This is a genomic window from Corynebacterium urinipleomorphum, assembly GCF_900155535.1.
Taxonomy (GTDB): Bacteria; Actinomycetota; Actinomycetes; order Mycobacteriales; family Mycobacteriaceae; genus Corynebacterium; species Corynebacterium urinipleomorphum.
Genome location: NZ_LT706964.1, coordinates 81,447 through 139,117, shown reverse-complemented (window position 1 = coordinate 139,117; position 57,671 = coordinate 81,447). Strand labels below are relative to the sequence as shown.

Annotated in this window: 40 protein-coding genes, 1 tRNA gene and 1 other annotated feature (1 of these 42 only partly in view); of the genes, 23 read left to right on the top strand and 18 right to left on the bottom strand. The window is 62.5% G+C overall.

Annotated features, from left to right (window positions below):
* The 4 genes from CZ338_RS06115 to CZ338_RS06100 form a co-directional block, all read left to right on the top strand.
* A protein-coding gene (locus tag CZ338_RS06115; protein WP_087117402.1) for an Ig-like domain-containing protein crosses the window boundary here: on the top strand, positions 1 to 2,956 show its 3' portion. Its footprint begins 578 nt before the window's first position; only the last 2,956 of its 3,534 coding nucleotides appear in the window; its start codon lies beyond the left edge, outside the window; the stop codon is at positions 2,954 to 2,956.
* A gap of 19 nt (positions 2,957 to 2,975) precedes the next feature.
* Complete coding sequence (locus tag CZ338_RS06110; protein WP_143341268.1) at positions 2,976 to 3,677, top strand: hypothetical protein; 702 nt, start codon at positions 2,976 to 2,978, stop codon at positions 3,675 to 3,677.
* 319 nt (positions 3,678 to 3,996) lie between these two features.
* Positions 3,997 to 8,016 (top strand): Ig-like domain repeat protein, encoded by a 4,020-nt coding sequence (locus CZ338_RS11245; protein ID WP_087117400.1) that lies wholly within the window; start codon positions 3,997 to 3,999, stop codon positions 8,014 to 8,016.
* Positions 8,017 to 8,112: 96 nt separating this feature from the next.
* A protein-coding gene (locus CZ338_RS06100) for an IS3 family transposase (RefSeq protein WP_235839492.1) occupies positions 8,113 to 9,455 on the top strand; the annotation gives its coding sequence in 2 pieces (ribosomal slippage) (positions 8,113 to 8,554 and positions 8,554 to 9,455; 1,344 coding nt in all).
* Positions 9,456 to 9,902: 447 nt separating this feature from the next.
* On the opposite strand, the gene CZ338_RS06095 is transcribed toward CZ338_RS06100, so the two are convergent.
* On the bottom strand, positions 9,903 to 12,320 hold the full coding sequence (locus CZ338_RS06095; RefSeq protein ID WP_087117399.1) for a Rib/alpha-like domain-containing protein: 2,418 nt from the start codon (positions 12,318 to 12,320) through the stop codon (positions 9,903 to 9,905).
* A 495-nt stretch (positions 12,321 to 12,815) separates the two neighbouring features.
* Between CZ338_RS06095 and CZ338_RS06090 the strand changes: the two genes are divergently transcribed.
* Complete coding sequence (locus tag CZ338_RS06090; protein ID WP_087117398.1) at positions 12,816 to 14,699, top strand: Rib/alpha-like domain-containing protein; 1,884 nt, start codon at positions 12,816 to 12,818, stop codon at positions 14,697 to 14,699.
* A gap of 352 nt (positions 14,700 to 15,051) precedes the next feature.
* On the opposite strand, the gene CZ338_RS06085 is transcribed toward CZ338_RS06090, so the two are convergent.
* Entirely contained in the window at positions 15,052 to 16,539 is a 1,488-nt protein-coding gene (locus CZ338_RS06085) for a hypothetical protein (RefSeq protein ID WP_087117397.1), read from the bottom strand.
* Positions 16,540 to 16,757: 218 nt separating this feature from the next.
* Between CZ338_RS06085 and CZ338_RS06080 the strand changes: the two genes are divergently transcribed.
* From CZ338_RS06080 to CZ338_RS06070, 3 genes are all read left to right on the top strand, one after another.
* On the top strand, positions 16,758 to 18,248 hold the full coding sequence (locus CZ338_RS06080) for an AI-2E family transporter (RefSeq protein WP_087117396.1): 1,491 nt from the start codon (positions 16,758 to 16,760) through the stop codon (positions 18,246 to 18,248).
* A 67-nt stretch (positions 18,249 to 18,315) separates the two neighbouring features.
* The gene (locus CZ338_RS06075) at positions 18,316 to 18,846 is read left to right on the top strand and encodes a type 1 glutamine amidotransferase domain-containing protein (protein WP_087117395.1); all 531 of its coding nucleotides are present in this window, start codon (positions 18,316 to 18,318) and stop codon (positions 18,844 to 18,846) included.
* Positions 18,847 to 19,908 carry a lipoate--protein ligase family protein gene (locus tag CZ338_RS06070; RefSeq protein ID WP_087117394.1) on the top strand — a complete coding sequence of 354 codons (1,062 nt, stop codon included), beginning with the start codon at positions 18,847 to 18,849 and terminating at the stop codon, positions 19,906 to 19,908.
* A 183-nt stretch (positions 19,909 to 20,091) separates the two neighbouring features.
* On the opposite strand, the gene CZ338_RS06065 is transcribed toward CZ338_RS06070, so the two are convergent.
* The 8 genes from CZ338_RS06065 to CZ338_RS06030 all read right to left on the bottom strand — a co-directional run bounded on the left by CZ338_RS06065 (position 20,092) and on the right by CZ338_RS06030 (position 27,555).
* Positions 20,092 to 20,769, bottom strand: coding sequence for a GOLPH3/VPS74 family protein (locus CZ338_RS06065; RefSeq protein ID WP_087117393.1), 678 nt, complete (start codon positions 20,767 to 20,769; stop codon positions 20,092 to 20,094).
* 96 nt (positions 20,770 to 20,865) lie between these two features.
* Positions 20,866 to 21,819, bottom strand: coding sequence for a sulfite exporter TauE/SafE family protein (locus CZ338_RS06060; RefSeq protein ID WP_087117568.1), 954 nt, complete (start codon positions 21,817 to 21,819; stop codon positions 20,866 to 20,868).
* Between the two features lie 293 nt (positions 21,820 to 22,112).
* Complete coding sequence (locus CZ338_RS11105; protein WP_235839473.1) at positions 22,113 to 22,589, bottom strand: CbiX/SirB N-terminal domain-containing protein; 477 nt, start codon at positions 22,587 to 22,589, stop codon at positions 22,113 to 22,115.
* 5 nt (positions 22,590 to 22,594) lie between these two features.
* Positions 22,595 to 23,905 carry a sulfate adenylyltransferase subunit 1 gene (locus CZ338_RS06050; RefSeq protein ID WP_087117392.1) on the bottom strand — a complete coding sequence of 437 codons (1,311 nt, stop codon included), beginning with the start codon at positions 23,903 to 23,905 and terminating at the stop codon, positions 22,595 to 22,597.
* On the bottom strand, positions 23,905 to 24,813 hold the full coding sequence (gene cysD, locus CZ338_RS06045; protein ID WP_087117391.1) for a sulfate adenylyltransferase subunit CysD: 909 nt from the start codon (positions 24,811 to 24,813) through the stop codon (positions 23,905 to 23,907). Before cysD ends, CZ338_RS06050 begins: the two co-directional genes overlap by 1 nt.
* A complete protein-coding gene (locus CZ338_RS06040; RefSeq protein ID WP_087117390.1) occupies positions 24,810 to 25,589 on the bottom strand; it encodes a phosphoadenylyl-sulfate reductase in 780 nt (259 codons plus the stop codon). The genes cysD and CZ338_RS06040 overlap by 4 nt, the downstream gene beginning before the upstream one ends.
* Complete coding sequence (locus tag CZ338_RS06035) at positions 25,589 to 25,846, bottom strand: hypothetical protein (RefSeq protein ID WP_087117389.1); 258 nt, start codon at positions 25,844 to 25,846, stop codon at positions 25,589 to 25,591. The genes CZ338_RS06040 and CZ338_RS06035 overlap by 1 nt, the downstream gene beginning before the upstream one ends.
* Positions 25,843 to 27,555, bottom strand: coding sequence for a nitrite/sulfite reductase (locus tag CZ338_RS06030; RefSeq protein ID WP_087117388.1), 1,713 nt, complete (start codon positions 27,553 to 27,555; stop codon positions 25,843 to 25,845). Before CZ338_RS06030 ends, CZ338_RS06035 begins: the two co-directional genes overlap by 4 nt.
* A 305-nt stretch (positions 27,556 to 27,860) precedes the next feature.
* Here CZ338_RS06030 and CZ338_RS06025 point away from each other — a divergent pair, with 305 nt between their 5' ends.
* The 6 genes from CZ338_RS06025 to CZ338_RS06005 all read left to right on the top strand — a co-directional run bounded on the left by CZ338_RS06025 (position 27,861) and on the right by CZ338_RS06005 (position 35,363).
* The gene (locus CZ338_RS06025) at positions 27,861 to 28,571 is read left to right on the top strand and encodes a hypothetical protein (protein WP_087117387.1); all 711 of its coding nucleotides are present in this window, start codon (positions 27,861 to 27,863) and stop codon (positions 28,569 to 28,571) included.
* Positions 28,572 to 28,809: 238 nt separating this feature from the next.
* On the top strand, positions 28,810 to 30,165 hold the full coding sequence (locus CZ338_RS06020) for a Na/Pi symporter (RefSeq protein WP_087117386.1): 1,356 nt from the start codon (positions 28,810 to 28,812) through the stop codon (positions 30,163 to 30,165).
* 12 nt (positions 30,166 to 30,177) lie between these two features.
* Positions 30,178 to 30,624, top strand: a complete 447-nt coding sequence (locus CZ338_RS10905) for a hypothetical protein (RefSeq protein ID WP_162287317.1) — start codon at positions 30,178 to 30,180, stop codon at positions 30,622 to 30,624.
* Positions 30,617 to 31,567 carry a substrate-binding domain-containing protein gene (locus CZ338_RS06015; protein ID WP_162287316.1) on the top strand — a complete coding sequence of 317 codons (951 nt, stop codon included), beginning with the start codon at positions 30,617 to 30,619 and terminating at the stop codon, positions 31,565 to 31,567. The genes CZ338_RS10905 and CZ338_RS06015 overlap by 8 nt, the downstream gene beginning before the upstream one ends.
* Positions 31,568 to 31,722: 155 nt before the next feature.
* Positions 31,723 to 33,405, top strand: coding sequence for an ABC transporter ATP-binding protein (locus CZ338_RS06010; RefSeq protein WP_087117384.1), 1,683 nt, complete (start codon positions 31,723 to 31,725; stop codon positions 33,403 to 33,405).
* Entirely contained in the window at positions 33,402 to 35,363 is a 1,962-nt protein-coding gene (locus CZ338_RS06005; protein WP_087117383.1) for an ABC transporter ATP-binding protein, read from the top strand. The genes CZ338_RS06010 and CZ338_RS06005 overlap by 4 nt, the downstream gene beginning before the upstream one ends.
* On the opposite strand, the gene CZ338_RS06000 is transcribed toward CZ338_RS06005, so the two are convergent.
* Positions 35,360 to 36,361, bottom strand: coding sequence for a hypothetical protein (locus CZ338_RS06000; protein ID WP_087117382.1), 1,002 nt, complete (start codon positions 36,359 to 36,361; stop codon positions 35,360 to 35,362). The genes CZ338_RS06005 and CZ338_RS06000 overlap by 4 nt on opposite strands.
* A 72-nt stretch (positions 36,362 to 36,433) precedes the next feature.
* Here CZ338_RS06000 and CZ338_RS05995 point away from each other — a divergent pair, with 72 nt between their 5' ends.
* The 5 genes from CZ338_RS05995 (at position 36,434) to CZ338_RS05975 (ending at position 42,276) form a co-directional block, all read left to right on the top strand.
* A complete protein-coding gene (locus CZ338_RS05995) occupies positions 36,434 to 37,075 on the top strand; it encodes a DUF1707 SHOCT-like domain-containing protein (RefSeq protein ID WP_162287315.1) in 642 nt (213 codons plus the stop codon).
* Between the two features lie 27 nt (positions 37,076 to 37,102).
* Positions 37,103 to 38,407 (top strand): pyridoxal phosphate-dependent aminotransferase, encoded by a 1,305-nt coding sequence (locus CZ338_RS05990; RefSeq protein ID WP_087117380.1) that lies wholly within the window; start codon positions 37,103 to 37,105, stop codon positions 38,405 to 38,407.
* Between the two features lie 161 nt (positions 38,408 to 38,568).
* Positions 38,569 to 39,797, top strand: a protein-coding gene (locus CZ338_RS05985) for an IS3 family transposase (RefSeq protein WP_143341230.1) whose coding sequence is annotated in 2 segments (ribosomal slippage) — positions 38,569 to 38,845 and positions 38,845 to 39,797 — 1,230 coding nt in all. Because the reading frame shifts where the segments join, the coding sequence is not laid out codon by codon here.
* Positions 38,844 to 38,943 (top strand) — a sequence feature (AL1L pseudoknot). It overlaps the preceding gene by 100 nt.
* A gap of 262 nt (positions 39,798 to 40,059) precedes the next feature.
* Positions 40,060 to 41,298, top strand: coding sequence for an IS256 family transposase (locus CZ338_RS05980; RefSeq protein ID WP_204211789.1), 1,239 nt, complete (start codon positions 40,060 to 40,062; stop codon positions 41,296 to 41,298).
* Between the two features lie 210 nt (positions 41,299 to 41,508).
* On the top strand, positions 41,509 to 42,276 hold the full coding sequence (locus CZ338_RS05975; RefSeq protein ID WP_087117379.1) for a hypothetical protein: 768 nt from the start codon (positions 41,509 to 41,511) through the stop codon (positions 42,274 to 42,276).
* Between the two features lie 126 nt (positions 42,277 to 42,402).
* Here CZ338_RS05975 and CZ338_RS05970 read toward each other — a convergent pair whose 3' ends face one another.
* From CZ338_RS05970 to dcd, 4 genes are all read right to left on the bottom strand, one after another.
* Entirely contained in the window at positions 42,403 to 48,576 is a 6,174-nt protein-coding gene (locus CZ338_RS05970; protein ID WP_087117378.1) for an Ig-like domain-containing protein, read from the bottom strand.
* 228 nt (positions 48,577 to 48,804) lie between these two features.
* Positions 48,805 to 50,133 (bottom strand): UDP-glucose dehydrogenase family protein, encoded by a 1,329-nt coding sequence (locus tag CZ338_RS05965; RefSeq protein WP_087117567.1) that lies wholly within the window; start codon positions 50,131 to 50,133, stop codon positions 48,805 to 48,807.
* Between the two features lie 53 nt (positions 50,134 to 50,186).
* Positions 50,187 to 50,690, bottom strand: coding sequence for a hypothetical protein (locus tag CZ338_RS05960; RefSeq protein WP_087117377.1), 504 nt, complete (start codon positions 50,688 to 50,690; stop codon positions 50,187 to 50,189).
* Positions 50,691 to 51,025: 335 nt separating this feature from the next.
* A complete protein-coding gene (gene dcd, locus CZ338_RS05955) occupies positions 51,026 to 51,589 on the bottom strand; it encodes a dCTP deaminase (protein ID WP_087117376.1) in 564 nt (187 codons plus the stop codon).
* Between the two features lie 103 nt (positions 51,590 to 51,692).
* Here dcd and CZ338_RS05950 point away from each other — a divergent pair.
* Positions 51,693 to 51,766, top strand: a tRNA-Gly gene (locus CZ338_RS05950).
* Between the two features lie 96 nt (positions 51,767 to 51,862).
* Here the strand turns inward: CZ338_RS05950 and CZ338_RS05945 are convergent.
* Entirely contained in the window at positions 51,863 to 52,930 is a 1,068-nt protein-coding gene (locus CZ338_RS05945; protein WP_087117375.1) for an LLM class flavin-dependent oxidoreductase, read from the bottom strand.
* A 144-nt stretch (positions 52,931 to 53,074) separates the two neighbouring features.
* Here CZ338_RS05945 and CZ338_RS05940 point away from each other — a divergent pair, with 144 nt between their 5' ends.
* Positions 53,075 to 53,854, top strand: coding sequence for an alpha/beta fold hydrolase (locus CZ338_RS05940; protein ID WP_235839472.1), 780 nt, complete (start codon positions 53,075 to 53,077; stop codon positions 53,852 to 53,854).
* 4 nt (positions 53,855 to 53,858) lie between these two features.
* On the opposite strand, the gene CZ338_RS05935 is transcribed toward CZ338_RS05940, so the two are convergent.
* Entirely contained in the window at positions 53,859 to 55,508 is a 1,650-nt protein-coding gene (locus CZ338_RS05935; protein ID WP_087117374.1) for a VanW family protein, read from the bottom strand.
* Positions 55,509 to 55,598: 90 nt separating this feature from the next.
* Complete coding sequence (locus tag CZ338_RS05930; RefSeq protein ID WP_087117373.1) at positions 55,599 to 56,729, bottom strand: glycoside hydrolase family 3 N-terminal domain-containing protein; 1,131 nt, start codon at positions 56,727 to 56,729, stop codon at positions 55,599 to 55,601.
* Positions 56,730 to 56,801: 72 nt separating this feature from the next.
* On the opposite strand from CZ338_RS05930, the gene CZ338_RS05925 reads away from it, so the two are divergent.
* Both CZ338_RS05925 and CZ338_RS05920 read left to right on the top strand, forming a co-directional pair.
* Positions 56,802 to 57,032 carry a DUF2613 domain-containing protein gene (locus tag CZ338_RS05925; RefSeq protein ID WP_087117372.1) on the top strand — a complete coding sequence of 77 codons (231 nt, stop codon included), beginning with the start codon at positions 56,802 to 56,804 and terminating at the stop codon, positions 57,030 to 57,032.
* Positions 57,033 to 57,671: alpha-(1->3)-arabinofuranosyltransferase domain-containing protein (locus CZ338_RS05920; RefSeq protein ID WP_143341278.1), on the top strand; the 639-nt coding region annotated here is incomplete at its 3' end. It abuts the gene before it with no gap.

Below are 57,671 nucleotides of genomic sequence, written 5' to 3'. Positions count from 1 at the left end.
CTTGAACGGAAGCAACCGGTTCACCAGCTCTTGGGGGTCGTTCACGAACGTCTACGAGATCGGTCTCAACCCTCCTGCAGGAGCCGAATTCGTGGACGGAACGCGCAAAGACCGTCGTGCAACTGTCGCCTACCAGGGTGCTAACGCAGACGGAACCGGTATCAGGCAGCACCCCGATGCTGACGGCAACTGGGGAATTGGTTCTAACCCGAAGGTGAACCCGGGATTCATCTCATACCGGCCAGAAGACTTCAAAATGTTCGCGCAGACCGCTGAGGTCGAAGGAACGTTCACCGCCCCTCAAACCCCTGGCATTTACTACCCGCAGTTCGCGATCTTCAAGTACACGGGACTCACTGGTGGCAACAAGACCCGCTACCTGCACCGCATGGACACGGCGGTTTTCCGCGTCCTGCCGCCCGCGCTCCCCGAGCGCAATTTGCGTACGGCTGTCTCCGTTGAACTTGTCGCTGACCAGAAACTCCAGGCAACCGTCGACGGCACCTTGACGGCCACCGTTTCACCCGACGCGTCCGGAACGGTGACGTTCATCCACCCGGGATCGAACAGTGAGCCCGACACTGTGCTGGGAACCGCGGGAGTGGTAGATGGTGAGGCAAAGCTCCACCCCGTGAATCTCAAAACAATGGGTGAGCAGGACATCAAGCTGACATTCACCCCTGCTCCAGGCACCAACTGGACCGCGTCTGAGGGCGCCGGAACAGTGTTCGTCGACCACGCCCCGGCCAAGACGACAAACCTCACCCTCACCATTCCTGGGGAAGCGGTGCAGGGTGTCCAGTTCGATGCCTCGGCCACTGTCGATGAAAAGGTCGATGGAACGATCCAGTTCTACTCGGTCGAGACCGACGAGCAGGGAAACAAGACGGATGTGAAGTACGGCGACCCTATCGAGGTCAATGCCAACAACAATTGGACTGCAACCGTTCACCCGAAACTGTTCAAGCTCGGCCAGCAGACCGCAAAAGCCGTCTTCACGCCCAAAGACGGCAATGCCTACGCGAAGTCCGAAAAGACGCAGGACATCTACATCAAGCAGCCGGCAACGAAACTCAAGCTCACAGCTGATGAGGGGAAGAAGGTCGGCGAGGACGTCAACATCACCGCCGCGATCGACCCTGCCGTTGGCGGCACGATCGTTTTCACAGACGGTGATACCGAGCTGGCAACCGAATCCGTCGCTGCCGGAACCGCAGAGGTGACCATCACCAAGTCATTCAACACCTCGGGCAGCCACGCCTTGAAGGCCATTTTCACACCGACCGACAATGTGATCTACCCAACGGCAGAAGACACCACCTCCCTGGTGATCGGCGATCGCAACAAGATCGACACGACCCTCGATCTCACAGCGGATAAATCTGAGCTGACCGTGGGCGAAGCAGCCATCGTCACCGCTAAGATCCCTGAGGGAGTCGAAGGCCGCGTGATGTTCGACGACGGCACTGGTGTCCAGGCCTTCGCACCCGTGGACAAGGCAACGGGTGAAGCCAAATTCACCTACGTCCCGCGTACCGACGGCGCGAAGACCGTTCAGGCAGAATTCGTGCCGATCAACGCTTCTGCGGCAACCCACAACGGAACAGCCAAGAGCGTTGACATCACAGTAAAGCCGGCAAGCACGGTCAAACAGGACACCAACCTGGTCCTCACCGGGCCGAATACGGTCACCGAGGGTGACAGCATTGTCCTCACCGCTTTTGTCAACCCACGGGGTGCCGCCGGAACCATTCAGTTCTCGGACGGAACCACCCCGATCGGTGACCCCGTCGAGGTCCGCAACGGTAAGGCCACAATCACGGTGCCCCAGGCCACTCTGGGCAACCACCAGTTCAGCGCATCGTACAACCCGGCCGGCGCATTCAACGCCACTCAGCCGGCGACCCACTCCGTCGATGTCAACGCTGCGCCTGCCCCTGTAACGCACACGGTCACGTCCACTGCGACCGCCGTTACAACTGCGCCGACCACCGTGACACAGCCGACTACCGTCACAAACGTGACCACGGAAACGGCTGTGCCGAAGACCGTCACCACTACCGTGACCCAGCCGACGACCATCAATAATTCGACCACCGTGACCTCTAAAGAAACGGTGACTTCAAGCACGACCACTACGACAACAGTGGCAAGCCCGACGACGATCACCGACTCGACCACCGTCACAACCGACAAACCGACGACCGTCACCAGCGTGACCACCACAACCGAGCGTCCTGCACCGGTGATCACCACAACCACAAAGACCGAATCGGTGGATAAGCCGACGACTGTCACTAAGTCCACCACCGTGGAAAAGCCGACAACCGTCACCAAGTCCACCACCGTCGAGAAGCCAACGACCGTCACTAAGTCCACCACCGTCGAGAAGCCGACGACTGTGACGACCACGTCGACGAAGGCTGGTGAAGCACCCGCTCCCGTCACTGTGACCACCACCGTCAAGCCGGGCTCCGATGCCCCGGCCGTCCCCGCTGCACCTGCTGTGGACTCAAGCAAGGCTGTGGACACCACTAACGGGCGCGAGGTGACTTTGACCGCGAGCGTGACGCCGGGCACCAAGGGTGAGGTTGTCTTTGAGACGGAGGACGGCACCGTCATTGGCAAGGCTCCGATCGCCAAGGACGGAACCGCAAAGTTGAAGCACACCTTCAACACCCCGGGAACGTATAAGATCCGTTCTTACGTTCAGTCCCCGGATGGGGTGAAGGGCGAGAAGTCCGCGGCATTCAACATCACCGTTGCAGAGCGCCCGAGCTTGAGCACAGGTTCCACCGTCGGCTCGAGCGAGGATTCGAGTTCTACGCCGAACGCAAAGATCGGTCTCGCCGTTGGCGGTACACTCCTCGCGTTCCTGCTGGGTGCAGTCACGGTCGGTCTGCTGGGTAATCCCGCAGTCAAGGCGCTTTTCGCCCGTTTTGGAATCCGTTACTAGGTCAGGGAGATCCAGTCACATGAAAATGAATCGCACAGTCGCGGGATTTACCGCGGCAGCAATGCTGGCCGTGAGCGCAACCGTCCCTGCTCACGCTGAGCCGACCAACGTCACCGTGAACAGCGAGAACGCGCGACCACCAGCATTCGCCGGTTATGTCCCGCCCGCCGTGGTGAATGTGCCCACCACTCTGCAAGCGACGACCACTGCGGGAACGCAGGGTGAAATACGATTCATGCTCGAGGATGGAACCGTCCTTGGTAGCGCCCCCGTCAACCCGGAAGGCACGGCAGAGCTCAAGCACACTTTCACTAGGACCGGACAGCACAAAGTGAAAGCTGCCGTAGTGACTAACGGCATCATCGGTGACTACACCGAACTCTTCACAGTCACGGTTGTGCGCCCAGGAAGCTCCACGCGTATCGACGTCGCCAGCGAACTCGATACCGCCTCCCTTGCAGCCGCCGCCCTCGGTGTGGCAGCAAGCCTGGTCGTCCTGATTGGCAGCCACTCGAACATCCCAGCCATCAACGCGACCATCACCCAAGTGCAAAAGCAGCTCGGGATCTGGAATCAAGACCTAGCGGCTCAAGTACAGCAAGCAATGCCGGCCGTGGGCACACTGGTCGGCGGTGCTGGCTTGATCGCCTCAATTGTGCAGTTGACCGAGGTGCTCAAGGCGGGCAATCTCACCGTGACTTCCTCGAAGGAAGCCGTTTAACCCGGCGGACACCACCCTGTGGCTCTGCAGCCTCGCGTCTGCAGAGCCACTTTTTGCATCTCAATCCTCAAAACGGCGATGTTTTTATCCGCTCGAACGGGCCTTGTCAGCTTTAATATGAACGTCCGCTGAACGGCACACGAATTCTTGTGTTTTCCCAGCGCATAGACAGTATCTGTCGAGACAGGTTCCAGGAGAGTAGATACGCTGTCCATGTTCTAGTCCCTCACCTTCTCGTGTCACACGAGCGGACTGCATAAATGAGATAAGAATCTTTATCCCAGATGGCACGCGAAGGTTTTCCTACAAAGAGGTTCCTGTGACTCGTCGCCTTCCTTTCCGCACCGCCATTGCTGGACTGACTGCCCTGGCTCTTACCGCCCCCGTCATCGCTCCGGCTAACACCACCACGCTCGCCGCCGCGATCGCCCAAGTCCGCGAAGACAGCGCCAACCCGCTTGCTTTCACTGAGCGACCGGCAACTGTAAAGATCAACGAGGATGCTAACTTCACCGTCCGCGTACCAAATGCAGACGGTGGATCCGTCCAGTTCTTCCTGGACAATGTTGCACAGGGTGACCCGGTCAAGGTCGTGGGCGACCACGTAGCCATAACGGTCAACCCGAAGTCCTACCTCGATCACACCGTCACCGCCCGTTATGTCGACGCCGACGGCTTCAACCCCCGCGCCGATGTGACTGCTGAATTCAAAACCCCGATCGAGGGCGGCCCCAACCGCAAGGGCAATGGTGGAGCGACTGACAACGAGTACACCAGCAACAAGTACTCCTCCACAGTCAACAACCAGACTGGAACGGCCAGTAAACCCGTTTCTGTCCAACCCGGCTCTGAGATCACTGTCAAGGGAAACATGACTATGAATTCCCGCTCCGTGGTCTACGACTACGGCATCAATCCGGCGCCGGGTGCGACCTATCAGTCGGGGCGAACCCTGGTGCCCCAACAAACAAAGTTGAAAGCGACCGGCAACTGGCCGGGTTCCGATCTCACTGTGAACCCAGGGTTTTTCGTCATCAACATCGATCCCGGCTGGTCCTCTTTTGGTTACACCGGCACTTTGAGCGTCGAAGGCAAGTTCAAAGCCCCGACGGTCCCGGGTGTGTACTTCAGCGAACTAGCTTCTTACAAGTACCGCACTAATGACACTTACTTCCTCCAGCGTCTCGACGATTCTGTGTACCGCGTTGAGGCCCCCAAACTTCCGGGACGCAATCAGCGCACCGCGAGCACGATTGAACTCCCCGCAGACCAGTCGTTCATTGCTGGCACAGCAGGTGAGCTGACGGCGAATGTCACCGCAGCCGACGCCAAAGGAACCGTGGTTTTCACCAGCGGCGGGAACGAGCTCGGTCGCGCAGACGTACAAAACGGCACGGCGACAGCAACGGTCACATTCCCGAACGCGGGCGCCCCCACCGTCACCGCGACATTCATTCCTGCTGCAGGAACCAACTGGGCGCAGTCCGAAACCTCCGGTACGGTCACCGTGACCGAACCGGCTTCGATGAAGGACACCAAGTTGTCCTTCGAAGGCTCTCCCACAACCGCGACGATCGGGGAGGAAACCCTGCTGACCGCGACGGTAGCGGACAACGTTCCCGGCACCGTTCAGTTCTATGAAGTCACCAACGAAGGCGAAACGCCTATCGGCGCACCGGCAGAGCTCACCGAGACCACCAGCGCCGCGACGTTGCCGTACACCCCTTCCTCTGCGGGTCAGAAGACCATCAAGGCAGTCTTCACCCCAGCTGACACCGCTGCTTTCAGGGAAACGGAGGCGGAGTGGCAGGTGGACGTCGACAAGCGGAACGTCCAGCTGACGCTGACTGCCGATGCCGACAAGAAAGCTGGTGAACCGATCACTGTCTCCGCCACCGTCGATCCGGACGTGGCTGGCACCGTCACTTTCCTTAACGGCGAGGAAGAGATTGGCACTGCTGACGTGGAAAACGGCGTTGCCACGATGAGCGACACCTTCATTGCGGGACGCCACCAGTTGAAGGCAGTCTTCACCCCGACTGACGCTGACACCTATAACAACACCGACGCCTCGCACTCCCTCGTCGTCGGCTCACGCCAGAAGAAGGACACTTCCCTCGAGCTCACAGCGTCCCCGGTAGAAGTAACGCTCGGTGAGACTACGACCATCACCGCGACCGTGACCAAGGGCGCACCCGGCCGTGTTGCATTCACCGACGAGGACGGCGTACAGGGTTGGGCCACCGTGAACAACGGCACCGCAACATACAGCTACACCCCCAAGTCCACCGGCAACAAGACGGTCAAAGCCGAGTTCATTCCAAGCGGTGAGGCTGTGGATACACACAACGGCAGCACCGCCGAGATCAACGTGAACGTCAATGACGTCCCCGCTGGTGCAGCCCAGGAAACCGGTTTGGTCCTGAGCGGGCCGACCCAGGTCACCTCCGGTGAGAACTTCAACCTCACAGCAGCCGTGTCCCCGAAGGGTGCCACAGGATCCGTCGAATTCTTCAACGGCGACGAGACCCTCGGCACCGCTGAAATCAGCGACGGCAAAGCCACCCTGCCAGTTGAAGGTCTCGCTCAAGGTGCCTACGAGTTCAAAGCCACCTTCACAGACCCGAACAACAAGTTCGCTGAATCTGAGGACACCTTCTCCGTTAAGGTCGAAGACGAGAAAGCCCCTGTCACTGTCACCGAGACTTCCACCGCGACTGAAACCTCGACAGTCACGGAATCCACCACCGCAACGGAATTCAGCACGGTCACTGAGAAGACAACCACGACCGAGCCGACCACTCTGCGTGAGACCGAGACGAAGACCGAAACGGCTACCACCACCGAGCCGACCACGGTGCGCGAAACGGAAACCAAGACTGAAACGGCTACCAACACCCAGCCGACCACGGTCACCTCCGTCACGACCGAGCCGACCACCGTGCGCGAGACGGAAACGAAGACCGAAACGGCCACCACCACTCAGCCGACCACGGTCACCTCCGTCACCACCGAGCCGACCACGGTGCGCGAGACGGAAACGAAGACCGAAACGGCCACCACTACCCAGCCGACCACGGTCACCTCCGTCACCACCGAGCCGACCACCGTGCGCGAGACGGAAACGAAGACCGAAACGGCCACCACTACCCAGCCGACCACGGTCACCTCCGTCACGACCGAGCCGACCACCGTGCGCGAGACGGAAACGAAGACCGAAACGGCCACCACTACCCAGCCGACCACGGTCACCTCCGTCACGACCGAGCCGACCACCCTGCGCGAGATGGAAACGAAGACCGAAACGGCCACCACCACCGAACCGACCACCGTGCGCGAGACGGAAACGAAGACCGAAACGGCCACCACTACCCAGCCGACCACGGTCACCTCCGTCACCACCGAGCCGACCACCCTGCGCGAGACGGAGACCAAGACCGAAACGGCTACCACCACCCAGCCGACCACCGTGCGTGAGACGGAGACCAAGACCGAAACGGCCACCACCACCCAGCCCACCACGGTCACCTCCGTCACCACGGAACCGACCACCGTGCGCGAAACGGAAACCAAGACCGAAACCACGGTCGTCACCACTACTCAATCCACCACGGTCACCAACACGACCACCACCACCCAACCGACCACGGTCACCAACACTGCAACCGAAACCACAACGAAAACCTCGGTTTCAGTGCAGCCGACCACCCTGCGTGAGACGGAAACAAAGACCCAGACCACCACGACCACGCAACCGACGACCTCCACGGCAACCACCACGGAGCGAGCAACTGAGACCACAACGGCTACCCAGCCGCCGGTCACGGCAACTGTCACTACCACCGAGAAGGCTGGTGCACTCAAGCCGGCCGTTCCGGCGGCGCCGGCGGTGGATGCAAGCCGGATCGTCGAAACGCGAAATGGCCGCGAAATCTCGCTGACCGCGGGAACTACCCCGGGCACCCAAGGCAAGATGATCTTCGAGCTCACCGACGGCACCCGACTCGGCGAAGCCCCGGTGCGCAAGGACGGCATGGCCAAGTTCACCCACACCTTCACCAAACCTGGTGTCTACACGATCCAGTCGTACGTACTTGACGAGCGCGGGGTCGCTGGCGACAAGTCCGTTCCGTACACCGTCACCGTCGCGGAGAAGGCTACCAACGGAACTGGTTCGAACCAGGGCTCCAGCCTGAAGCTCGATGCAAAGAGCAAGCGTGGCCTAGCTTTCGGAATCGGCGGTGTTGTATTGACTGCCGTGTTCGGCGGGTTGCTTTTCGCGGTGCTGAATCTTCCAGTTGTCCGTGACTTCCTGAAGCGTTACGGAATCCACTTCTAACTCCCCCTTCACACAGCCCCTGAGAACGATCCTGTGAACTGCTCCCCATTAGTTGGACTGAGAAATCAGTTATCGACTAATGGGGAGCAGTTTTCATTGAGGGCACGCAGTTCGCTGGGTGAGGGCCAGCGTGAGCAGTTGGTTGATCTTTTCGAGCAGGGTATGGGTTCTGGTGCTGCTGCGCGCAGGGTTGGAGTTTCGAGATATGCATCGCGCGCGCTCTATCGGCGGTTTCAGCTACATGGCAGGCTATGTCTCGTGGAGAAACCGACGCAGCGGCAGTACTCGTTCGAAGTCAAGAAGGAAATTGTCGAACGCCACCTCGCTGGCGAGACGAAGATGGATCTTGCGCGTGAGTTTGGCTTGTCTTCTGATCAGCTGGTCAAAGACTGGTCGTTGAAGTGGCGCCAAGGTGGCGATGACGCGTTAAGACCGAAGTCGAAGGGCAGGCCCAAAGGCTCGTCCGCGCCGAAGAGGCTCACGGAGGAGGAGAAACTGCGCCGCCAGATCGCGCGGCTGGAGGCGGAAAACGCTTACTTAAAAAAATTGCGGGACTTGAGGAAGCAGGGACCCGCCTGAAAGTCCAGGCGATCGTCATCCTCAAGTCGCACCACCGCCTGGAGTACCTGCTAGAGGCGGCAGGTATCCCGCGGTCGACGTTCTTCTACCACCAGAAACGACTCGGTGAGCCGGATAGGCATACGGCACTCAAGCACGCGATCCGGGAAAGCTTCGAGCGCAACAAGCATCGCTACGGCTACCGGCGAGTTTTGCTGGACCTGCGTAATCACGGCTGGGTGGTCAACCACAAGCTCGTCTACAAACTCATGGACCAGATGGGATTGAAAGCCAAAATCCGGCGCCGCCGGCCCTACGTTTCCTACACCGGGACGATCAGCCGCATTGCTGACAACAAGCTTGACCGCAAGTTCACCCCGGATGCACCAAACACCGCCTTTGTCAGCGACGTCACCGAGTTCAGAATCGCAGGCCGCAAAGTGTACTTGTCGCCGGTGATGGACCTGTTCGACCGCTCAATCGTCGCCCACACCGTGGCTACATCGCCGTCGACAGCATTTACCACCGAATCTTTGACCAAAGCGATCGTGACGTGTGCACCTGAACCCGGGTGGATGATGCATACCGATCAAGGCTTCCAGTACCAGCACTCGACTTGGCGCAAACTCATTGACGAACACGGTGGTGTCCAGTCGATGTCTCGTAAAGCCAACTGCTACGACAACGCGGTCATGGAGAACTTCTTCGGGCACCTGAAAACCGAGATGTACCACGGCGAAATCTTCGACACTGTCGCGGATTTCACTCAGGCTATCGATGAGTACATCCAGTGGTACAACGCCGAACGCATCCAACAACGACTCAAGGGCCTGACCCCGATGCAATATCGGAATCAGGCCCTCGAACCCCTAACCGCCTAGAATTAAACCAGTCCAACTTTCGGGGGCTAGTTCACCTGTTCACAGGGGCTTCGTGTAATTCGTGGAGCTCCCCCCATCCGCCGAGAAACCTTCTTTGACCATGGCGAAGCGTTCGCCGATCCGCCTCGCGATAATCAGAGTGACCGTCGTCGCCGTTGCCACTAACTAGCGCGGTGCCGAAATCAACGACAGCGAGACCGAGTTCACGAGTTACATCACAAGCGAGGGGGCCGCCCAGCGGAGCCATTCAAAGATCTTGGCGGACCTGCGAAAGGCGATTCAGAACAGCTTGATCGTCGATAAGCCTGCTGCCCCTCGTTCCGTCTCGGTACGCGCTGAGGGGCGTTTGTGCTTCTGTCGATGGCTTTCGGAGGCGTACCTTCTGCATTGAAAAAGGCACAGGCCCGCATGGGACCTGTGCCTTCTGCCTTTGCGGCTCAGAGCGCTTTATGCCTCTTGTTCAGTAGCCTCCGCTCGGCTGGAACCTGACGGCTTGATGCTCTCGCCGTTGCTGTCCTGGATCTCGACCTTGACCTTATCGATCGCCGTGCCGATCGATACACCGAGGCCGACGATGCCCACAATCGTGCTGACAATCGGCAGGGCCTTGTCCGCCATTCCAGCGAGCTGCGGATCGAAAACACCTATCTGCCTCTGCAGGTTGGTGATCATCTCCTTTAGACCCGGGATGGGAAGGAATCCAGCGATCATGACTGCCACGCTTGCAAGCGAACCGAGAACTGCACCGGCGATCTTCTTGCCATCAGGCTTCTTCGTCGCGGTTCCCTTTTCCACATCGACTGTGTAGACGACTTCGTTGCCATCCGCACCGGTGACGACGACATCGAACTTACCGCCGGCGGGGATCCATGACTCCGGGATCGCGAATCGGCCGTCGGCGTCGGCTGTAATGACATCGGAGTTTCCGTCAACCCGGACAGTATCGCCAGTCTTAGCGCCCTTCACGACGACCGTGCGCTCACCCTGCTGCTGCGGCTGCTCCGAATCGTTGGTGCCTGCGCCCGGTGCCTTGACGGTGTACTTGACCTCAATATCCTGCGGGTCCTTGCCCGGGATGGTGACCGTGACAACACCGGTCTTCTCACCCGTTGTGGTGGTGTCCGGCTTGGACTTCCAAGTGAAGGTGGTTCCGGCCGGCGCCTTGTCAGCGTCAGTGACCTGTGCCTTCGCGGTGTCATCCGCAATGGTCGAGTTCTGCTCGACCTCGGTCGGCGTGATCTTCGCCTCCGGGATGAACTCGTCCGGCTGCGGGAGCTGCGGCTTGGCCTTGACATCGTACTGGACGGTCAGATCAACCGGATCCTCACCCGGGGCGGTGACGGTGACAACACCGGTCTTTGTTCCCGTTGTGGCGGTATCCGGCTTGGACTTCCAGGTGAAGGTCGTGCCCTGCGGTGCAGAAGCCGCGTTGAGGATCCATGCCTTGGCAGCTTCGTCGGAGATCGCGGCCCCTTCCTCGACTTCAGCAACAGACTCAGCGACCTCAGGTGCCCACTTCACCTCCTCTTCCTGGACGGTGTACTTGACAGTCACATCCACCGGGGACTTGCCCGGAACGGTTACGGTGACCACACCGTTGACGCTTTCAGCTGCATTACGAGTATCCGGCTTGGTCTTCCAGGTAAACGTCGTACCTTCGGGCGCGGAGTTGGCGTTACCGATCTGGGCCTTGGCGGCCTGGTCAGCAATTGAGGTGCCCACCTGAACAGTGGTCGGGTTGGTCTTCGGTTCCGGGACGTACGGGGCTTTCACCGTCACCGGAATGTTCACCGTGTCGGTGGATTTGTCCGGGTATGTGACCGTGATCTTGCCGGACTGGGTATCCCCTACAGCCTGGTGAGCAGAAGCCCATGCTGCGGTAGTGCCAGCCGGAAGGCTCGCGAAGTCCGCGATCTGGTCCTTAGCCTCCGGGAGAGCATCACCTTGGGTGATGGTTACAGGCGCCTTGGGCTGCGGGTCGTAGATCCCTGCGTTGGACGGGGGCGTGATCCTCACGATCGGGAACTTATCTCCCTCACCGCGAACCGCGTTGTTCTTGGGGTGGTTCGTAGTGTCCGTCTCAGACAGGCCGCATCGTACGAAAGCGTCAGCGTTTGTCCCAGCAGCGTCCGCGTTGGCGTAGAGCTGAGCGAAAGCTTTCGACGGGAACTGCGCAGGGTCGGACGTGTCCAGGTACGGCTGGATCTGTGCTCCAGGCTCCCCCGTCGGGGTCAACTTCAAGGTGATCTTAGGCATATCGACAACAAACATGTCGACGCCGTTCACGTTTTGGCGTCTTGCGGTGAGCCCGCCGTGATTCCACTGAGCTTCGTTATTGCGGATCCACTTCGAAACATCCTCGGCGCCCTTCTTGTGGAAGCGGATACGGTTGCCTTCCACCGTGTAAGCCACGTCCCCGCTACCGCCTTCAAGCTTTACCGCGTCCAACTTCGCGTTCTTGGGCAGATCCAGCCAGAAGTTCAGCTGGTCGGCGGATTTGACAGCCGCGATGCCGATCTTAGCGGGTGTACCGACTTTGCCCAGATCAATGACGTAATCGAACTGCTTTCCCTTCTCGACCTCCGTCGGAGCCGTTACCTGAGGCCGAATGCGAATGTCTTTGTAATCACCGCTCTTTTGGTAATCACGGTTACCACCGTTGTAGACACCCTCTCCACCACTAACGAGCCGCTTCGCAATTAGACCAAGGTCTCCTTTCTTGATCTGCAAGTTGCAGCCCATGGGGACTTCCATTGTGGTGGTTTTGACTTGCTGTGCATCTGCGTGAGGGACAGCTACCAGACCCGCTGCAAGAGCGATGGCAACAGCCCTAGATAGCACGGTGGTGGACTTATTCCGTGACATAGGAGACTCCTTGAGAACCTTGAGCGAATTTGGATTTCAGGTTGAAGATTACGGAATTCCGTCAATTTTTCATCCCTACCGAATGCACACGGACCAGCAGAAACCCCTACTCGACCAATACGGGGCAGACGTTCACCTTTTGTTCACAAAAATCAACCCTGGCAAACACACGGGTATCCATGCCAACTGGACTTTTGAGGCGCTAACGCCACGCGACCACCTAGCCGGTGAACAACGTGAATTCATGATGAAAATTCGGCACAGGGCTCTACATATGCACTGCAGCCGCTGGGGCACCCCAAAAGAGACCACCACAAGGCCATTAAGTTAAAAATCGATGAATTTTCAGGCCCCATTGAGGAAATCCTGCAGTTTAGTCATTAGCTGTGAACATTGTGACGCGCCGTGAAAGCGCTTGTACGCAATAATGTCTGCAGATGCCCGAAGGTTCTCCCCCCGGCATATTCGGATCCCTCCTAAAGAAAGGCCATTTCCATGGCAAAGCGTTTCGCATACCGCACCGCCATCGCGGGCATTACTGCATTGGCTGTCGCCACCCCAGCTGTCGCCGCCCCGCAGTCACCCATTTCTTTCCCCGTTGCCCAGGCACAGGTGGAGGGAAATGCCCCGGCTGCAGATGAAGCCGCAGCCCCGGCTGCCGATGAAGCAGCAGCGCAGAGCTTCACTGTGAAGGTCAACCGTAAGGACCTTAACGGGCAGGTGCTCTCTCCGAACAAGGAATACAAGCTCACGCTGCAGGCCAACCCAGCTGCCAAGGGTACGTTCACAGTCCCCTCGCAGATCAACAGTAAGACCAGTGTCGCCGCTGATGACAAGGGCAAGGCGGAGATCAAGTTCACCCCGAGTAGCCGGACCGACTACACCAACCTGCAGTTCCGTTTCACCCCGCAAGATACTGCGGCTACGGCTACTGAACCGCAAATCGTTTCCTTCACTGTGCAGCCGTACAACGAACAGTTCGACCCGCAGCCGGCGAGCAATCCCTACGAGGTCATCGTCGGAACGAACCTTCAGCCCCACCAAGTTGTGAAGGACTTCGTCAACCTTCCAGCTGGCACGAAGCACGCATGGGCCGGAGCGGCACCGAAACTCGATGCACCGGGCGAGCAGCAGGTGACTGTCAACATCACTTACCCGGATAACACGACGGATACGGTCGGACCTTTCACTCTCGTTGTTCGTGAAGAAACAACGGGTGACGTAGCTAAGACTCCGCTCCTGAAGTCCGAAAACCCGACTATCTTCCTCAACCAAGAGGTCAACGATGAGGCGTTCATTAAGAGCCTCTTCCACCGCCCGGAAAACTTGGACCAGGCTCTGAAGTTTGAGTGGGGAGTCGCCCCGGATACCACGACCCCAGGCGATCAGGATGTCACCATCGTGATCTCTTACCCGGCAGATGCTGAACGCCCGGCGGGAACGAAGACCATTCCTCTTACCGTGACCGTTGCTGAAAAGAACGCAGCGGCAACCCCGGCTAAGGCAGTCGACGGCGATGCCCTGAAGATCCCGGCTGGCTCCACACCTAAGGCGAAGGATTTCATCGCTAATCTTGATGAACTTCCGGAACGCACCCGGTTCTCCTGGGTAGAAGGCAAGGCTCCGAAGACGGCAGCGCGCATCATCGGCGGCCCGCTGGAGACCCAGACGGTATCAATCAAGGCTGCTTTCCCTGATGGAAGCGAGCAGATCCTCGACCTCAACGTCACCATCGTCAAAGCCCCGGCTGCTTCCGACAAGAAGAACAACGTGCCACGGGGCGTCAACGGCCAGAAGGTTCCGCTCAACTCCACAATCGGCGATCCGGCGTCGTACATCACTAACCGAACGGAGCTGACCAACGTCACCTCCTACACATGGATCGAGCAGCCGGACTTCACCACGCAGGGCACCACTGTCGGCCGCATTCGCGTTACTTACGCTGACGGCACCCAGGACATCGCTGTCGCGCGTTTCATCGTGGGAGAATACGAACTGTGGCGTCCGGCAAGCTTCACCAAAGGTGGCATCGGCATCGCTGTGAGCTTGGCCGTCGCACTTGGGCTACAGCTCCCCTTCTTCAAGGATCTCAACACCAAGATCCAGAAGCAGATTGGCATGTTCAACCCGCACCTCGCTGGCGCAGCCGACAACGCGATGGGTCTGCTGGGCGGACTGCTCGCATTCATTGGCCTGATCCCGTCTGCACTGTTCATCGCTGACGGTTTCAAGGTCTTCTTGCCGGAACGCGTCGCTGGCGAGCCGGAAGCTCGACCGAACGCCACCGGCTCGGACGCTCCGGCAAAGGCCTCTACTACTAAGCCGGACAACTCTGCACGAGCCGATAAGGACCCTGCCAACGAGAGCAACGGGAACTAGGCCGCTGATCCTCCGGCTCTCTCAGGAGCCAGCAGCGCCGACCAAGAACTGAATACGGCACGGACACTTTAGGCCTGACCATGGCCTAGAGTCCGAGCACTAAGGTCCTGTGGTGAATCATTGATCACCACAGGACCTTATTTTTCTCATTCTTGCGTGGCCTCAGCGGACTGAGATCATGGGGAACATAGGCTGCCTTCCCTATGCCTTGCCTAGCAGACGCGAGCGTTTATTCGCCTAATCGAAAGGGCCTGCCGGGGAATTTACATTCCTCGACAGGCCCTAAATCTGCGCCACCGTTTCTACGGTTTCAGCCCACCCTCGTGTAAGGCATTCGACGCTGGAAAAGTTCTTAGATATGGAAGAACTTGGCCAGGTCGTTCCAGATCGGGCGCAGCTGGAAGCCGAAGGCCACCAGGCCGAGCAGTGCGGCCACAACGCCAACGCCGACGAAGATTCCCAGCTGCTTACTGGTCAGCTCAGACGAGCCCGGCATGACGGAGCCCTCAGCAGTGTTGCGGTCCTTGCGGATGCTCGAGCCGTCGCGGGTGCTGCCTGAAGCACCATCGACCTCACCATCGACCTTATTATCGACCTCCGGGTTCGGCTCACATGCGTTGAATGCCTCGCGCATGCTCACGATCGGGGCAACGACGCCCGGCGCTGCGTTGGAGAGGCCACCCTTACCGGCGTCGAGCACGTCGTTCACCGAGTAACCGAGGAGGCTTTCGAGGCTGAGCTCATTGCCCGAATCCTCGATTGCGTTCTTGATCAGATCCTTGAACGGGATGGACTTGATCTGGTATTCAACCTCATCACGCAGCTGCGGCTGGTTGATGATGTTCTCGATCGCCTTCTTCGGGTCAGCGCCGGTCGCTGCCAGCGCCTTCTTCAGCTCGTCGACCGGTTCGATGCCAGACTTCTCGAAGGCATTCTTGAACTCCTGAACGATATGGTCCTTGAGCTCCGGCTTGCTTGGATCGTAGTTCGGAGTGCCCTCAAAGTTGTTCGCGTTCTTGAAGTTAGCAATGACTTTGTCGACTACCTTATTTAATTCGTCGCGGTTCGCCTTCAGCGGCCGACCATCGATTTGAATCAGAGGAAGAACAGCAGCAATCTTCTGGTCGGTGCTCGTATTCTTGTCACGAAGCGTGTTGGCAACATTCATCAAAACCCCGACATCCGGAATTCCAAAACGGTTCTTCGGAAGACTCACCTTGATTCCCTCAGTCAATCCCTCGGTACTCACGAGCCCCTTGGCGTCCAGCTCATCAATGATGGCCATGACAGCCTCGAGTGCAGGGTCGGCAGCGTTCTTGGGTTCGAAGTCCTCGCCGATTGCTGCCTTCCAGTCGATGGTGTCAAGGATGGCCTTGACGTTGATGTAGGAGGTCAGCTCCTCGGTGTCGAGGGCACCAAGGATCTCCTTGAGCCCAGCATTGCTGATCACACCCTGAACGCCGTACGGCAGGGCGATATTCGCCAAATCGACACCGTAGAGAATGTTAGATGCCTTCGTTGCCTCGTCCGGGCTGATCTCAATGGTCATCGGGCCGCTGTGCTTCCCCAAGAACGGCTGGTTTGCTGCCTGGGCAAAGCTGTTGGTCAGCTGGTCGTTGTTGGTTGCGTTGCCCATCTCGGTGAAGAGCTGGGAGTACGCACCATTGATGCGCTGCACCTCGAGGTTGGAAAACGAGATGGTGCACTGGTCAGTGTTCGGGTTGTACTTGGTCTCCCAAGCATTGGCGGCCGGTGCCACGGCGATCAGGGTGGAGGCGGTCGCGGCGGCGACTGCGGACGCCACAAACGGGCGGGTGGAGCGGGAGCGCATGAGCGACATTGGAGTTCCCTTCGGAATGGCTTAGGGGCAAATAGACGACGTAATGAAAAATAGCATGTTGAAACAGGTAACGCGGGCCGAAGAATAGCTAGGTGAACAGCCCTGAACCTGCCGTCTCGCGCTATGCGCGAAACCCGCAATGAGGTTTCCAAAGTGTTCATGTTCCGGTCGCCAAAATGTCACCTAAACTCCATGCAGAAACTTAAAGAATGCTTGATATGTCACACCCATGTGGCAGAATGACGCGCGTGAATGAGAAAAAAGATCAGCAGCGTGAAAGCGAGAAGGATTTCGCCACGACACTGCTCGACTCTGTGAAAGAGCCGGACTCCAAACCCACGCCGGCCGACGCGGCACAGTCGCTGTCGCATGAACCGATCGACCGCGGCCAGATCATCGCGTCGGATGGGCGCTCGGCGGCGGCGTGGGCGCTGCGCTTCATCGTCATCGTGATCGCCACGGCGATCCTGTTCAAGCTGATCGGCTCGGTGTGGGTCGGCGTGCTGCCGACACTGTTGGCCCTGATCTTCTGCACGGTCTTGTGGCCGCCGGTCCGCTGGCTGCGCAACCACAAGGTGCCCTCGGCACTGGCCGTGTTCCTGGTGCTGATCACCTTCTTCGGCCTCATCGGCGGCATCTTCGCGGCCATGGCGCCGACGATCCGCACCCAATCGGTGGAGCTCTACGGCCAGGCGGAGGAAGGCATTCAGCGGATCTTGGATTGGGTGGAGACGTCGGCGCCGTTCGATGTGGACACCAGCCAGATCGAGCAGGCTGTGGAGCAGGCCGGTGAGTTTGTTCGCGGCCAGGCCTCCAACATCGCGTCGGGTGTGGTAACGGGAATCGGCGCGGCGGCGTCGATAGGCACGACGCTCGCGCTGATGCTCGTGCTGTCCTTCTTCTTCCTCAAGGACGGCGATAGCTTCCTGCCGTGGCTGCGCAAGTACACCGGCGTGAAGGTGGGTTGGCACCTGACTGAGGTGCTCATGCGCTCCTGGAACACGCTGTCCGGCTTCATCCGCACGCAGGCGATCGTGTCCATGGTGGACGCCATCTTCATTGGCCTCGGCCTGGTCATTCTGGGCGTTCCGCTGGCGCCGGTCCTGGCTGTGATCACCTTCTTCGGTGGCTTCATTCCCATTATCGGTGCGTTCACTGCTGGTGCTCTCGCCGTCATCGTGGCACTGGTGTCCGGTGGCTTGACCAAGGCGCTGCTCGTGCTCGGCCTGGTCATCCTGGTCCAGCAAATCGAGGGCAATGTCCTGCAGCCGATCCTCCAGTCCCGCTCCATGGGCCTGCACGCAGCGATCGTTCTGCTCGCCGTGGCCGTGGGCGGCACGCTCTTCGGCATCATCGGCGCGTTTCTCGCCGTCCCGGTCGCCGCTGTCGCCGCTGTGTGGCTGCGCTACTGGGCAGAGATGGTCTCCCTGCGCACCGGTGAGATCACTGCAGACGACATCCAGATCGCCACCCAGCAGAGCCAGACTTTGGACTCGCGCGAGGACTTCCTCGCCGTGCGTGACCGCATGCGCTCCATGGGACGCCGCAAGGGCCAGACCCAGCTCGACGAAGAGGCGGGCAAGCTCGGCTCCACCAAGGTTCCGCGCAGCACGCGCCTGGGCAAGAAGAACGCCGAGAAGCACGACGCACCGGGCGACACCCGCGCGATCGACGAAGAAGATCTGAAAAAGAAGCAGAAGAAGGACTAGAAGGTCCAGTACGCTCTGAGTGAACGCCAGCCCCCCGGCTGGCGTTTTTTCTCTACCCTGGGATGCCATGAGCAACAAAGCACTTGAGAACAAGAAGATCGCAATCCTGGCCACCGACGGCTTTGAAGACTCCGAGCTGACCAGCCCGCGCGACGCTGTCGCCGAGGCTGGCGCCACTATTACTGTCATTTCCACGGAGACCGGCGAGATCGAGGGCAAGAACGGCGAGAAGGTCACCGTCGACCAGACCACGGCCAACGCCAACGCCGCCGACTTCGACGCTCTGATTCTCCCGGGCGGCACCGGCAACGCCGACACGATCCGCACCGACGAGAAAGCAGTCGCGTTCGTGCGCGAGATCACCCAGGCGAACAAGCCCGTCGGCGTCATTTGCCACGGCGGCTGGATCCTCGCCGACGCAGAGGCTTTGAACGGCGTGACCATCACCTCCTACCCGTCCCTGAAGACGGACCTGTCCAACGCGGGTGCGACGTGGGTGGACGAAGAGGTGCGCGTCGATAAGGGCTTCGTTTCCTCCCGTACCCCGGATGACCTCCCGGCGTTCAACAAGGCGCTCGTCGAGGAATTCGCCAAGTAAATGGCGTCCCACCACTTCGAGGTGAAGGTCGCGGGCGGCAAACTCGTCGTCGCGGACCTCACGGATGATGGCTCGACGGTCACCAGCGCCCAGATTTCGGGCGACTTCTTCCTCGAGCCGGAAGAGGCCTACGACGCGATCAACGGCGCACTCGTCGGCGCGTCCGTGACGGAATCAGCCGAGGAACTGCAGCAGCGTATCGACGACGCCCTGTCCCCCCTCCCCGCCGTTTCCCTCCACGGGTTCTCCACCCGCGACGTTGCAAACGCCGCTCGCCGCGCGCTTCTCGACGCCAAAGATCTCACCGACTACGACTGGACCGTCATCCACTCCCCGGTGCTGCCCACACCCGTGAACGTGGCGTTGGACCAGTATCTCCTCGAGGAAGTCGCAGCCGGCCGCAAGGGCCCAATCCTGCGCTTCTGGGAGTGGGAAGACAAAGCTGTCGTTTTCGGCTCCTACCAGTCCTTCCAGAATGAACTGGACCCGGAGGGCATTGAGAAGCACGACATCGTGCCCGTCCGCCGCATCTCAGGCGGCGGCGCGATGTTCATGGAGGGCGGCAACTGCGTCACCTATTCCATGTACCTGCCCGACGACATCGTCGCCGGCTTGAGCTACGTGGACAGTTACCAGTACCTGGACACCTGGGTGCTGGCCGGGTTGCAGTCCTTGGGCGTGAACGCCTGGTACGTGCCCATCAACGACATCACCTCCGACGGCGGCAAGATCGGCGGTGCTGCGCAGAAGCGCGTTCCGGGCGCTGTCCTGCACCACACCACCATGTCCTACGACATCAACGCCGATAAGATGATGGAAGTGCTGCGCGTGGGCAAGGTGAAGCTCGCCGACAAGGGCGTGCGCTCCGCAAAGAAGCGCGTCGACCCGCTGCGACGTCAGACCGGTGTCCCCCGCCAGGAGGTCATCGAGACCCTGATGAACACCTTCACCTCCCGTTACCCGGCTGAGGTCGGCGAGCTATCTGATGCCGACATCGCCGCCGCCGAGAAGCTGGTCGAGGAGAAGTTCGGCACCGAGGCCTGGACCCACCGCGTGCCGTAACTAACCCCAAAAACGCCCTGGCTGGCCCCGAAAAACGCGAACGGTAACAATCAAACGGTAACTATGCTCCCGGCTGAGCAGTTACGTCCAAGATCAGAGACGTAACCGGCGGGGGTTACCGTTGAATTGTTACCGTTCGTGTTTTTGATGCGCTGGCGGCGAGCCACCTAGCTGGGTAGCTGCCTAGCTGGACGCGGCCTCTTCCTCCACCGCGGCAGCACGCGCCACGGCTTCGAGGACGGTGTTGATCTCTCGGGCGTGCTCGAACGTGCCGCCCTCGAGAACTGCGCGGTCGATGTCGCGGACACGGGCGCGGACGTCGTTGAACGGAACACCCTGGATCTCGTCGAGGAAGACGCGGCGCAGCTCGCCGGTGTTCTTCAGCAGCAGGATCACGATGGCTTCCTCCGGGCGCGGCTCAGCCTTGCCATGGAAGATGGAACGATAGCGCCCGCGCATGGCGGCCTCGATGGTCTCGTCCTTCTCCGGGAAGCGGTGCCAGGCCAAGCCGAGGAAGCTGGCGCGCTCTTGGTCGAGGACGCCTTCCTCAATGAGCCGCTGCGCAAGAGCTTCCTTGTCGGCGAACTTGCGGGAGCTCAGCGCCGAGTAGACCGGGGTCTCCCCCTTCGCCTCCAAGCGGGACACGCCGTGAGCGAGAGCCGGGTGGGACGATGCCCGCTTGGCTGCGCCCTCGGCGGCGGCGACCGACGGGGACTTGCCGTCAGTGATTGTCGCCAGGCCTGTGGCAACGAGGTCGCACAGCAGAGCGCCGTTGAGGGCCACGCGCTGGTGGCTCACACCGATCTCAAACCGGTCTGATTTGTTGGAGAGCAGGAGAAACAGCGCTTCACTAACGAGCATGTCAGGTGTCTTTCAGCTAGCGGACGGACTCGGCCTAGTGTAACCCGCGCCCGCCCGCCCCGGTGTGCAGCGGGTCGCGGTTTAACGGGTCGCGGTTTAGCGGGTGGCGGAGACCGACGCCGCCGCAGATGCCGGGTTCACCTCATCTTTAGATTGACTGGCACCCTCCTTTTCGGCGGCGGCACGGGAGTTCTCGCGGGATTTCTTCCAGCCGCGGAAGGCGAGCGCGAGGCCGACCACGACGACGGCGATGCGGACGAACACGAGCGCGGAGGCCGCCACACCGAGGGCCTTGAGCACGACGGGCAGGTTGAGAGTGACAATCAGGGTGCCCACGATGCCACCGAGCAGGATCGGGTTGAGGCGGGTGACCAGCCACGCGGCCAGCGGGGCGGCGATCACGCCGCCGATGAGCAGCGCGATAACTGCAGCCAGGTTAGCCACGAGGTCTTCCCACATCCCGATGACAAAGCCCGCTGTGGCCGCCGAGGTGACAAAGAATTCGGCAGTGTTCACGGTGCCGACGATGCGGCGCGGCTCGCTGCGGCCGGCGGACAGCAGGGTCGAGGTGGTCACCGGGCCCCAGCCGCCGCCACCGGTCGCGTCGATGAAGCCGCCGAACAGACCGAGGACGCCGAGGAACGGCTTGGAGTGGGGCCGCTCCGCCACCTGCCGGCGCACAATGCCGCGGGAGAAACGCCACACCAGATTGATGCCGATCGCGGCGAGGATCAGCGACATGATCGGCTTGGCGGCCTCGGTGGACAGGTTCGACAGGACTGTCGCACCGGCGAACGCACCTATGGAGCCGGGTATGCCGATTGAGGCGACCACCCGCCAATCCACGTTTCCGAATTTCCAGTGGCTGATGCCGGACACCAGCGTCGTTCCCAGTTCAGCGGTGTGCACCACCGCGGAGGCCTGCGCGGGGCCGAGGCCGGCGAGCATGATCAGAATCGTGGTGGAGGTGACGCCGAAGCCCATGCCGAGTCCGCCGTCGACAAGCTGTCCAGCGAGACCGGCGACTGCGATGAGAATGAGTGTGACCATGCGGTTCATGTTGTTAAGCCTTTGCGTGAGAGAGGGACTGTGCCGCACGGAAACGTGCGGCGATGATGTGTGCGAGGTCCGCGCCTAACGGTGCGGAAATGGTCCCGGGCCACATTCGGTGAACCCGGTCCAGGAGCAACCCCCTCGTGACAAATAGCGGTAATAAGTGCGCGTCTTCGCTGGCCACCGCTTGAATGCCGTCAGCGCCGACGAACTCGCCCACCCCAGTCGCAGGAACGGTGGTCACCGGAATGCCGGCAAGCTTTTCGACGTCCCGTCCCAGCCCCNTGCTCTTATCCCAAGTTAGTTGGGTATAGGAGACGGCCCCGCCCCACCCCCCCCGTCTCCCCCGCCGCTTCCTCGTTGGAGGTGCCCACGGGGTAGAGGATGATGTGGCGGGTGCGTGGGGCGCAGACAAGCGCGCGTGCCGCGAGTACCGCCGCGATGTCGCGTCCTTGGCCGAGACCTGCGGCGGGAACGAGCTCGAGGCCAGTCGCTGCGCGGGCTGCGGTGACGGCTTCCGGCACGTCGTGCGTGGCGTGGAAGGCGGTGGTGAACAGCGTGGGCACGACCACGGCGCGGGAATACCCCTGCTCAGCGATCTGGCGTGCGGCCGCGGTGAGGTCGGGGGTGTCGAACTCGAGGTGCGCATCCACCCCGGTCACCCCCAACTGGCGGGCCGCCGCCTGCGTGAGCTCGCTGACTCCCGGCTGTGCGCCTGGGTGGCGCGAGCCGTGGGAGAGCGTGATCAATGCCGTCTGTGCCGCCATGGTGCTTACCTCAGCCGTGCTCCCACGAGTCCTGCGGCGAGCGTGTTGCCGCTGGCCTGGTCGATGAGCAGGAAATTGCCCACGGCACCGCGCGCCGCGTAGTCCTCCACCGGCAGCTCCTGCGCGGTCTGGACGGTGACGTGCGCGATGTCGTTGAGGCCGAAGGACGCCGGCGCAGTGTCGTCGGAGTTCTGCTCCGGAGTGCCATCGATGTCCAGCACGCGGTCGACGCTGGCCACGCGTGCGCGCACGAGCGAGGTGCCGTAACGCAGCTTCACGGCCTGGCCCGCTGCGATGTCCTTCTCAGTCAGACCCACGACGGTGCCCTGGAACTCGCGGGTGAACTCCGGGTACGGCGCTGCGGCGAGAAGATCGCCGCGGGCGAGGTCGATGTCGTCGGCGAGGCGCAGCGCGACCGCGTCCCCGGCGTCCGCGGTGGTCGCGCCGTCCAGGCCGTCGGCGGTATCGATGTGCGTGACCGTCGTGGTGCGGCTGTTCGGCGCGGTGACGGTATCGCCCACGCTGATCGTACCGGCGTTGACGGTGCCTGCGTAGGCGCGGTAGTCGGTGGTGTGCTCGCGCAGCACGTACTGGATGTTGAAGCGGAACGGAAGGTCCAGCGCGCGGCCGGAGTGCACCGGGATGGTCTCAAGCAGCTCGAGGACGCTCGGGCCGTCGTACCACGGGGTCTCGCTGGAACGCTCGACCACGTTGTCGCCCTTGAGCGCGGAGATCGGCACCGCGTGCGGCTCGGCGATGCCCAGAGCCGCGGCGCGCTGCTCGAACTCGGTGCGGATGCCGTTGAAGACCTCCTCGGAGTAGTCCACCAGGTCGATCTTGTTCACGGCCAGGATGACCGTCTTCACGCCAAGCAGGCTCGCCACGGTGAGGTGGCGGACGGTCTGGGGCTTGATGCCGTTGCGGGCGTCGACAAGCAAGACCACGACCTGGGACGTGGACATGCCCGTGACCGTGTTGCGCGTGTACTGCTCGTGGCCCGGGGTGTCCGCGAGGATGAACGTGCGCTTGTCGGTGGCGAAGTAGCGGTAGGCCACGTCGATGGTGATGCCTTGCTCGCGCTCGGCACGAAGACCGTCGACAAGCAGGGAGAGGTCCAGGCCCTCGAAGCCGCGGTCGGCGGAGGTGCGCTCGACGCTGGCCATCTGGTCCGCCAGCACGGACTTGGTGTCGTGCAGCAGGCGGCCGACAAAGGTGGACTTGCCGTCGTCGACGGAGCCGGCGGTGCACAGACGCAAGGTCGCGCGGTCGGCCAGCACCTCGGTCGCGGCGGGGGAAGTAGCGGTGGGTGCGCTCATCAGAAGTAGCCCTCCTTCTTGCGGTCCTCCATGGCGGACTCGCTCAAGCGGTCGTCGGCGCGGGTGGCGCCGCGCTCGGTCAAGGTGGAGGTGGCCAGCTCGGCGAGCACCTCGTCGATGGTGGTGGCGTTCGATTCCACGGCACCGGTGCAGGACATGTCGCCCACGGTGCGGTAGCGGACAAGGCGGGTCTCCACCGTCTCGCCCTCGCGCGGGCCGCCCCAGTCGCCGGCGGTCAGCCACATGCCGTCGCGGCTGAACACCTCACGGTCGTGCGCGAAGTAAATGGCGGGCAGCTCGATGTTGCGGGCGCCGATGTACTCCCACACGTCGGACTCGGTCCAGTTGGAAATGGGGAAGACGCGGATGTTCTCGCCCGGCAGCTTCTCGCCGTTGTACAGGTCCCACAGCTCGGGGCGCTGGCGGCGCGGATCCCAGCCGCCGAAGGAATCGCGGACGGAGAAGACGCGCTCCTTCGCGCGGGCGCGCTCCTCGTCGCGGCGGGCGCCGCCGAGGACGGCGTCGTAGCCCACCTCGGCGATCGTCTCCACCAGCGGCACAGTCTGCAGCGGGTTGCGGGTGCCGTCGGGGCGCTCCACCAGGTCGCCGCGGTCGATCCAGTCCTGGACGTGGGCGACGCGCAGGCGTGCACCGGTCTCCTCGACGAGGCGGTCGCGGAATTCGATCACCTCGGGGAAGTTGTGGCCGGTGTCCACGTGCAGCAGCTCAATCGGAGGGGCGGCTGGAGCGAACGCGCGGCGGACCAGCTCGTACACCACGCAGGAGTCCTTGCCGGAGGAGAAGAGCAGGCCGATTTTGTCGAATTGCCCCGCTACCTCGCGGATGATGTGGATCGACTCGTTCTCGAGGTCTTTGAGGTGGGGTGAAAGTGTGTCTGTCTGTGTCATGAGTGCAACCCGCATTCCGTCTTGGCGCTGAACGCCCACCGTCCCGCGCGGGGATCTTCGCCCTCGGCGACCGGCAGCGTGCAGGTGGCGCAGCCGATGGAGGGGTAACCCTGCTTGGTCAGGGGGTGGATGATCAGGTTCTTGTCGTCGATGTAGTGGTCAGTGTCGTCCAGAGACCAGGTGATCAGCGGCGAGATCTTCAACCGCCCGGTCGCGTCGAGGGACAGCGCCGGCGCTTGCGCGCGCGTCGGTCCGTCCGCACGCCGCAGACCGGTCACCCAGCCCGCGTACGGCGACAGGTGCACTGCCAGCGGCTCGACCTTGCGCATCCGGCAGCACGCAGTCGGATTCGTGCGGTACAGCGCGCGGCCGTACACGCGGTCCTGCTCCTCGCGCGACAGAATCGCCTTCGCGCGCACGAGCTCCTGGTTCGGGTAACGCTGTTCCACCTGGTCGGCCACCTCGAGGGTCTCCGGGAAGTGGTACTCGGTGTCCAGGAACAGGAAGTCCGCCTCGGGGAGGAAGTCCTTGGCCAGCTCCGCCAGCACGGTGTTCTCCATGCTCAGCGTCACCGCGAGCTTGCCCGGCGCGTGCTCGTGCGCCCATTCGAGAATCTCTTGCGCGGAGGCGTCGTAGAGTTTGTCGGCCCAGGCGTCGACAAGCCGTGCGTTCTCCTCCGCGATGTCCGCGCGCAGCGGTTCTGTCTCCTTCGGCCCCTCTGGGCTGATCTCGGGGTCGCGCACGTCGGCGCTGGCCCGCGACAGAAAATCGGCCATTATTTCTCCTTCCTCAACACCGCGTCGTGCCCGTGGTGCGCGAGCGATTCCTGGATGGCTTGCTCCGTGGATTTCGCCGGCGCCGGGGCGTGTTCCGGGGCATCCTGCCCGTGGAACTTCACCTCGAAGATACGGAGGCATTCGGTGCATTTCCACGCGAAATCGCTTGTCTCGTCCGGGAACAGCCCCTCGCCCGCGCAATACGGGCAGTGAGTGGGGAAATTACGGTTCGCGTTCGGTTCGCGCCGGAATCTCACTTCAGGTCCTCCTCGTCGGCGCGCAGCACCCAGTCGCGGAAGATCTCGCCGTCGTTCCGCTTATCGACGTAATTTGCCACCACCCGGCTCACGTACTCCCCCAATTCGGACGAGAGCACTTTGTGCCCGCGCAGTTTGCGGCCGAAATTGGCTTCCTTCTCGCCATCGGCGTTCTCGCGAGTGACCGTGCCGCCGAGGTGCACCTGGAAGCCCTCGACCTTGTTGCCGTTGCCATCGTCGACCATCTGGCCCTTGAAGCCCATGTCGGAGACCTGCGTGCGCGCGCAGGAATTCGGGCAGCCGTTGAGCGTGATGGTGATGGGGGAATCGATGTCGCCGAAGCGGTCCTCCAGCTCGTCGACAAGCTCGATGCCCTTGGCTTTGGTGGTGGTGTGCGCGAGCTTGCAGTACTCAAGGCCCGTGCAGGTGAGCATGCCGCGGCGGAATTCGCTGGGCTTGGAGTACATGCCCATCTCCTGCAGGTCCGCCGCAAGCGCGTCAACCTTGTCCGGATCCACATCCAGGAAGAGGATTTCCTTGAACGACGTCAGGCGCAGGCGGGTAAGGCCGTAGCTCTCCGCCAAGTCCGCGATGGCGATGAGCTGCTCGCCGGTGAGGTGGCCCATCGTCGGCTTCACGCCCAGGTAGACCTTGCCGTCTTTCTGCTCGTGCACGCCGACGTGGTCGCGGTCGATGAGGTTCATGGGGGCACGCGGGCCGTCTGGAAGCGAGTAGCCCAAGTACTCGTCCTCGAGCACCTGGCGGAATTTCGCGGTGCCCCACTGCGCGACGAGGAACTTCAGGCGTGCGCGGTTGCGCAGGCGGCGGTAACCGTAGTCGCGGAAGATGCGCACCACCGCGGCCCACACCTCGGGGACCTCCTCGAGCGTGACAAACACTCCGAGGGACTGCGCCAGCATCGGGTTGGTGGACAGGCCGCCGCCGACAAAGAGCTCGAAGCCGGGGCCGAGCTCCGGGTGCTCCACGCCGATGAAGGCGATGTCGTTGATCTCGTGGATGACGTCCTGGCGGGCGTTGCCGGAGATCGCCGACTTGAACTTGCGCGGCAGGTTCTGGAATTCCTCGCGGAGGACGTACTCGTTCTTGATCTTCTCAATAGCCGGGGTGGCGTCGATGATCTCGTCCTTGGCAATGCCCGCCACCGGCGAACCCATGATCACGCGCGGCACGTCGCCGCAGGCGTCCCAGGTGTTCAGGCCGACGGACTCCAGCTTGTCCCAGATCGCCGGCACATCCTCAATGCCCACCCAGTGCAGCTGGATATTCTGGCGATCCGTCAGATCCGCAGTGGAGCGGCAGTAATCGCGGGAGATTTCCCCGACGGCGCGGGCCTGGGCGGTGGAGCACTGGCCGCCGTCGAAACGCACGCGCGCCATGAAGTACTCGTCCTGCAGTTCCAGGTTGTCCTTGCCCGTGTGCTCGCCGCCCAGGTTCTGCTTGCGCTGCGTGTACAGGCCCAGCCACTTGAAGCGCGGGTACAAGTCCTCGTTGGGGATGGAAGAAAAACCCTGTTTGGAGTAGGTGTCAATGACCCTCTGCTTGACCTGGAGCACCGGCTCTTCTTGCTTGAGCTCTTCGTCGTGGTTCAGCGGTGCCTTACCGTCGATTTTCCACTGGCCCTCCGGCTTGGGTGTGCGCGCGGGGCGGGGCTTACGTGCCGTTTTCTCCGGGCTCGCCGTGGTGGTCATGCCGCCTCCTTGTTTTTCTCTGGCTCGGTTTTCTCTGGCTCGGGGCGGCACTTTTCTGCGCCGCCTTGATATACCGCTCTGTCTATTAATAGACCGCGCTGTTTGTTGTGATGAACGCTACACACCCCATCTCCGCGGAACCACGACGGTGCTTCGAAAAATGACTTCATGCTGGGATTTGTGATGAATGTAAATCTCGGGGATCGCTTGACTCCGTACCATTCGTGGCTAAGTTTATAGACCAAGCAGTCTAGCCACTTCCCGGGTTCCGGCTGCGGCCCCCCAACACGATCAAAGGAGTCACCATGACCCACGTACACCGCGCTCACCGCGTGGCCGTCGTCGGCGCCGGCGCCGCCGGCATTCATGCATCGGACGCCTTGATCTGCATGCCGGGGACCAGCCACTCCTACTTCGTCGACCTTTTCGATGCCGCACCCGCCCCCACCGGCGTCATCCGCTTCGCCGCGGAGCACCGCGAGGCGCCGGGCTCTTTCGTGGACGCATTCTCTGCTTCTCCAGCCGCGTTCGTGCCACGCCTGCGGCTGTTCGGCAATGTCCGCGTTGGCACTGACGTGACCATTGGCGAGCTCACCCACTACTACGACACAGTTGTGGTGGCCGGCACTGATGGCTCCCTGACCGTTGTCGGCACATCTGCCGAAGCGGGAGAGGTGTACGAGACCCTCAGCGCCACTCCGTCACTCGCCGTCGGCCGCACTCCGGTCGTCACCGAGCCTTCGGCCGCCGACCAACCCGGCGCGATCGTCGCCCTCCTGGAATCCCGCGCGATCCCCTTCACCACCTGGCGTGGGTGGCACCGCCCGGCATGGGCGGACCGGAGTACGGTCCGGAGTACTGCCCGGTCTGCTGCCGCCACACAAAACCCCAGGAACTATGCAGCGCATAGTTCTGCGGAGGTCCCGGGGGAGGCATGGGAAGACGGGGGCATTGTCAGCGTCGATAAGTGGAATGCGATTGTCGCTGGCGGGCTGGCTGTACCTGCGGTCCCGTAATTGCTGGATGGCCGTGCATCCGTGCAGGGTCGCTGAATCCCCAGGAACTATGCAGCGCATAGGGCTCGGGGATCTTTCGCGGCGCCCAGTTGTTTCGGGACCCGGCCGTTTTGGCCGCCCTGTTGTTTCAGGGCCGCAACCTTTCTCGGCCCGTTAAACATCCGTTAACCCCCTGGCCACAACCTGTGAGTACCGTTCGAGTCGCCTATGTTCCCCCAAAACCAAGAAGAGAGAACTTATGAGCGACAAGGGACTCCCCCGCGATCTCGCCGGTGAGCACGACTTGCCGGAAGACGCAGACGTGCGCGTCATCGACCGGACTGTGGTCGATTCCGAATCCGTCAGTGTTGACGGTAAGCCCGGCAAGAACGAAAAGAACGCGTCCGACAAGAACGACTCTGACAACGACCTCGACGACGATCAGGAAAGCGATCCCCTGGGCTTCCTCCCGTTTGAAGGCACCGCGAAGCAGGTAGTCAATTGGATCGCCGTGTTCCTGGGCATCTGGCTGCTGCTGAACGGTGTGGGCATGATCGGCGACGGTTTCAAGATGGCCGCCGGCGACCAGGCCAAGGAGCTGTTCTCCTTCGCGGAGAACCCGTTCGTGGGTCTGGCCATCGGTATCGTCACCACGGCGATCATTCAGTCTTCGTCGACGACCACCTCCATCGTGGTGGGCATGATCGCCGGTGGCCTGCCGCTGAACATCGCCATCCCGATGCTGTTCGGCGCGAACATGGGTACCTCGGTGACCTCGACCCTGGTGGCCCTCGGCCTGGCTGGCAACAAGAAGCAGTTCAAGAACGGTTTCTCCATGGCGACCGTCCACGACTTCTTCAACCTCATCGCCATCTGCTTCTTCTTCCCGCTGGAAATGCTCACGGGCTTCTTGGGCAAGACGGCAACGGCGATCGCGCCGTCCCTGTCTGGTTCCGGCGACAGCGTCTTCTCCCGGGGCTTCGAGGCCCTCGGCGACTTCATTGACACGATCACTGAGCCTCTCGTCGACCTGGCCGGCGGCATTGTCGAGCCGCTTGGCGACGTCTGGGGCGGTGTCGTCCTCGCCGTCATCGGTGTTGTGCTGATTCTGCTGTCCATCAGCTTCATCGGCAAGATCCTCAACGCCCTGCTCGTGGGCAAGGCGCAGGACATCCTCTACGCCGCACTGGGCAAGAACGCCTTTGTCGGCGCCTTGTCCGGTGCCCTGATCACCGCACTGGTCCAGTCCTCCTCCACCACCACCGCTCTGACGGTTCCGCTTGCCGCGTCCGGCAAGTTCAACGTACGCGAGCTGTTCCCGTTCGTGGTCGGCGCTAACATCGGTACCACCGTCACCGGCCTGATCGCTGCCTTCTCCGCATCCGGCGCCGAAGCCGACGCCGCAATGGCTGGTGCGCTGGTGCACACCCTGTTCAACCTCTTCTCCGCCATCCTGATCCTGGGCATTCCGTTCCTGCGCGGCGTTCCGCCCCGCTGCTCTGACTGGTTGGCCACCCTGGCCGAGAAGAACAAGCTGTACGTCTTCATCTATATCGGTGGCGTCTTCTTCGCCATCCCGCTGCTGGCAGTCTTCATTTCCAACGCTGTGATGTAAGGAGATTCCCCCATGACTAACCCGAACGAGACCCCCGACCTGTCCCCGATGGCCCAGGACCTCATCAAGAATGAGGCACCGGATGAGGCCCTGGAAGCACTCCTCGCCGAGCTGGAGGAGACCGCTGACGAGCTGCGCGACGAGCTCAACGCCCGCGGCCGCAACAAGCAGCGTCTGACCGAGGACCACGCGGCTGAGGCAGCATCCGCCGGTGCAGTCGTCGAGCCTGCTGACGGCGGCGACACCACCGTCATTGCCGGCGAGAGCGGCGAGGGCATCGATGCCGCTCACGGCCGCAAGCACAAGAAGATCAACCCGAACGTCACTCCGGAGCAGCAGGCTGAGCTGGACGAGCACTTCGCCCACTACTGGAGCAACTCCCAGGGCTCCTGGAAGAACCTCTTCCGCCTGCTCCGCGAGTTCCGCGCCGAGATGCAGGAGGGCAAGAACCATGCTTAAGTCCAGCAAGGCACTCACCGCTTCGATGCTCGCCGCCGTCACCGTGTTCGCGGCCGGCTGCTCCTCCTCCGACAACACCCCGGGCGAGGACGCCATCCAGGCCACCGGTTCAGCCACCGTCGAGCCGATCACCTCCTACATGGCAGACCGCTACGACTTCGACGTCAACGTCGAGGCCATCGGCTCGACCGACGGTTTTGAGAAGTTCTGCAACGGCGAAGCCGACATCAACGACGCCTCTGTGGCCATCCCGGGTGCGGGTGCGCCCGTGGACTTCCAGAAGCAGTGCGCCGACAACAAGGTCGAGTACATCGAGCTGCCGATCGGCCTGGACGCTATCACGATTGTGAAGCACCGCGACAACGACTTCGCCGCGGACCTGACCATCGAACAGCTGCACGACATCTGGTCCAAGGATTCCCCGGTGTCCAAATGGTCCGACATCGACCCGTCCTGGCCGGGCGAGGAGATCAAGCTCTACGGCCGCCCGGCCGGCTCCGGTACGCTCGGCGTCTTCGAAGCGACGGTCTTGGGCGGCGACGAGATCCGCGACGACTACGAGTCCACCGACGACATCCAGGAGCTGTCCAAGTGGGTCGCTGAAGACAAGAACGCCCTGTCCTTCATGGGTATCGGTAACTACCTCGCCACCGACGAGGAGAACCGCAACCTGATCGACAACGTCAGCGTCGACGGTGTCGCCCCGACAGCCGAGGAGGCGAGGAACGGCAACTACCCGCTGTCCCGCCCGCTGTTCATTTACGTGAACAAGGCCTCGACGGAGCGCGAGGACGTGGACAACTTTGTCACCACCTACCTCGAGCACGCTGAGGCTGTCATGCCGCGCGTGTACTTCTACCAGCTTCCGGAGGATGAGTACGGCACGGCGCAGAAGCGCTACGCCGACCGCACCACAGGACCGGACGACCGCTGGCAGGTATAAGCTGACCAGCACGGAGGGGCTCTTCGGAGCCCCTCTTTTTTCGCTTATCGACGTCTCCGCTGCCCCTCCCCGCCCGCCTCCGCGTAGAGGAATTACCGTGTCCGACCCGAGGTGTAAGCTTGCGCCGTCACATTGATCTGGGGAGAGAAAAACTCATGGAACTTCTGCGCCTCACCGGGCGTTTTGGCAAACAGTATGCCGGCCACATCGCTGCCGTCGTCGTGCTGCAGCTGGTGTCCACATTGGCCACGCTGTACTTGCCTGACTTGAACGCGGACATCATCAACAACGGCGTCGCCCAAGCGGACGTGCCGTATATCCGCCGCGTGGGTCTGCTCATGCTCGCGGTGTCGCTCGCCCAGGTGGCCGCTGCGGTGGGTGCTGTGTGGGTCGCGTCCGCCGCTGCGATGAAGATCGGCCGCGATATCCGTAGGGCGGTCTACGACAACGTCAGCCGTTTCACCTCCGAGGACATGTCCCACTTCGGCGCGGCGACGTTGACCACCCGCGCCACCAACGACGTGCAGCAGGTGCAAATGACCACGCTGCTCTTCTTCAACTTCATGGTCACCGCGCCGATCATGGCTATCGGCGGCGTGATCATGGCGCTGCGCCAGGATTCGGGCATGTCGTGGCTGGTCATCGTCGCGGTGGTCGTGCTCGCCGTGGTGGTGACCATCATTGCGGCGCTGCTCATGCCGTTGTTCCGGCGCATGCAGCAAAGGCTCGACGCCATCAACGGCCTGCTGCGCGAGCAGATCGCCGGCATCCGTGTGGTCCGGGCCTTCGGCCGGGAAGAGTTCGAATCGGAGCGGTTCACCGACGCCAACGCAGCTCTGACCAAGTTGAGCCTGAATATCGGCCGGGTCTTTGTCACCATGTTCCCCGTCATCATGCTGATCCTGAACGTGGCCACGGCAGCCGTGCTGTGGTTCGGCGGCCACCGCGTGGATCAGGGATTGGTGGAAGTCGGATCGCTCACCGCGTTCATGCAGTACCTGATGCAGATTCTCATGGCCGTCATGATGGGCGTGTTCATGCTGATGATGCTGCCCCGCGCCATCGTCTGCGGCCGCCGCATCTCCGAGGTGCTGGCGTACGAGCACACTGCGCCGCCGGCGGAAAACCAACAGCCGGACGCATCCGAAGTGGAGCGGGGGATCGTGGAATTCACCGACGTGACATACCGCTACCCGGGCGCTGAGGAGCCCGTGCTGAAAGACATCGACTTCACCGCGCGCCCCGGGACGGTCACGGCGATCATCGGCTCGACAGGCTCGGGAAAGTCGACGCTCATGGGCCTCATCCCGCAGCTGTACTACCCCACCTCCGGCCAGGTCCGGCTCGGCGGTTCCGTGGCCATGGTGCCGCAGAAGCCCTGGCTGTACCGCGGCACGGTCGCCTCGAATCTGCGCGTGGGCAAGCCTGACGCCACCGACGACGAGATCTGGGAGGCACTGCGCACTGCCCAGGCCCACTTCGTCGAGGACTTGGACATGCCCATCGCGCAAGGCGGCAGCAACGTCTCCGGAGGGCAGCGCCAGCGCCTGTGCATCGCGCGCATGCTCGTCGCCCGCCCGGACATCTATCTTTTCGACGACTCATTTTCCGCCCTCGACGCCGTCACCGAAGCGAAACTCCAGGAGGCCATGACCGCCTACACAAAGGATGCGACGGTGCTGGTGGTGGCGCAGCGGGTGGCGTCGATACGCAACGCGGACCAGATTCTCGTGATGGAAGCCGGCGAAATCGTCGCACGCGGAACCCATGAGGAGCTGATGCGCACCAGCGAAACCTACCGCGAGATCGAAGCGAGCCAGAAAGCGGTGACCGCATGAGCGAGCAGCTTAACGACGAGCAATTGGCCGAATACGAGGCCAAAATGGCCGGGGACGACTACTCCAACAAAGCCCCGCGCAAAGCCAAGCAATTCTGGCCGTCCGCGAAACGGCTCCTCGGACTTCTCACGCCGTACAAGATCGCGCTGATATTCGTCTTCCTCATGAACGCGGGGTCAGTTCTCCTCGCCGTGTGGGCGCCGCGCGTGATGGGCCGGGCGATGGACGTGATCTTCTCAGGCGCGATCTCGCGGCAACTGCCCGAGGGAACGACCGCGCAGCAGGCTGTCGATGGTTTGCGCGCCGCGGGACAAGACCGCTTCGCCGACATGGCCGAAGCAATGGACCTGAACCCGGGGCACGGCATCGACTTCGACCGCCTCCGCAGCCTGATCCTCATGGTCCTGGCGTTGTACGTTGTCGCCTCGCTGCTCATGTGGGCGCAGGGCGCGATCTTGAACAAGCTGACCATGCGCGCGGTGTTCGACCTACGTGAGCGCGTGCAAGCGAAGATCAACCATCTGCCGCTGTCGTATTTCGACTCGCGGCAACGCGGCGACGTGATGAGCCGCACCACCAACGACGTGGACAATGTCCAGCAGGCCCTCCAGCAATCCTTGTCGTCGCTGTTCAACGCGCTGCTGACACTCGTGGGAATCATCATCATGATGTTCTCCATCTCCTGGCAGCTCGCCTTCGTCGCACTATTGGCCATTCCGCTGACGGGTGCCGTGATGGGTGTGGTGGGAACCCGCTCGCAGAAGCAGTTTGTCACCCAGTGGAAAGCCACCGGCGACTTGAACGGCCACGTGGAAGAAGCGTTCACCGGCCACGATGTGGCCACCATCTTCGGGCGCTCCGAGCAGATCCGCGCCGAATTCGACGAGCGCAACGAGGATCTTGCCACCGCCGCGCAGAAAGCGCAGTTCCTGGCCAACTCGATGCACCCGATCATGCAGTTCATCGGCTCGCTGTCGTACGTTGCCATCGCGGTGCTCGGCGGCCTGAAGGTCGCGTCGGGCAAGCTCACGCTTGGTGACGCCACGGCTTTCATCCAGTACTCCCGCCAGCTCAACCAGCCGCTGGGCGAGGTCGCCGGAATGATGCAGATGCTGCAATCCGGCGTCGCCTCCGCTGAGCGCGTCTTCGAGCTGCTGGACGCGGAGGAGGAAGAGCCGGAGAAGACCACCGCAACAGATGCCGCGGGTGAGGGCGGAGTAACGCAGGGCCTCGTGGAATTCGACCACGTCGATTTCTCCTACTCCCCCGACACCCCCCTGATCCAGGATCTGAGCTTGCGCGTCGAGCCCGGCCAGACCGCCGCGATCGTCGGGCCGACCGGTGCAGGAAAGACCACACTGGTCAACCTGATCATGCGCTTCTACGAGATAGACGCCGGCGCCATCCGCCTCGACGGCACCGACATCCGCGATCTCACCCGCGCCGAGCTGCGTTCCCGCATCGGCATGGTTCTGCAGGATGCTGTGCTGTTCAAGGGCACGATCATGGAGAACATCCGTTACGGCCGCCTCGACGCGACCGACGAGGAAGTCATCGCCGCGGCGCGGGCGACGTACGTGGACCGCTTCGTGCGCACCCTCCCCGACGGGTACGACACGGAGATCGACCAGGACGGCGGCTCTATCTCCGCCGGCGAGCGCCAACTGATCACCATCGCCCGCGCCTTCCTCTCCCAGCCCGGCCTGCTCATCCTGGACGAGGCGACCAGCTCCGTGGACACCCGCACCGAGGTCCTCGTGCAGGAAGCGATGAACGCGTTGCGCAGCAACCGCACCAGTTTCGTCATCGCGCACCGCTTGTCCACGATCCGCGACGCCGACCTGATCATTGTGATGCAGAACGGAAAAATCGCCGAGCAGGGAACTCACGAGGAGCTCCTTGCCCGGCGAGGAACCTACTTCGAGCTGAACCAGTCCCAGTTCAGCGAAGAGGCTTAGTACATGCTCATGTACCCACCCGGCTGCTCCGGGTGCTGGTACGGCTGCGACTGCAGCGCGGCCTCGGCGGTCTCGCCGTGGTCGCTGATCCAGCGGTACACGAATACGCTCGCCAGCACCTGGGCAGGCGCAGCGATGAGAGCGCCCAAACCGAGCGTGAAAATGGTGATACCGGCAGTCACCAGACCCACCAAGAGCAACGCACCGAACACGCGCCAGTAATTGGCCTTGACGTCGTTCCACCCTGCGGCGAAAGCACCAGCAGCGGTGGTCTTCCCATCGACGGCGTAGAGCGGGATCATCACCATGAACGGGTAGAGGAAAATGAACCCGATGATGGTCAGCACAATGAGCACCACACCGAGCGCCGGAACCTGGGACCCAATGAGGCCGCTGACGAACATCAGCGCAACGAAGGCAACACCGAATGCGAGCGCGGTGAGGATGTAGGCGAGGATGCCCTGTCCCCATGGCACGTCCTTGAAGGCGTTGTTCCACGTCGGCTTCACCCCGCGGGTGTCTTTCAGCGCGACCTTGTAGACGACGAGGCTGAAGACGAGCGACAGGATTGACACCAGCACCTGCCAAATGGTCATGGTGGCGCTTGTGGACGTACTGAGTTCCTCCACACCCCTATTCGCGTCATTGATGATCTGCGGGAGGATGAAAATCGCACCACCGATCATGCCGATGAGCATGGGCAGGAACATCAGACCGATGTAGACGTGCCACTGGCTGGTGAATAGGCGCTTGAAGCCGAACGGAATGGGCTCCGCAACCGGGAGCGGCTGTGCAGGGATGTGCAGGGGACGTCCGGATTCGGACTGGGTCTCGGGATTCACGTAGCCGGATGTCGCCGGGTACTGGCCCTGGCCAAAGCCCTGGGTCGGATCCTGAGAGTATTCATTGAGAGAATCCTGACCCGGGTTCTGGCCATCGCCATAGGACGGATAGTCACCGTAACTGGGGAAATCATTGGGATTATTCGGAGTTGTCATAGATCACAGTGTATTAGCGCCGAAAAGTTTGTCTAGGCAGAGACACTGGCGCGACGGTTTAGTATGGAAAACGTGATTCCGCCCAGCCCCCAGCCTCAGCAGCCCTCGCAGCCGCATCAGCCCCACCGCCCGAGCAGCGATCTCGTCCGCCTGTCGGACTTGGACCGCTCCGAAGCCGTGGCGCGCCTAAGCTACGCGCTCGGCGAGGGCCGGCTGGACAGCGACGAGTTCAACCGCCGCTGCGAGGAGGTGGGCGAAGCGACGACGCACCGGGACCTCGTGCCGCTTTTTTACGATCTGCCGGACCACCAGCCGCAGCACCCGGGAGAGCTCGAGCAGACGTTCACCCGCAGCGAGATCGAACGTGCCCGCGCGAACGGGAAGAACACGCGCTTTGGTATTTTCTCGCTGGGCTCGCTGGCGTCCTTTGCCGCCGCAGTGGGCTTGAGCACCACCACGGGGGCCGCGGCATGGGCGCTGTTGCTTCTCATCATCCCGGTGCTGTTCACAGTCCTGTACATCATGAAAGCGGGCCCGGACAGCTGGTACGCGCCGAGCCCACGCCAGCTGGAACGCCAGCAACTCAAGGAGCTGCAAACGGCGCGGCGAATGGAAGAGGAACGCAGAAAAGCTGAGCGCGGCGTGCAACGCGACCAGCTGACGGGCGACGCCATGGACTTCGCGCAGCGCACGTTGGACCGATTCACCAAATAGTCGCGCGGTTTTTGGAAGAATTGGCGCATGAGCAAAACGTCGAAAGAGAAGAACACCGACACCAAGGCGGAGCAGCAGACGGAGAAGCCGAAGCGCGCGCCGTTGAAGCGCCACCGCCACTTCGACCAGGCGGACAAGCTGAAGGGCGTCGCGTACGACCTGCGCGGGCCTGTCGCGGCGACAGCGGAGGAAATGGAGCGCGACGGCCACTCCATTCTCAAACTCAACACGGGCAACCCGGCGGTCTTCGGTTTCGACGCACCCGATGTGATCATGCGCGACATGATTGCGGCTCTGCCCACGTCGCAGGGGTACACGACGTCGAAAGGCATCATTCCCGCACGTCGCGCGGTGGTCACGCGTTACGAGGAGATCGACGGCTTCCCCGATTTCGACATCGACGACGTCTACTTGGGCAACGGCGTGTCTGAGCTCATCTCCATGACCACGCAGGCACTGCTTAACGACGGCGACGAGGTCCTCATCCCCTCCCCCGACTACCCGCTCTGGACGGCTGCGACCACCCTCGCTGGCGGTAAGGCCGTGCACTACGTGTGCGACGAGGAGGATGACTGGAACCCGTCGCTCGAGGACATCCGGTCGAAGATCACGGACCGCACGAAGGCGATCGTGGTGATCAACCCGAACAACCCGACGGGCGCCGTGTACTCCAAGGAGGTCCTCGAGGGCCTGGCCAACATCGCGCGCGAGCACGAGCTCATGGTGCTCGCCGATGAGATCTACGACCGCGTGCTTTACGACGGCGCCGTGCACCACTCCATGGCCGCCATCGCCCCCGACCTAGTCACCTGCACCTTCAACGGCCTGTCCAAGGCGTACCGCGTCTGCGGCTACCGCGCTGGTTGGATGGTCATCACCGGACCGCGCCGCCGCGCCACCGGCTTCATCGAGGGCCTCGACTTGCTCGCCGGCACCCGCCTCTGCTCGAATGTCCCGGGCCAGCACGCGATCCAGGTCGCTCTCGGCGGACGCCAGTCCATCTACGCCCTCACTGGTGAGGGCGGCCGCTTGAAGAAGCAGCGCGACATCGCCGTGAAGAAGCTCCGCGAGATCCCCGGTGTGTCCGTGGTGGAACCGAAGGGCGCGATGTACGCGTTCCCAAAGGTCGACCTGGATATGTACGAGATTCACGACGACGAGCGCTTCATGCTCGACCTGCTCAAGAGCGAGAAGATCCTCATGGTCGGCGGCTCCGGCTTCAACTACCCCAAGCCGGACCACTTCCGCGTGGTCACGCTCCCGTGGGCGTCACAGCTGGAGAACGCGATCGAGCGCCTGGGCAACTTCCTAAGCGACTACCACCAGCACTAGTTTTTTGGGGTCACGGGGTTTGGGTTCCTCGGGGCCGGGGTCCGGGGCCCTCCCGTGTCTCGGCGCTCTCCCGTGCCCAGCCCCGGTTTTCTTTCGTGTGTCCCGGGGCCCTGAAGTGTCCTGGGTTTAGTTCCGATCATTTCTAGAGAAGGATTGGAATCATGCCAAGGAAGTACAGTGACGAGTTCAAGGCCAAGGCAGTGCGTTTGGCTGAGGATCTCGTTGAGCTCGAAGGGTGTTCGAAATGGGGTGCAGCCGTAGAGATCGGTGAAAAGCTCGGCATTCCAGCGCACACGCTCAACGATTGGTTGAAGCCGAATATGGCCTCGTCCGATGTTGAGATTGGCGCCGGCGAGTCAGCGGCTGACGAGCTGAAGCGGCTCCGGAAAGAGATTAAGGAGCTACGCAGGGCTAACGAGATCTTGAAAACCGCGTCAGCTTTTTTCGCGGCGGAACTCGACCGTCCCACCAGAAGATGATCGAATACATCGATGCGTATCGCGATCGCTTCGGGGTCGAGGCTATCTGTCGCACCTTGAAAGAGACAGAATGTGGGTTCATCACCTCTCGCGGTTACCGAGCAGCGAAAGCACGAGCGCCGTCGGCGAGGAGTTTGTCAGATGCGCTGCTTATTCCTGAATTGGTGAGGGTCTACGAGGACAACTTCAGCGTCTACGGGGTCCGCAAGATGTGGAAGGCTATGCAGCGCGCCGGCTGGAACATCGGTCGTGATCAGACCGCGCGTTTGATGAAGCAAGCTGGTATTCAAGGCCGCAGGCGTGGCCGCACACCGATGACAACGCTTCGGGCCAACGTGCCGGATTGCCGCCCTGACCTGGTCAACCGTGACTTCACTGCACCCGCGCCGCACCGGTTGTGGGTCGCTGACATCACCTATGTGCGCACCTTGTCTGGTTTTGCCTACACCGCGTTTATCACCGATGTGTACTCCAGGAAGATCGTCGGTGTGGCGACTCGGGCGAGCATGCGTACCGATGAACTGCCGTTGGAGGCCTTTGAGCACGCTTTGTATCACGCTGGTGATCTTCGCTCAGAAGGGCTTGTCCACCACAGTGACCGCGGCTCGCAGTATGTCTCGATCCGTTATGGTGAAGCGCTCGCCCAGGCCGGTATCGATCCGTCTGTCGGCACCGTCGGCGACTCCTATGACAACGCGTTGGCTGAAACGGTCAACGGGCTCTACAAAACAGAGCTGATTTATCCCCACCGGCCGTGGGCATCGGTCGGTGAAGTCGAGATCGCCACCCTTCGCTGGGTGCACTGGTGGAACAACCAGCGACTTCATCAATCCCTGGGATATATCACTCCACAGGAGATGGAGGACGCCTACTATCAACGATCAGACGCTCAAACGTTGGGCGTTAAATAAGCGGAACAAAAACCAGGACGCTTCACCGAACCACCCCTCTGAGCGGTCTAAGAGGGCATGAATTACCAAAAACCTAGACCCGCCCGCCTTCACGACAACATGGATGTCACCGCTCTCATATCCGGCGGCCTCCACACCCACGAGGTTGCGTCCCTTAGTGTGGTGTAACGCTTGCTGATGGTGGGCCCTTGAAAATAGTGGGGCGGCCACCGTCAGTAACCTTTCGACTCAACTACCACATCTCACCGAAAGGCACATGACGATGACCGCTGCTCCGCATTCTATCGACCCGACAACCTATCTGGACGATCTGCTCGCCCAAGCGTCGCCAGATCTAATGCGGCAGATGCTGCAAGGGTTTATCAACCAGATCCTCTCCGCCCAGGCCGACACCGTCTGCGGCGCCGAGTACGGTGTTGCTTCCACCGAGCGGGTCAACCACCGCAACGGGTACCGCCACCGCGATCTGGACACCCGCGTCGGCACGATCGATGTGGCAGTGCCGAAGCTACGCCACGGCGCTTTCTTCCCAGACTGGCTGCTCGAGCGACGCTCACGGGCCGAACGGGCCTTATCGACCGTGATCGCGACGTGCTATCTCAAAGGGGTCTCCACCCGCAGAATGAACGATCTGGTGGCAACACTTGGCATTTCCAACATGTCGAAATCGCAAGTCTCACGGATGTCGGAAGAACTCGACGAGATGGTCGCCGATTTCAAAAACCGTCCACTCGATCCCGGTGGGTACGCCTACCTGTCGTGCGATGCGCTGACGATCAAGGTGCGTGAAGGCGGCCGGGTGGTCAAATGCTGCGTGCTGTTGGCCACCGGGGTCAACGCCGACGGCTACCGCGAAATGCTCGGCATGCACGTCGCCACCGCGGAATCCAACGCATCGTGGAAAGGCTTCTTCCAAGACTTAAAAGCCCGCGGACTTCGCGGTGTCTTCCTGATCACCAGTGACGCTCACGAAGGCATCCAGCACGCCATTGCTGAGGTGCTGCCTGATGCGTCGTGGCAGCGGTGCCGCACCCATTTCGCTAAGAACCTCTACGAGCAGGTCCCGAAAACACAGTGGCCGATGGTCTCAGCGATGTTCCAGACGATCTTCCAGCAACCTGACGCGGCATCCACCTGGGGGCAAGCCCATGAGGTCGTTGATCTGTTGGAACCGAAGTTCCCCCAGGTAGCAACGTACTTAGAGGAATCACTCGATGAGGTGTTGGCGTTTACCGCCGCCCCGAAACCAGTTTGGACGAAGGTGTGGTCGAACAATCCCACAGAACGGTTAAACCGGGAGATCCGCCGGCGCACCGATGTTGTGGGTATCTTCCCGAATCGTGAATCCATCATCCGGCTTGTTGGTGCGGTACTTGCAGAGCAACACGACGATTGGATCCAGCAGAAACGCTACATGTCACTATCCGCACTCGAACAGACCAAACACCTCATGCACCGCACAGGAGACGATCATGGTGAGCAGCACCAGCTAACCGCCTAACCAAACCCCGAACTTCATACCGAGCCGAAAGCACGAACGGCTACACCACTACACGGGACTTGACCCACCCACGACCGCGGCGCCCCGGTCTCGAAGACCATTAAGACCGACTCCGCCAACCTCCGCCCAGCCAACCTCGTCTACCACCAGGCCACCCACCACCCGCGGCGCATCACTTATCACGCCCCGGCCGCTCTTCGGGCCGTCGCTATGGCGCTCGAACGCCCTGGCCACATCATTTGTGGCCTCAGCGCCCTGGCGGTTTTCGGCCTCCCGTTCTTCGCAGATTCGTGCGACACCACCCTGTTCTGGAAAGTCCGCAAAACCGAACCACCTACCCAATTCACGCCCCACGTCCTCCGCGAACCCAAAGGAGAATGGTGGACAGTCACATTCCAGGGCCTCAGTCTCCGCATATCCCCGCCCGATCTAGCAGCAGCCCACGCGATCATGCACATCCGCACGGTGAAGCACAGTTGGGAGGTTTTCCCAGTTCAAGACTTAGCCCCAGTCGACATCCGCACGATTCAGCTTATCGACGCCATCCGCCGCCACCTCCCCCTCTCACCCACCGACCTCCTCGCCGCATGCCACAAGAGAATCGAACGCGCCTGGATCGAGCCCCTGGTCGCCCAATCCAGCGACAAGGCCGATTCCCCGAAAGAAACTGAGATGCGGTTGATCTGCCAAGCACTTTGCGACGAACTCAGCCTCACCCTCCTCGAACAAGTCCCTGTCCGAAACGGCGACCGCCTGGTCACAACGCTGGACCTCGCGATTCAGGAACTGAAGATCGGCATCATGTACGACGGCGACCACCACCTGGAGCGCAGCCAGCGCGACAAGGATTCACGCATCAACTTGGAGTGCGCGGTGCTTGGGTGGCAGGTCCTTCGGGTGACCGTCGGCACGCTCGGGCAGCTGAAGCACTTCCTCTTCCAGGCAATTCAGCACCAGGCTCGCCTGCTCGCGAGCTAGGTGACTGTTCGTTTTTCTGTGGTGACAAGACTCGAAGGGCACGCTGTAACCGCATGACGAATGGAACCGGTCACCGCGCATTCGTGCGGTGACCGGTTCCATTATCTATCGGCTAGGGGTAAGAACCTAGCTTTCGCGGCGGCGGCGAACCATGAACACGCCCGCGATCGTCAGCAAGGTGCCGATGAGCAGCGCCCACAGGACGTTTGCACCGGTGGATGCCAGGCTTCCGTCCGAGGATTCGCCCGAGTCGGTTGAGTCTGTCGAACCAGTCGTATCAGACGAGGCCGACGAGTCACCCGAGCCCGTGGAACCGGTGGATCCCGTCGAGCCGGTGGTGCCGGTTCCGGTGGTGGCAGAGTCGCCCGTCGCCGGAGTGCCGTCACCCTGACCCGGGGTGGTGCCGTCCGGAGTGCCCGGCTGCGGGGCCGGGGCGCTGGGCTGCGGAACCGTTGCGGGGTTCGGCGTCTTGTCGTCGCCGCTACCGGGCAGGCCGGGCAGCCCCGGAAGGCCTGGCAGACCAGGCTGTCCAGGCTGACCCGGCGTGCTGGAACCACCCGGCAGACCCGGGATGCTGGAGCCGCCAGGGATCAGACCCGACAGCAGCGGGATCAGACCGACGACCGGGATGAGGGCGAGCAGGCCCCACAGCGGATCCCAGTAGCGGCCTGTGATCGTGACTGTTCCGGGCTTGCCCGTCTTGTCGGTGAACTCGACGACGACCGGGGTGACCTTGCCGGTGAATTCCTTCTCCGGTGTGAAGGTCACCTTGCCGTTGTCGTCGAGTTTCCAGGTGCCTTGGCCTGGGACGGTGAGGGTTTTGCCGTCGTCAAGCAAATTACCTCCCTCAACCGGACGGAACTTAAGCGTTGAAGGATCGACGTTGGTGCCTGTGATCTGATCAGTGAACGGCTTGCCCTTCTCGAGGACGAAGTCCAGATCCTTGGCCTGCTTGCCCTCCGGCGGAGTGACCGTGGTCGGCTTGGTCGCTGTGGTCGTGGTTGTTTCCGTCACCGGCGGCAAAACACCTTCGACGTACGTGCCGTGGATGCGCACCGGCTGGTCCACCGTGGCACCGTCGGTACGCGTGTAGTCCAGCTGCACCTCGGTGACCTCGCCCACAAAGTTCGGCAGCGGGAAGAACGCGACAGCGCCGCCCTCCAGGATCTTCCACTCACCTTGGTCCTGAACCTTCATGCTCCTGCCGTCCTCGGAGATGGTCGCGCCATCGATCGGGCGGAATGCCAGCGAGTTCGGGTCGAGCTTGGTGTCCCTGAGCTCCACCGCGAACGGGTTGTTCTTGAGCGCGGTAAATTCGACCGTGGAACCTTCCACCTTGATCCGGGTTTCCTTCGACGGAACCTGGATCGTGGTGGTCGAAGGCGGCGGAGTCACCGTCACAGTCGAAGGATCAGGCGTGACGACGACCGTCGGCGGCACCACAGTCACCGTCACCGGCTCCGCCTGCTGCTTCACCGTGGTGGTGACCGGCTCCGGGGTGTGCGTGATCGGCGGTGCCGTCACCGTGATCGCCTGCCCATTGACCGTCGTGGTGACTGCTTCCGGGGTGAGCGTCACCGGAGTCGGCGTGATGGTGACAGTCTGCGTCGCACCGGTCACCTCGACTGTTGTGGTCACCGGCGCTGGCGTCACCGTGATCGGGTCCTGCGTGACCGTTGCAGTCACCGGATCTGCAGTCACCGTGGCGGTGAGGTTCTTGGTCTCGGTGACCTTCTGTGTCTGAGTGGTGGTGATTGTTGTAGGCGTTCCGTCGATGGTCGTGGTGATCGTCGTCGGTGTAGCTGCCTGGGTAGACGTTTCCGTGGCCTTCTCGGTGTTAGTCGTGGTCGTCGTCTTGGTCACCGACGGCTGGTACGTTGTGGACACCGTTGCGCCTGTCGCCGTGGTGGCCTGAACCGTCACCGGATCCGGGGTGCCGGTGAAGTCCTTCGCCGGGGTGAAGGTGACCACGCCTGTCCCAGGATCGATTTCGAACGTGCCCTCGGCGGTCTCGATCTTTTTATCGGTCGCGCCAGAAAGCGAGTACGTGACACTCCAGTTGTTCGGGAACGACGGGAACATCTCCGCGCCGGTCTTCGAGGTTTGCGTCTGGTTCACGTCACCCGTGGTGACCGACGGCGACGTCTTCGGATCCCGGTAGTACCCCGTCACCGTGCCCGTGTCGGTCGATTGCACACCGTTGGTGTTCTTCGCGGTGTAGTTCACCGGGGTCGGAGTCCCGAAGAAGCCATCGACCGGCGTGAAGGTGAAGGTGCCGTTGTTATCAACGGTCCACGTGCCCTGGCCATCGACCTTCAACTCCTTGCCGGCCGGTTTACCGTCGGGGCCGACAAATTCGACTGTGGACTTGTCGATGCTGTTCGAGTACCTCGGCGTGGCCTTCAGAGGCGCACCGACGTTGGCAATGCCGGATGCATCGTTCAGGTGCACGTCCACCGGCTCGACGACTGCGGTGTACCTTGCCGTCGGTGTGCCCTGGGCGTTGACGATGCCGATGCCTACCGACTGCGCCGTACCCACGAATGTCGGGTCCGGGGTAAACGTGACCTGGCCGGTCTTCGGATCGATGGTGTACGTGCCCTCGCCAGCGACGGTGAGGGTGTTGTTCTCCGCCAGCTTGCCGTTGGCATCGTACAAGCCGAACACAGCCTGATCCCACCACGTTGCCTGCGAAATGTTCGGGAACAGCTCCTTAGCTGTCAAGCCCTGGTCTTGACGGCCCTTATCGTCGGAGTGCTGCGTGACACCCTGCAGGCCGGTCGTGACCACCGAGGCCGGATCCGGCGTCGGGTAGAACGCGGAGATCTGACCCGGCACCTGTGCGGGAATACCGTCGAAGTTGGTGGCCGTATAATCGATCGGGGTCGGGCTGCCAACGAACGCGCCGCCCGGCGCCTCCGGCCCTTGCGGGGTGAAGGTAAACACGCCTTGCGTATCGACGGTCCATGTGCCCTCGCCCGGCACAACCAGCGTCTTGCCGTCATCGGAGAGCGTGCTGCCTGGCGGCGCGATGATCCGGATCGTGCTCGTGTCGACAGTCTTGTCGAGGTATTCGGGCGTGATCGTGACCGGCTGGCCGATGCGGGTGGCCTTCGCGTAGTCGGACGGGATCTCAACACGCACCGGCACAACGAACGGCTGGTAGGTGCTGGTCATCTCGGCCGGCTGGCCGCTGGCGTCCCTGAGGCCGACGGTCTGGATCTCCACTGCCGGGGCCTGGCCTGTGAAGCCCTTCTCCGGCTCGAACTTCACGGTGCCCTTGACCGGGTCGATGGTGTAGGTGCCCACGTCCTCGACGGTGAGCACATTGTCGGTTGCACCCGCGAGCTGGAACTTCACGGGGCTGTTGTCCTTGCCGTACCAATCTGTCGGCAGGTTCGGGAACATCTCGGCAGGGGTGCGGCCGGTGTCGTTCGCGCCCTTGTCGGTGCTGTTCTGGGCGGTGCCCTGCGGGCCGACGGTGGTGGCGGGGACCGTAATGGCCGCCGGGTAGGTGATGGTCACACCACCGGTGCCGGTCACCGTGCCGCCGTCAGTGGCCGCGGCGGTGTAGAGCACGGTCACCGGCGTGCCGACGAAGCCCGGTACCGGCGTGAACGTGAATTCGCCGGTGGTCGGGTTGACGGACCAGGTGCCCTGGCCCGGGATGTCCAGCGTCTTGCCGACGGGGTTGCCGTCAGCGTCGAGAAGCTGCACGCTCGTCGGGTTGATGGTGGTGCCGTAGTCCGGGGTAACCGATCCCGGCTGGCCGATCGGCGCCGAGCTGGTCGCGGACGGCAGCGTGTACGTGCGGTTCTCCACCGTCGGGATGTACTGCGCGATGAGCGTCGAGTTGACCTTCGTGCCGTTGGATGTGGTGTTCACCGCCTGGATCTTTACACCACCAGCCTGCTTGGAGGGTGCACCCCCGAGGAAGTTCGGGTCCGGAGTGAACGAGACCACGCCGGTGGTGGGATCGATGGTGTAGGTGCCCTCGCCATCGACGGTGAGGGTGTCGACGAGGTTGGTGCCGTCCACGAGCTTGAACTGCACCGGCGCGTTGAACCAAGCCTCGGGCAGGCCCGGGAAGAGCTCCGCGGTGGTCTTGCCGGCGTCGCCCGGGGAGTTCAGGTCGGTGGATTTCTGGGTGTCGGTCGGGCCGCCGATGGTGGTGGCGGTACGGGTGACCAGCGGGTTGTAGGTAACCGTGACGGTGGACGGCTCGCGGGCCGCGATACCGTCGACACTCCTCGCGGTGTACTTCACCGGCGCCGGGTTGCCTAGGAAGCCCGCAACCGGGGTGAAGGAGAACTCACCGGTCGCAAGATCGACGGTCCAGGTGCCCTGGCCCTCTACGGTGAGGGTGGTGCCGACGCGTTTGCCGGAATCGTCGATAAGCGAAATGCTCTCGGTGTCGATCTTCGGCAGGCCGGCGATGGCGTAGTCCGGTGTGGCCTTAAGCGTGTCGCCGACGTTGCCGTTGGCGAACGCGGGCTGGAGGTACACGTTCGAGGCGGTAACCACGGGTAAGTAGGAGCCGTCCGCGCCGCGCTCCTGGCCGTTCGCGGTGGTGAGGTTGGCGATGCGCACGCCGACCTCCGGTGCCGGGCCGACGAAGAACGGATCCGGGGTGAAGGTGACCTCGCCGGACGCGGCGTCGATGGTGTAGGTGCCAACCTTGTCGTACTTGAGCGCGGTGTTCGGTGCGACAACGTCGCCGTTCCTGGCTACAAGCTGGTAGGTGAACGAGCTGTACCAGTTGGTGGGATACCCCGGGAACATCTGCTGGGCGGTCAGTCCGCGGTCGCCCTCGGAAGTGGTCCTGTCGGTGGACTTCTGCGTCACGCCCTGGGGGCCGAACGTCGTTGCCGGGCGACCGTCCGGCACGAAGTAGTCGACGGTGAGCGTGGCCGGGTCCGCCTGGATACCAGCGGTGTTTTTCGCGGTGTATTTCACCGGGGTCGGGTCGCCGATAAAGCCGACCTGCGGGGTGAAGGTGATGGTGCCATCAGAGTTGACTTGCCAGGTGCCCTCGCCTGCGACGGTGAGGGTCTTGCCGGCGGTTGTGCCGTCCGGGTTCAGCAGCTCAACGGTGTCCGTGTTGATCGCCGGTGCGCCGTCAGCCTGCGCGTAGTTCGGGCGCAACGTCACGGCGCGGCCGACCTGGTTCTGCGCTGCGACGTCCTTGAGCTGCACCGACGGCTTGGTCACCGTCGGGGTGTAAGTCGTCGTGACCTCAGCGCGCGAGGGGTTGTTGTCGTTGATCGTGTGCGCGGGGCGGGTGACACCGTAGGCCATGACGCGGCCGTTGCCCTCGTCCGTGTTCGTGGTCATGTTGGACACGATCACGCGGATCGGGGTGGCTTGCTTGGTGGTCGGGTCACCTGTTTTGAAGAAGTCGTTGTTCGGGGTGAACGTGACCTCGCCGGAGTCCGGGTTAATCGTGTACCGGCCCTCGCTGGTGCTCAGCTCGGTGGTGACGTAGCCGACGTAGTTACCGTTTTCGGTGACATAATCGGCGTCTGCGATGTTTGCCTTCGCCGCAATCGGGTCGTTGCGGTCAATCTGGAATGCGTAGGTGGGCTGGTAGTCCCAGATGATGCCGTCGGTGACACCTTGGAACCCTGTTCCGGCCTGCGTGGTCTGCGTCGTGCCGAGCGCACCCGTAGACGTGAGCGGGGTGGTGGTCTTGCCCGGCAGACCGGTCGTGGCGTAGTCGTACTGGGGAGAGGGCTGCCCACCCGGCTTCGACGGATCGATCTGGATCGGCAGCGGCGGGGCGTAGCCGATGTAGCCGGGGGCGGGGTTCCAGGTCACGGTGAACGACGAGCTCTGGGACACGTAGGTCCAGTCACCGAGCTGGGTCGTAATCTTGTTGGAGTTGCTGAACGGATCTGGGCGGACTGCGCTAGTAAACCCATTGCGGTATTTCGTCTGGTTCGCGGTGTCCCAGATGGTCAGTGGCACCGGGCTACCCCATTGGTCGTACTTACCCGTTTTAGCGATACCGTCTTGCTCTACCGCGTCGAGGCTCAGGTACAGGGTGCCGTAGCGCGTGACGTTCTGCTTGACGGTGGTGTTCCACGGCACGGACGCCGGGTCCTGGTCGTCATATGTCGCGAGGACTGAATTGTTGTTACCCAGGATATTCCTCTGCGCAGCAGCTGCGACAGGCAAAGGTGCAAGCGGCGAGTCGACGACCTGGATGGTGGTCAAACCGAGGATGGCGATAGTAGCTGCGCTCATCGCGCGGGTAGAGAAGGCAACGGAAAGGCGCGGACGCGCGGTGGCAGAGCCCATGGATTAGTCCAATCCTTGAAGTAGTGAGACCAGCAAAATCTACAACAGGTTTGTGGCCAGACGTATACGTAAAAACCTGTGAAGAACTCGCTTCAAGCAGCGATGTTTTCACAGGCAATTAGCATACTAAAGATCCCACACATACGCAGGTAATTATAGGTCCCACAGCCCCCCACTGCCGTGTCGGGCTAGTGTCCGAAAAATGGCTCACACTCGTCTTAACCAGAGTTAGAGGGAACGGCCGAGGGCGTGGAGCTCCCAGCCGGCAGCCTTCCAAGCGTCGACGGGGAGGACGTTGCGGGCGTCGATAAGCGTTTTCTTAGCCACGAGTTCCCCTGCGTGCTCGGGGTCGAGCTGCTTAAACTCGTCCCACTCTGTGGCGAGAATCACAAGCTCGGCGTCGGTCAATGCGTCGTCGAGGGAGGACGCGTAATCCAACGTCGGGAACACCTTGCGGGCGTTGTCCATACCCTGCGGGTCGTAGACGCGGACGGCCGCGCCGGCGAGATTGAGTTGGCCGGCGACCGCGAGTGCCGGCGAATCGCGCACATCGTCGGAGTTCGGTTTGAATGCGGCGCCGAGCACCGTGATGCGTCGGCCGATCAGGGATCCGAGCACCTCACGCGACAGGTCAATCACTCGCTGACGGCGGCGCATGTTGATTGCGTCGACCTCGCGCAGGAACGTCAACGCCTGATCCGCACCGACCTCGCCGGCGCGCGCCATGAACGCGCGGATGTCCTTGGGCAGGCAGCCGCCACCGAAGCCGAGACCGGCACCGAGGAATTTGCGGCCGATGCGGTCGTCGTGGCCGATCGCGTCCGCAAGCTGGGTGACATCCGCACCGACGATCTCACAGACCTCGGAGACAGCGTTGATGAAGCTGATCTTGGTGGCCAAGAACGCGTTCGCTGAGACCTTGACCAGCTCAGCGGTCTGTAGATCGGTGACGATGAACGGGGTGTCGTGGCTCAGCGGAGTGGCGTAGATCTCGCGGACGATCTCCTCAGCGCGTGAATTCTCCTCGCGGGTGCCCAGCACGATGCGGTCGGGCTCGATGGTGTCCTTGACCGCGTAGCCCTCGCGCAGGAACTCCGGGTTCCACGCGATTTCCACGCGCGCACCCTTGCCCGCCTGCGCCGCCACGGCGTCAGCGCGCTCCTGCAATGCACGGGCAGTGCCGACCGGGACAGTCGACTTGCCCAGAATCAGGTGCTGGCCCTCCAAGTGGGGCACGAGACTGTCAATGGCCGCCTCCACATACGTCGTGTCCGCAGCGTACGATCCGCGCTGCTGCGGGGTGCCCACGCCGATGAAGTGGACGTTGGCAAAAGCGGCCGCTTCCTCGTAATCGGTGGTGAAGCCTAGGCGGCCGGACTCGATATTGCGCTCGAGCACCTCGGGCAGACCCGGCTCGTAGAACGGAACCTTGCCGTCCTTCAACGCGTCGATCTTCGCCTGGTCAACATCAATGCCGAGCACCTCGTGGCCCAGCTCCGCCATGCAGGCGGCGTGCGTTGCTCCCAGGTATCCAGTCCCAATCACAGTCATGCGCATACGGGACATTATGACCCGCCGCGCATGATTTGGCAGGGGACCCGCGAATTGGCCTAGTTGATCTGGCCTTCTCCGTTGTCGCCAGCACCGCTGGCGCTCGCCGAACCGGACTCCGACGGCAGATTTCCGTCGTTCCAGCCCGCGTTCTCGTCGTAGCCCTCAGCCTTATCGACGGTCCGCACAGCCGGGTTCGTCCCATCCGCATTCACGGTGTCCGGGTCGGTGAAGTCCTTGCCCGCGCCGGCCTCACCGTGCCCGCAACCGCAGCCGCAGCCCTTCGCCGCTTCCTGCTGGCGCTCGCGGTCGGCGTTCTTGCACTGCTCGCACTCGCAGTCGCCGTGGTCCGGGACACCGCCCTGGACTGCTTCGTGCTGTGCAGTGCCGTGCTTGTGACCGCACGTGCACTCGCCCGGCGCGCAGTCGCAGCTGCCGCCAGCGGCGTGGACATCCTTCAGGCCGAGGTCGCGCTGCTCCAGCGAGGCGTTCTCATCGGCGTGGTGGTGGCCGTGGCCGCCGCAGCAGCCGTGGTTGTGGGAGTTCTCGTTGGCAGTGGTCATGGTCGCTCCTTTTTCTGTCGGTTTCACGTTTTCGCCAGTACAACGTTGCTGAAAACGCTTTTCGTTAATGAAAACCTGTTGAAAATAAGCCTAGTCATTCATGCCACCGCGTGCCTGCGGCTCGGCCACGAACCCCACCCCGTGCCGGATCCTTAATTGCAAAAATGGCCGATTTTGCAATTAAGCCTGACGCAGACACCTCTTAAATTGCACTTCATTCACCAGCACATTTGCAGCCGGAACCCGTGTTCGCGCATTTCAGAGACCATGAACAACTACTCATCAACGGGCATTCATTGCAATCAAAGGCAGATTGAACCCGTGACCGCGCGCCCCTACCGAAAGTTGAGGTACGCCTTCGACGGCGTCGGGCCGCGCTGCCCCTGGTACTTCGAGCCGAGGGCGGAGGAACCATAGGGGGTCTCGGCGGGCGAGGACATTTGGAACAACGCGAGCTGGCCGACCTTCATCTCCGGCCAGAGGGTAATGGGCAGGTTGGCCACATTGGACAGTTCCAGGGTGATGTGGCCGGAAAAGCCCGGGTCGATGAAGCCTGCGGTGGAGTGGGTGACCAGGCCCAGGCGACCGAGGGAGCTCTTGCCTTCGAGGCGGCCTGCAAGGTCGGCCGGCAGCGTGAACTTCTCCAGCGTGGCGGCGAGGACGAACTCGCCGGGATGCAGCACGAACGGCTCGCCTTCCGGCACCTCCACCTCGGTGGTCAGCTCCGGCATCTCCTTCTTCGGATCAATGTGCGTGTACTTGGAGTTGTTGAACACGCGGAAGAAGCGGTCGATGCGCACGTCCACACTGGACGGCTGGACCAGGTCCGGGCTGAACGGGTCGATGCTCAGACGGCCGGAGTCGATGGCGGAACGAATGTCGCGGTCAGAAAGAAGCACAGACCCATCTTACGGTGTCGCCTCCAGTGGGTTTGAGGGAGGGATTTTCGGAGTCCGCGGCAAGCGGTGCTACGATGACTGTCGCTGTTCAAGCAACCAGCGCGCCGGCGTAGTTTAGTGGTAGAACATCAGCTTCCCAAGCTGAGAGTGCGAGTTCGATTCTCGTCGCCGGCTCCATTGTCCTCAGTCGCGACATTGTTGACACATGAGTCGCAGCATGGTGGATAAACCGGCATCTTGGTTTTCAATCTTCCAATGTGCCGGTTTTTGTAATTAGTCGATGGGGTAGCCGGTGACGGGGCCTTCGGTGTTCGGCTGCCAGCCCAACGCGGGGGCGACGTGGGTGGCGAAGTTTTCCAGGATCTTCACGTTGACGTCGACACCCATGCCGGTGGGGATGGTGATCAGCAGTGTGTCGGCGGCCATGACGGCGGGGTCGGCTTTGAGCTGCTCAATGAGCTTGTCCGGCTCGGCGGCGTAGGTGCGGCCGAAGGTGGTGGTGCCGACATCAGGTAGCGCGCCCACCTGGTCGGAGCCGGAGGCCTGCACACCGAACATCTGCTTGTCCGCGCCGTCGACGATGGGGAAAATGGAGCGCGACACCGACACGCGAGGTGCCCAAGCATGGCCCGCCTCCTTCCACGCGGCGCGGTAGCGGTTGATCTGATCCGCCTGAATTTCGCCCAGGGTCTCAGCGGTGGTCTCGGAGACCAGGGTGGACGACATCAGGTTCAGCCCGTCCTTGGCGGTCTGTTCCGCTGAGGTGTGGGTGCCGGAGCCGTAAAAGATGTGTTTGCGCAACTCGGGTGCCATGGGGAAGACCGGCAGGGCGGAGCCGGGCTGGAACATATTGGGGTACTGCCGCTCCAGCGGAGCAGCAGTGGCGAACCCATTGGCGTCCACTGCGGCCATGAACGCCTCGAGGTGAGCGCGTGCCACGTCCACGCCGTTGGGCGCCTCGCCCTTGTAGCCGAATGCTTCCCAGCCGCGGTCAGCCACCTCGGGGGCGCCGCGCGAGACTCCCAAGGCCACGCGTCCGCCGGAGAGCTGGTACAACGACGCGGCCTCTTCGGCGAGGTAGAGCGGGTTTTCATAGCGCATGTCAATAACGCCAGTACCCACCTCGATGTGTTTGGTGGTGGCGGCGACGGCACCGAGCAGCGGCATCGGGGCGGAGGCCTGCGGCACGAAGTGGTGGACACGGAAAGAGGCGTTGTTCACGCCGATCTCGTCTGCGGCCTGGGCGATCTCCAAGTGGATTTTGGCAATCTCTTCTGCAGACGGCCCGCGTTGGCCACCGAAGGCGTAGTGCCCGAAGCTCAAAAATCCGAACGCTTTCACGAGGTAACACTCCTTTTGGTGATGTATCAACAACTAAGGTAATACTCCTTTCCGCGATTGTCACGGGTGACAATTCCAGCCCCATGGCCTGCTCCTTTACAGGCCGTGGGGTTTCCGTCATCCGCGCACCTATGCTGTGGGGGTGTGAGTGTGACACAACGCGTCGTCGATAAGCTGCGTTCAACAGTGGCCCGCTGGACCGAGCCCATTTTCAACCTGCCGGATTTCACCCCGGAGCATGAGACGCCGGTGCTGTACGTGCACGGAATTCACAGCCGGGCGAGCGGGTTCCGGCGCAACGCGCGGTATCTGCGCGATCACGGCTATTGGGTATGGGGCTTCAATTACGGGCGCATGTTCCTGCCCGGCCTATATGGAGCGGGGCCGTTGGAGGACTCGCTGGAGGAGCTGCGGAAGAACGTGGATGAGGTCCTCGCGGCGACGGGCGCGCAGCAGGTGGACATCGTGGCGCACTCGCAGGGCGGTCTGCTGACCAAGCTCTTCATCGCGCAGGGCGGCGCACCCAAAGTGCGGCGCGTGGTGGCCATGGGCGCGAACTTCCACGGCACGGACCTGGAGGGCACGGCACCGCGCGTGCTCAAACGCGTCGAACAGTTCCCCCGGTTTACCAAGCTGCTGCTCAGCGCGAGCGTTCCGCAGCAACTTGCCGGGTCTCCGTGGATGCGCGAGCACGCCGATCCCCTGCCGGACACAGACCCGTCGGTGGTCTACACCGCTCTGTACTCCACGCGCGACACACTGGTCACGCCGAACAGCGCGTCGCAGCTCGTGCCTATCGACGGCGCCGACGTGGTGAACGTGGAGATCCCCGGCGCGCCGATCCACCAGCTGATGATGCGCGACGAGGAAATCACTGAGCTGACCCTGTGGGGATTGGAACGCCCAGCTAAAACGGAGGCGTGAACCCTTACCCGCACTGCACGATCGGCTGCGGGTTATACACCGTGGTCTGAGTCTCGCGGGAGATCTCGTTACCGGCCAAATCGCGGACAACGCGGGTGTCAGAGGTGGTGAAGCCCTGGGCGCCGCCGGACGGGACGCACTCGCCGCCGGAGACGCTCTTCGGGCTAGGTGAGGTGTAACCCCAGCGTCCGCCGTTGATGGACTCCACTTCGCGGTCCTTGACGCCCTTCATCCGCACCGTGATCTGGCCGCCACCGTAGCTGGTCTCAATCTTGACCGGGTGCGGGGTGTCGTTGCGGAACACCAAGTCAATAGCGCCCTCGTACACAGTGGCTTCGCGGCCAGCCGGGTAACGGGAAATGTAGTAGGAGTGCGGGGTGTGGTCGATGTCCGTCATGCCGGAGAAGTACGCGGCGTTGTAGAGCGTGGTGGCGAACTGGGAGATGCCTCCGCCGACGGCGTTGCCGGCGCGGCCGTCGATAATAATGCCGGATGAGACATAGCCCTGCGCGGCGCCGCGGGGGCCCGTGTATCCGTTGAGGGAGAAGGTCTGGCCCGGGCTGACCACGGCACCGTTGACGGCGGACGCCACGATTGAAATATTGGTGCCGGAAGCGGAGCTGAACCCGCCGGTGGTGAACTCGCCCACGACGTCGTTGAACGTGGCGTTGCGGGCCTGCTCCGTGGTGAAGGTGGCGGGGACCTCACGGTACTGGGCCTCCCAGGTGCGGGGCTGATCGCCGAGCACGCGCTCGCCGAAGTCCTTCATGGTCTCTTCCCAGCGGATCTCGTTGCCGTCAACGGACGGGCTGACCTCACCGGAGGCGGAGATGGTGGCGTTCGTGCCCTCCACGACGGTGTCCTTGAGCTGCTCCGCGAAGATGCCCTGGGCGGCTTCAGTGTTCACCTCGGGCACGATGCGGTGTTCTTTCGGGTCGTTGCGGAAGGTGACTACCTCGCCGATGTTCTTCCCGTCGATGACCGCGTCGGTCTCCTTCTGCCCCTTGAGGGTCAGCGGGCCGTCGAGTGCGCGGGCGACAGGGCCGTCGACGGTCTCCATGATCAGGTCCTCATCGATAGCGGGCTCAGTGACCTTGGGGTCCACCTTCACGCCGGATGGGTTGAGCCAATTGGCGCTCATTGCGCGCTTGAGCTCGCCATTGTCGATGTCCTGGCCGTTCTTCGGGTCGCTGACGTCAGCTTTACCGTCTTTGATGGCCACGGCGCCGTCGATCGGCTCAACGGTGAGGTCTTTGGCCACGCGGTCCACGGTCGGGTTCAGCGCGCGTTCGTCGGCGGTGGAAACAATGTCCACTTCATTGGTGCGGAACAGCCCCAGAAAACGGGTGACGGGATTGAGGGATTCGGTGCCGGCGGCATCGACAGTCGCCTGCCAGTCAGGTCCGAGCCCGGCGCTGGCGGGGACGAACTCGGTGGTCTTCTCGCCGGCGGCGACAGTGACGGGCTTGTCGTTGACATCGCCGAGCTCACTGCTCAGTTTCTCCACTGCCGCGGCCGGTTCCATGCCGCCGACCTCCACGCCGCCAACAGCGGTACCGCGCGGTACGTTGCCGCGGTTGAAGGCGAGGTCCGCCAGATACAGCCCCAGCAGGAGCACAATCAGGCCGACCAGGAACCCCGCGACAACCTTCATGCCGCGGGATCCATCGGACCCACGTCTCGCTTGCACACTACTCACGGCAATCCAGGGTAGTGGACGCGACAGCAGCCGGAGGGAATACGGCTAGCGAGACCTGTTGCCCTGGCCGTGGGTGAGCTGTTGCTGGACGCGGCGCGCGGCGTCGTCGATACGCTCCACGGGGATCTCTCCTGCGTTCACGGCGGCGATGGTGGCGTCGATGGATTCGCGCAGGCCCTTGCCAGAAGACCACAGGGCTTGGTCGGCTCCCGCAGCGATCGCGCGACGGACCGCGACAGGGGTGGGCATGTGGTCGGTGATCGCCCGCATCCCGGAAAGGTCATCGGTGATGGCCACCCCGTTGAACGGCTGCCCGCCCGGGTAATCGCCGGTGCGCAGCATGCGGTAGGTATTCGGGTTCAGCGACGACGGCGTGTGCTGGTCGCCTGTGCCCGGCACCACCATATGCCCCACCATGACGGAGGCTTGCGGGAATTTCGGCAGGACCGCGGCGTACGGTGCGAGGTCAAACGCGTGGAGATCCTGGATCGGCGGGGTGTGCGCGAGCGTGAGGTGCGTGTCACCGCTGGCGCGCCCGTGGCCGGGGAAATGCTTGAAGGTGGGGGTGACCCCGGCGTCGACAAGCCCCTGCGCGAAGAGAACGGCGACTTCCGCGACACGCTCCGGGGAGGAGCCGAAGGCACGGTCGCCGACGATGTCCAGGCCCGCCGCGTCCACGTCAAGCAGTGGCGCGTAATCCACGTCGATGCCGTAATTCGCCAGCGTGCGGCCCACATCGAAACCGGTGCCGCGGATCACCTCGGGGGATTGCTGCGCGAGATCGCGTGGCGGCGGGAAGGAGCCGAGGATGTCGGCGTGGCGCTGTACGCGGCCGCCTTCAAAGTCGATTCCGACAGAGAATGGCCGGTCGAATTCCTCGCGCAGGGCGTTGATGTTGCGGCCCTCTTGCGTGAGCAGCCCGGGATCGGACCAGCTGGGTATGAACAACCCGCCAGCGCCTTGTTCGAGTGCGGCGCGCGCCTCGTCGTAGTTCTTCACACCCACGACCATCAGCGACGCGACACGTTCACGCAGGTCCGCGGACACGGGCGGCGGGGTCTCGGTCACCGTGCGCGTCTCCGTCGCCTCCACGGTCACGGGTTCCGGTTCGGGGCCCGCGCATGCCACGCACAGCACGCATGTCAGCGCGCCGACGGCAACAGCAGCAGTGCGCATTGCGGACCCCCTTCTCATCTTCGCTAATCGACGTCTCTTCCAAATCCTATCCCCCTGGTACCCTCAAATCCCATGAGCTCCGTGATCCGAACCCGCCGCACCGGCAGCAGTGGCAGCACTGCCTCGCTGCCCCGCCGCACCTTCGGCCCGGTGCTGGCCAGCTCGGTCACCGGGATCGTGCTCGGCGTCGTGGGCGTGGTGGGCATCGCGTCCTTCTCCGGACAGAACCAGGTGCCGTCCGGCAATGCCGTTTCCGCCGATGAAGCGGTACTCGGCGGCCCGGAGTACGGCTCCCGGCAGTAAATGCGGACGCTGAGCGGCCCGGCTAGACAGCACCTGCTGGGCTGGATCGCGCTGACGCTGCTGGCGTTCCTGCAGGCTCCCGGGCGCACCGCCGCCGACACGAAATTCGATCTCACCGCCGACCCCGGCGCGTTTCTCGCCGCTGCCGCGCACGCCTACACCGACCGCTTCACCCTCGGCCAGATCCAGAACCAGGCCTACGGCTACCTCTTCCCCCACGGCGCGTTTTTCTGGTTGACGGAGCCGCTGCCGGACTGGGTGGCGCAAAGAATCTGGTGGGCCATTGTCATGGGCACCGCGTTCTCGGGGACGGTGGTGCTGGGACGGAGGATGGGGCTCAAGGGGGCGTCGATAAGCGTCGCTGCTGTGTTGTACGCGTTGAGCCCGCGCGTGCTGACGACGCTGACCGCGATCTCCTCCGAAGCGTGGCCCGTCGCGCTGGTGCCGTGGACGCTGGCTCCCCTGCTCGCGCCCCAGCTTCGCCGCGGCGATGTGGCGGCCGCCGTGATTCCCGTCGCGCTGATGGGCGCGGTGAACGCGACAGCGACGATGATGGCGTGCCTGCCCGCGTTCGTGCTGATCATCTACCGTTTCGCGTGGAAGCCGCTGGCCGGCTGGCTGCTCGGCGCGGCGCTCGTG

Coding starts and splice junctions, on each gene's coding strand:
- CZ338_RS06110 (WP_143341268.1), top strand. CDS start 2,976: ATGAAAATGAATCGCACAGTCGCGGGATTTACCGCGGCAGCAATGCTG.
- CZ338_RS06095 (WP_087117399.1), bottom strand. CDS start 12,320: ATGTCACGGAATAAGTCCACCACCGTGCTATCTAGGGCTGTTGCCATC.
- CZ338_RS06090 (WP_087117398.1), top strand. CDS start 12,816: ATGGCAAAGCGTTTCGCATACCGCACCGCCATCGCGGGCATTACTGCA.
- CZ338_RS06085 (WP_087117397.1), bottom strand. CDS start 16,539: ATGTCGCTCATGCGCTCCCGCTCCACCCGCCCGTTTGTGGCGTCCGCA.
- CZ338_RS06080 (WP_087117396.1), top strand. CDS start 16,758: ATGTCACACCCATGTGGCAGAATGACGCGCGTGAATGAGAAAAAAGAT.
- CZ338_RS06075 (WP_087117395.1), top strand. CDS start 18,316: ATGAGCAACAAAGCACTTGAGAACAAGAAGATCGCAATCCTGGCCACC.
- CZ338_RS06070 (WP_087117394.1), top strand. CDS start 18,847: ATGGCGTCCCACCACTTCGAGGTGAAGGTCGCGGGCGGCAAACTCGTC.
- CZ338_RS06065 (WP_087117393.1), bottom strand. CDS start 20,769: ATGCTCGTTAGTGAAGCGCTGTTTCTCCTGCTCTCCAACAAATCAGAC.
- CZ338_RS06060 (WP_087117568.1), bottom strand. CDS start 21,819: ATGGTCACACTCATTCTCATCGCAGTCGCCGGTCTCGCTGGACAGCTT.
- CZ338_RS11105 (WP_235839473.1), bottom strand. CDS start 22,589: ATGGCGGCACAGACGGCATTGATCACGCTCTCCCACGGCTCGCGCCAC.
- CZ338_RS06050 (WP_087117392.1), bottom strand. CDS start 23,905: ATGAGCGCACCCACCGCTACTTCCCCCGCCGCGACCGAGGTGCTGGCC.
- cysD (WP_087117391.1), bottom strand. CDS start 24,813: ATGACACAGACAGACACACTTTCACCCCACCTCAAAGACCTCGAGAAC.
- CZ338_RS06040 (WP_087117390.1), bottom strand. CDS start 25,589: ATGGCCGATTTTCTGTCGCGGGCCAGCGCCGACGTGCGCGACCCCGAG.
- CZ338_RS06030 (WP_087117388.1), bottom strand. CDS start 27,555: ATGACCACCACGGCGAGCCCGGAGAAAACGGCACGTAAGCCCCGCCCC.
- CZ338_RS06025 (WP_087117387.1), top strand. CDS start 27,861: ATGACCCACGTACACCGCGCTCACCGCGTGGCCGTCGTCGGCGCCGGC.
- CZ338_RS06020 (WP_087117386.1), top strand. CDS start 28,810: ATGAGCGACAAGGGACTCCCCCGCGATCTCGCCGGTGAGCACGACTTG.
- CZ338_RS10905 (WP_162287317.1), top strand. CDS start 30,178: ATGACTAACCCGAACGAGACCCCCGACCTGTCCCCGATGGCCCAGGAC.
- CZ338_RS06015 (WP_162287316.1), top strand. CDS start 30,617: ATGCTTAAGTCCAGCAAGGCACTCACCGCTTCGATGCTCGCCGCCGTC.
- CZ338_RS06010 (WP_087117384.1), top strand. CDS start 31,723: ATGGAACTTCTGCGCCTCACCGGGCGTTTTGGCAAACAGTATGCCGGC.
- CZ338_RS06005 (WP_087117383.1), top strand. CDS start 33,402: ATGAGCGAGCAGCTTAACGACGAGCAATTGGCCGAATACGAGGCCAAA.
- CZ338_RS06000 (WP_087117382.1), bottom strand. CDS start 36,361: ATGACAACTCCGAATAATCCCAATGATTTCCCCAGTTACGGTGACTAT.
- CZ338_RS05990 (WP_087117380.1), top strand. CDS start 37,103: ATGAGCAAAACGTCGAAAGAGAAGAACACCGACACCAAGGCGGAGCAG.
- CZ338_RS05980 (WP_204211789.1), top strand. CDS start 40,060: ATGACCGCTGCTCCGCATTCTATCGACCCGACAACCTATCTGGACGAT.
- CZ338_RS05975 (WP_087117379.1), top strand. CDS start 41,509: ATGGCGCTCGAACGCCCTGGCCACATCATTTGTGGCCTCAGCGCCCTG.
- CZ338_RS05970 (WP_087117378.1), bottom strand. CDS start 48,576: ATGGGCTCTGCCACCGCGCGTCCGCGCCTTTCCGTTGCCTTCTCTACC.
- CZ338_RS05965 (WP_087117567.1), bottom strand. CDS start 50,133: ATGCGCATGACTGTGATTGGGACTGGATACCTGGGAGCAACGCACGCC.
- CZ338_RS05960 (WP_087117377.1), bottom strand. CDS start 50,690: ATGACCACTGCCAACGAGAACTCCCACAACCACGGCTGCTGCGGCGGC.
- CZ338_RS05935 (WP_087117374.1), bottom strand. CDS start 55,508: ATGAAGGTTGTCGCGGGGTTCCTGGTCGGCCTGATTGTGCTCCTGCTG.
- CZ338_RS05930 (WP_087117373.1), bottom strand. CDS start 56,729: ATGCGCACTGCTGCTGTTGCCGTCGGCGCGCTGACATGCGTGCTGTGC.
- CZ338_RS05925 (WP_087117372.1), top strand. CDS start 56,802: ATGAGCTCCGTGATCCGAACCCGCCGCACCGGCAGCAGTGGCAGCACT.